The organism is Bradyrhizobium sp. 134, from assembly GCF_023074155.1.
GTDB lineage: Bacteria > Pseudomonadota > Alphaproteobacteria > Rhizobiales > Xanthobacteraceae > Bradyrhizobium.
The window spans coordinates 168,340-223,904 of record NZ_JADPKX010000046.1 but is presented as its reverse complement, the minus strand read 5'-3'; the positions used below and the strand labels follow the sequence as shown (position 1 = coordinate 223,904).

Annotated in this window: 53 protein-coding genes and 1 pseudogene (2 of these 54 only partly in view); 20 read left to right on the top strand and 34 right to left on the bottom strand. The window is 65.1% G+C overall.

The window, feature by feature from the left end:
• Nucleotides 1–22: the 3' portion of an ATP F0F1 synthase subunit B gene (locus IVA75_RS18485; RefSeq protein ID WP_027570043.1), read on the top strand. 464 nt of this gene lie to the left of the window's left edge; 22 of the gene's 486 nt are visible here — the last part of the coding sequence; its start codon lies beyond the left edge, outside the window; its stop codon occupies nt 20–22.
• A gap of 126 nt (nt 23–148) precedes the next feature.
• Here IVA75_RS18485 and IVA75_RS18480 read toward each other — a convergent pair whose 3' ends face one another.
• From IVA75_RS18480 to thrC, 4 genes are all read right to left on the bottom strand, one after another.
• Nucleotides 149–805 carry a hypothetical protein gene (locus IVA75_RS18480; RefSeq protein WP_027570042.1) on the bottom strand — a complete coding sequence of 219 codons (657 nt, stop codon included), beginning with the start codon at nt 803–805 and terminating at the stop codon, nt 149–151.
• 122 nt (nt 806–927) lie between these two features.
• Nucleotides 928–1,515: a GNAT family protein gene (locus IVA75_RS18475; RefSeq protein WP_007605081.1), complete on the bottom strand. Its 588-nt coding sequence runs from the start codon at nt 1,513–1,515 to the stop codon at nt 928–930.
• 40 nt (nt 1,516–1,555) lie between these two features.
• Nucleotides 1,556–2,845: a pitrilysin family protein gene (locus IVA75_RS18470; RefSeq protein WP_247283171.1), complete on the bottom strand. Its 1,290-nt coding sequence runs from the start codon at nt 2,843–2,845 to the stop codon at nt 1,556–1,558.
• Nucleotides 2,842–4,260 carry a threonine synthase gene (gene thrC, locus IVA75_RS18465; RefSeq protein ID WP_247283169.1) on the bottom strand — a complete coding sequence of 473 codons (1,419 nt, stop codon included), beginning with the start codon at nt 4,258–4,260 and terminating at the stop codon, nt 2,842–2,844. The genes IVA75_RS18470 and thrC overlap by 4 nt, the downstream gene beginning before the upstream one ends.
• Before the next feature lie 240 nt (nt 4,261–4,500).
• Between thrC and IVA75_RS18460 the strand changes: the two genes are divergently transcribed.
• The gene (locus tag IVA75_RS18460) at nt 4,501–4,749 is read left to right on the top strand and encodes a hypothetical protein (RefSeq protein ID WP_247283167.1); all 249 of its coding nucleotides are present in this window, start codon (nt 4,501–4,503) and stop codon (nt 4,747–4,749) included.
• 66 nt (nt 4,750–4,815) lie between these two features.
• Here the strand turns inward: IVA75_RS18460 and IVA75_RS18455 are convergent, their stop codons facing one another.
• The gene (locus IVA75_RS18455; RefSeq protein ID WP_008541266.1) at nt 4,816–5,460 is read right to left on the bottom strand and encodes a response regulator transcription factor; all 645 of its coding nucleotides are present in this window, start codon (nt 5,458–5,460) and stop codon (nt 4,816–4,818) included.
• Nucleotides 5,461–5,545: 85 nt separating this feature from the next.
• Here IVA75_RS18455 and IVA75_RS18450 point away from each other — a divergent pair, with 85 nt between their 5' ends.
• Nucleotides 5,546–6,886: a histidine kinase gene (locus tag IVA75_RS18450; RefSeq protein ID WP_247283166.1), complete on the top strand. Its 1,341-nt coding sequence runs from the start codon at nt 5,546–5,548 to the stop codon at nt 6,884–6,886.
• 63 nt (nt 6,887–6,949) lie between these two features.
• Here the strand turns inward: IVA75_RS18450 and IVA75_RS18445 are convergent, their stop codons facing one another.
• The 9 genes from IVA75_RS18445 to coxB all read right to left on the bottom strand — a co-directional run bounded on the left by IVA75_RS18445 (nt 6,950) and on the right by coxB (nt 14,041).
• Nucleotides 6,950–7,315 (bottom strand): nuclear transport factor 2 family protein, encoded by a 366-nt coding sequence (locus IVA75_RS18445; RefSeq protein ID WP_027515278.1) that lies wholly within the window; start codon nt 7,313–7,315, stop codon nt 6,950–6,952.
• A gap of 114 nt (nt 7,316–7,429) precedes the next feature.
• Nucleotides 7,430–8,182: an SURF1 family protein gene (locus tag IVA75_RS18440; protein ID WP_247283164.1), complete on the bottom strand. Its 753-nt coding sequence runs from the start codon at nt 8,180–8,182 to the stop codon at nt 7,430–7,432.
• Entirely contained in the window at nt 8,179–8,580 is a 402-nt protein-coding gene (locus IVA75_RS18435; protein ID WP_027570036.1) for a DUF983 domain-containing protein, read from the bottom strand. Before IVA75_RS18435 ends, IVA75_RS18440 begins: the two co-directional genes overlap by 4 nt.
• 100 nt (nt 8,581–8,680) lie before the next feature.
• Entirely contained in the window at nt 8,681–9,577 is an 897-nt protein-coding gene (locus IVA75_RS18430) for a cytochrome c oxidase subunit 3 (RefSeq protein WP_247283162.1), read from the bottom strand.
• Between the two features lie 77 nt (nt 9,578–9,654).
• Nucleotides 9,655–10,305: a cytochrome c oxidase assembly protein gene (locus IVA75_RS18425; RefSeq protein ID WP_247283160.1), complete on the bottom strand. Its 651-nt coding sequence runs from the start codon at nt 10,303–10,305 to the stop codon at nt 9,655–9,657.
• Between the two features lie 5 nt (nt 10,306–10,310).
• Nucleotides 10,311–10,487, bottom strand: a complete 177-nt coding sequence (locus IVA75_RS18420; RefSeq protein ID WP_007599435.1) for a hypothetical protein — start codon at nt 10,485–10,487, stop codon at nt 10,311–10,313.
• The gene (locus IVA75_RS18415; RefSeq protein ID WP_027570034.1) at nt 10,484–11,428 is read right to left on the bottom strand and encodes a heme o synthase; all 945 of its coding nucleotides are present in this window, start codon (nt 11,426–11,428) and stop codon (nt 10,484–10,486) included. The genes IVA75_RS18420 and IVA75_RS18415 overlap by 4 nt, the downstream gene beginning before the upstream one ends.
• 60 nt (nt 11,429–11,488) lie before the next feature.
• Complete coding sequence (gene ctaD / locus IVA75_RS18410) at nt 11,489–13,114, bottom strand: cytochrome c oxidase subunit I (protein ID WP_007605061.1); 1,626 nt, start codon at nt 13,112–13,114, stop codon at nt 11,489–11,491.
• Nucleotides 13,115–13,201: 87 nt separating this feature from the next.
• Nucleotides 13,202–14,041, bottom strand: a complete 840-nt coding sequence (coxB, locus tag IVA75_RS18405) for a cytochrome c oxidase subunit II (protein WP_247283157.1) — start codon at nt 14,039–14,041, stop codon at nt 13,202–13,204.
• Between the two features lie 448 nt (nt 14,042–14,489).
• Between coxB and IVA75_RS18400 the strand changes: the two genes are divergently transcribed.
• The 4 genes and pseudogenes from IVA75_RS18400 (at nt 14,490) to IVA75_RS18385 (ending at nt 17,971) form a co-directional block, all read left to right on the top strand.
• Nucleotides 14,490–15,035 carry an invasion associated locus B family protein gene (locus IVA75_RS18400; protein WP_247283155.1) on the top strand — a complete coding sequence of 182 codons (546 nt, stop codon included), beginning with the start codon at nt 14,490–14,492 and terminating at the stop codon, nt 15,033–15,035.
• Nucleotides 15,036–15,153: 118 nt separating this feature from the next.
• On the top strand, nt 15,154–16,581 hold the full coding sequence (gene tldD, locus IVA75_RS18395) for a metalloprotease TldD (RefSeq protein ID WP_027570031.1): 1,428 nt from the start codon (nt 15,154–15,156) through the stop codon (nt 16,579–16,581).
• Nucleotides 16,578–17,354, top strand: a complete 777-nt coding sequence (gene lepB / locus IVA75_RS18390) for a signal peptidase I (RefSeq protein ID WP_247283152.1) — start codon at nt 16,578–16,580, stop codon at nt 17,352–17,354. The genes tldD and lepB overlap by 4 nt, the downstream gene beginning before the upstream one ends.
• Nucleotides 17,355–17,408: 54 nt before the next feature.
• Nucleotides 17,409–17,971: pseudogene (locus tag IVA75_RS18385) on the top strand (nucleotidyltransferase family protein).
• Between the two features lie 124 nt (nt 17,972–18,095).
• Here the strand turns inward: IVA75_RS18385 and IVA75_RS18380 are convergent.
• The 3 genes from IVA75_RS18380 to IVA75_RS18370 form a co-directional block, all read right to left on the bottom strand.
• A complete protein-coding gene (locus IVA75_RS18380; protein ID WP_247283150.1) occupies nt 18,096–18,656 on the bottom strand; it encodes a PAN domain-containing protein in 561 nt (186 codons plus the stop codon).
• 112 nt (nt 18,657–18,768) lie between these two features.
• A complete protein-coding gene (locus IVA75_RS18375) occupies nt 18,769–20,139 on the bottom strand; it encodes a glutamate--cysteine ligase (RefSeq protein WP_027570027.1) in 1,371 nt (456 codons plus the stop codon).
• A gap of 99 nt (nt 20,140–20,238) precedes the next feature.
• The gene (locus tag IVA75_RS18370) at nt 20,239–20,733 is read right to left on the bottom strand and encodes a MarR family winged helix-turn-helix transcriptional regulator (protein WP_027570026.1); all 495 of its coding nucleotides are present in this window, start codon (nt 20,731–20,733) and stop codon (nt 20,239–20,241) included.
• Between the two features lie 126 nt (nt 20,734–20,859).
• On the opposite strand from IVA75_RS18370, the gene gstA reads away from it, so the two are divergent.
• The gene (gstA, locus tag IVA75_RS18365; protein ID WP_063994563.1) at nt 20,860–21,474 is read left to right on the top strand and encodes a glutathione transferase GstA; all 615 of its coding nucleotides are present in this window, start codon (nt 20,860–20,862) and stop codon (nt 21,472–21,474) included.
• A gap of 71 nt (nt 21,475–21,545) precedes the next feature.
• Here the strand turns inward: gstA and IVA75_RS18360 are convergent, their stop codons facing one another.
• From IVA75_RS18360 to IVA75_RS18345, 4 genes are read right to left on the bottom strand one after another with little or no spacing between them, the layout of a single operon-like run.
• Nucleotides 21,546–23,759 carry an FAD-dependent oxidoreductase gene (locus tag IVA75_RS18360; RefSeq protein ID WP_247283148.1) on the bottom strand — a complete coding sequence of 738 codons (2,214 nt, stop codon included), beginning with the start codon at nt 23,757–23,759 and terminating at the stop codon, nt 21,546–21,548.
• Nucleotides 23,760–23,777: 18 nt separating this feature from the next.
• Nucleotides 23,778–24,986, bottom strand: a complete 1,209-nt coding sequence (locus IVA75_RS18355; protein ID WP_027570024.1) for an acetyl-CoA C-acetyltransferase — start codon at nt 24,984–24,986, stop codon at nt 23,778–23,780.
• 57 nt (nt 24,987–25,043) lie between these two features.
• Nucleotides 25,044–26,834 carry an acyl-CoA dehydrogenase C-terminal domain-containing protein gene (locus tag IVA75_RS18350; RefSeq protein ID WP_247359429.1) on the bottom strand — a complete coding sequence of 597 codons (1,791 nt, stop codon included), beginning with the start codon at nt 26,832–26,834 and terminating at the stop codon, nt 25,044–25,046.
• A gap of 39 nt (nt 26,835–26,873) precedes the next feature.
• Nucleotides 26,874–27,260 carry a nuclear transport factor 2 family protein gene (locus tag IVA75_RS18345; protein ID WP_027570022.1) on the bottom strand — a complete coding sequence of 129 codons (387 nt, stop codon included), beginning with the start codon at nt 27,258–27,260 and terminating at the stop codon, nt 26,874–26,876.
• A 213-nt stretch (nt 27,261–27,473) separates the two neighbouring features.
• Here IVA75_RS18345 and IVA75_RS18340 point away from each other — a divergent pair, with 213 nt between their 5' ends.
• From IVA75_RS18340 to IVA75_RS18325, 4 genes are all read left to right on the top strand, one after another.
• The gene (locus tag IVA75_RS18340; protein ID WP_027570021.1) at nt 27,474–28,064 is read left to right on the top strand and encodes a PadR family transcriptional regulator; all 591 of its coding nucleotides are present in this window, start codon (nt 27,474–27,476) and stop codon (nt 28,062–28,064) included.
• A gap of 227 nt (nt 28,065–28,291) precedes the next feature.
• Nucleotides 28,292–31,756 carry a tetratricopeptide repeat protein gene (locus IVA75_RS18335; RefSeq protein WP_247283144.1) on the top strand — a complete coding sequence of 1,155 codons (3,465 nt, stop codon included), beginning with the start codon at nt 28,292–28,294 and terminating at the stop codon, nt 31,754–31,756.
• A 332-nt stretch (nt 31,757–32,088) separates the two neighbouring features.
• The gene (locus IVA75_RS18330; RefSeq protein ID WP_247283142.1) at nt 32,089–33,006 is read left to right on the top strand and encodes a sulfite exporter TauE/SafE family protein; all 918 of its coding nucleotides are present in this window, start codon (nt 32,089–32,091) and stop codon (nt 33,004–33,006) included.
• A complete protein-coding gene (locus IVA75_RS18325; protein ID WP_247283140.1) occupies nt 33,003–33,773 on the top strand; it encodes a TIGR02186 family protein in 771 nt (256 codons plus the stop codon). The genes IVA75_RS18330 and IVA75_RS18325 overlap by 4 nt, the downstream gene beginning before the upstream one ends.
• Nucleotides 33,774–33,877: 104 nt before the next feature.
• Here the strand turns inward: IVA75_RS18325 and IVA75_RS18320 are convergent, their stop codons facing one another.
• Nucleotides 33,878–34,651, bottom strand: a complete 774-nt coding sequence (locus IVA75_RS18320; protein WP_247283139.1) for an MBL fold metallo-hydrolase — start codon at nt 34,649–34,651, stop codon at nt 33,878–33,880.
• Nucleotides 34,652–34,663: 12 nt separating this feature from the next.
• Nucleotides 34,664–35,575, bottom strand: coding sequence for a DMT family transporter (locus tag IVA75_RS18315; protein ID WP_247283137.1), 912 nt, complete (start codon nt 35,573–35,575; stop codon nt 34,664–34,666).
• A gap of 100 nt (nt 35,576–35,675) precedes the next feature.
• On the opposite strand from IVA75_RS18315, the gene IVA75_RS18310 reads away from it, so the two are divergent.
• A complete protein-coding gene (locus IVA75_RS18310) occupies nt 35,676–36,539 on the top strand; it encodes a LysR family transcriptional regulator (protein WP_027570015.1) in 864 nt (287 codons plus the stop codon).
• Here IVA75_RS18310 and pdeM read toward each other — a convergent pair.
• From pdeM to IVA75_RS18290, 4 genes are all read right to left on the bottom strand, one after another.
• Nucleotides 36,536–37,207: a ligase-associated DNA damage response endonuclease PdeM gene (gene pdeM, locus IVA75_RS18305; protein WP_247283134.1), complete on the bottom strand. Its 672-nt coding sequence runs from the start codon at nt 37,205–37,207 to the stop codon at nt 36,536–36,538. The genes IVA75_RS18310 and pdeM overlap by 4 nt on opposite strands.
• Before the next feature lie 53 nt (nt 37,208–37,260).
• The gene (locus IVA75_RS18300) at nt 37,261–39,837 is read right to left on the bottom strand and encodes a ligase-associated DNA damage response DEXH box helicase (RefSeq protein ID WP_247283132.1); all 2,577 of its coding nucleotides are present in this window, start codon (nt 39,835–39,837) and stop codon (nt 37,261–37,263) included.
• A gap of 104 nt (nt 39,838–39,941) precedes the next feature.
• Nucleotides 39,942–41,171 carry an ABC transporter substrate-binding protein gene (locus IVA75_RS18295; RefSeq protein WP_247283131.1) on the bottom strand — a complete coding sequence of 410 codons (1,230 nt, stop codon included), beginning with the start codon at nt 41,169–41,171 and terminating at the stop codon, nt 39,942–39,944.
• A 107-nt stretch (nt 41,172–41,278) separates the two neighbouring features.
• Nucleotides 41,279–42,211, bottom strand: a complete 933-nt coding sequence (locus IVA75_RS18290) for a methyltransferase domain-containing protein (RefSeq protein ID WP_247283128.1) — start codon at nt 42,209–42,211, stop codon at nt 41,279–41,281.
• A gap of 66 nt (nt 42,212–42,277) precedes the next feature.
• Between IVA75_RS18290 and IVA75_RS18285 the strand changes: the two genes are divergently transcribed.
• The 5 genes from IVA75_RS18285 to IVA75_RS18265 all read left to right on the top strand — a co-directional run bounded on the left by IVA75_RS18285 (nt 42,278) and on the right by IVA75_RS18265 (nt 47,540).
• Entirely contained in the window at nt 42,278–43,315 is a 1,038-nt protein-coding gene (locus tag IVA75_RS18285) for a ligase-associated DNA damage response exonuclease (RefSeq protein ID WP_247284085.1), read from the top strand.
• Nucleotides 43,312–44,970, top strand: coding sequence for a cisplatin damage response ATP-dependent DNA ligase (locus IVA75_RS18280; RefSeq protein WP_247283127.1), 1,659 nt, complete (start codon nt 43,312–43,314; stop codon nt 44,968–44,970). The genes IVA75_RS18285 and IVA75_RS18280 overlap by 4 nt, the downstream gene beginning before the upstream one ends.
• A 121-nt stretch (nt 44,971–45,091) precedes the next feature.
• Nucleotides 45,092–45,394, top strand: coding sequence for a DUF6460 domain-containing protein (locus IVA75_RS18275; protein WP_007605031.1), 303 nt, complete (start codon nt 45,092–45,094; stop codon nt 45,392–45,394).
• A 78-nt stretch (nt 45,395–45,472) separates the two neighbouring features.
• Complete coding sequence (locus IVA75_RS18270) at nt 45,473–46,207, top strand: MBL fold metallo-hydrolase (RefSeq protein ID WP_027570008.1); 735 nt, start codon at nt 45,473–45,475, stop codon at nt 46,205–46,207.
• 1 nt (nt 46,208) lies between these two features.
• Complete coding sequence (locus IVA75_RS18265; protein WP_247283125.1) at nt 46,209–47,540, top strand: MATE family efflux transporter; 1,332 nt, start codon at nt 46,209–46,211, stop codon at nt 47,538–47,540.
• A gap of 100 nt (nt 47,541–47,640) precedes the next feature.
• Here the strand turns inward: IVA75_RS18265 and IVA75_RS18260 are convergent, their stop codons facing one another.
• Together IVA75_RS18260 and IVA75_RS18255 are read right to left on the bottom strand one after the other, a co-directional pair.
• A complete protein-coding gene (locus IVA75_RS18260) occupies nt 47,641–48,738 on the bottom strand; it encodes a quinone-dependent dihydroorotate dehydrogenase (protein WP_247283123.1) in 1,098 nt (365 codons plus the stop codon).
• Nucleotides 48,735–49,079, bottom strand: coding sequence for a DUF952 domain-containing protein (locus IVA75_RS18255; RefSeq protein ID WP_247283121.1), 345 nt, complete (start codon nt 49,077–49,079; stop codon nt 48,735–48,737). The genes IVA75_RS18260 and IVA75_RS18255 overlap by 4 nt, the downstream gene beginning before the upstream one ends.
• Before the next feature lie 204 nt (nt 49,080–49,283).
• Between IVA75_RS18255 and IVA75_RS18250 the strand changes: the two genes are divergently transcribed.
• Nucleotides 49,284–49,937 (top strand): helix-turn-helix transcriptional regulator, encoded by a 654-nt coding sequence (locus tag IVA75_RS18250; protein WP_247283119.1) that lies wholly within the window; start codon nt 49,284–49,286, stop codon nt 49,935–49,937.
• 127 nt (nt 49,938–50,064) lie between these two features.
• Here the strand turns inward: IVA75_RS18250 and IVA75_RS18245 are convergent, their stop codons facing one another.
• The 5 genes from IVA75_RS18245 to IVA75_RS18225 all read right to left on the bottom strand — a co-directional run bounded on the left by IVA75_RS18245 (nt 50,065) and on the right by IVA75_RS18225 (nt 54,501).
• A complete protein-coding gene (locus IVA75_RS18245; RefSeq protein ID WP_247283117.1) occupies nt 50,065–51,708 on the bottom strand; it encodes a lysine--tRNA ligase in 1,644 nt (547 codons plus the stop codon).
• Nucleotides 51,709–51,888: 180 nt separating this feature from the next.
• Nucleotides 51,889–52,824: a transporter substrate-binding domain-containing protein gene (locus IVA75_RS18240; protein ID WP_027570002.1), complete on the bottom strand. Its 936-nt coding sequence runs from the start codon at nt 52,822–52,824 to the stop codon at nt 51,889–51,891.
• Between the two features lie 92 nt (nt 52,825–52,916).
• Nucleotides 52,917–53,507 (bottom strand): SCO family protein, encoded by a 591-nt coding sequence (locus IVA75_RS18235; protein WP_247283115.1) that lies wholly within the window; start codon nt 53,505–53,507, stop codon nt 52,917–52,919.
• 24 nt (nt 53,508–53,531) lie between these two features.
• Nucleotides 53,532–53,726, bottom strand: coding sequence for a hypothetical protein (locus tag IVA75_RS18230; RefSeq protein ID WP_027570000.1), 195 nt, complete (start codon nt 53,724–53,726; stop codon nt 53,532–53,534).
• A 304-nt stretch (nt 53,727–54,030) separates the two neighbouring features.
• On the bottom strand, nt 54,031–54,501 hold the full coding sequence (locus tag IVA75_RS18225; protein WP_027569999.1) for a hypothetical protein: 471 nt from the start codon (nt 54,499–54,501) through the stop codon (nt 54,031–54,033).
• A gap of 292 nt (nt 54,502–54,793) precedes the next feature.
• Here IVA75_RS18225 and IVA75_RS18220 point away from each other — a divergent pair, with 292 nt between their 5' ends.
• Nucleotides 54,794–55,565, top strand: the start of a protein-coding gene (locus IVA75_RS18220) for an FAD-binding dehydrogenase (RefSeq protein WP_247284082.1). The gene runs 887 nt beyond the window's last position; only the first 772 of its 1,659 coding nucleotides appear in the window; it begins with the start codon at nt 54,794–54,796; its stop codon lies off the right edge, out of view.

Genomic DNA, 55,565 nt, shown 5'->3' with positions numbered 1-55,565 from the left:
GGTTCGGCAGAAGCTGAACTGAGGGCCTCGCCTTCACCAATCAAGAAAGCCGGCGCCATGAGCGCCGGCTTTTTTGTTTGATAGTTTGCTTTCTCGTCGTCATGGCCGGGCTTGTCCCGGGCATGACGGTCACTTGCAAAATCATTCGCTACTTCTTCTTCGCCCGCGCCTTAGGCTCGGGTGACAGCGCCTGCGGATCGAAGCCGACATAGAAGATGTAGCTATCGGCGTCCTTGGCCGAAGGCATCGGATAGACCAGATCCTCGGCCACGAAGGTGAAGGGGACGCTGCCGCCCTCCGACATTCCGACCGTGGTCCGGTAGGCCTTGGAAGCGATCACCTTCTCGCCGATGCCGCCATGCACCACGGCGACGCGCAGCGGCACCTCGACGCTCGCTGGCGCCCCGGCGGGACCGGCAATGACGCGACCCTGGATGCCGATCCGGGCCGTGATGTCGCCGCCATTGCGGGTGCATTCGCGCGCCATCTTGGTGATGGTGGCCTGGAAGCGGATCTCGTTGCCGACGGCCGGTTTGCCGGTGGCACCGACCGCGTAGGTGGAGGCTCCGGCACGCACCGTGACCTGCGGGCAATCAAGATCGTCATCAGCCGCCGGCTGTCCCGGTGCAGGCGCCGGCTTGGGTTGGGCCGGCTCGTCCGACTTGCCGCCGAACAGGCCCTTGAATCGATCGGTCAGCGACTGCGCCGCGACTGGCGAGACGGAGACGAGCGCAACTGACAACACCAGCGCGACCGCTGCCCCCCGCCGCAACGCATTCCGCGGTGACCGAAGCTCCTGCACCATCAACACCCAAACTCCATGACGACATCACGGCCGATCACCGGCCGGGCTGCGCCGTTATATCGTCAAAACCGGCGAACCCAAGGCAGCAAACAAGCAGACTTTGGTCACATGGATAAGCGGGCTCAGCCGCGGAAATCCTCGTGCAGCAGGCCGAACAGCAAATGGTCCTGCCATATCCCGTTAATGCAGAGATAGCGGCGCGCCAGCCCCTCGCGGGAGAAACCGCACTTCTCCAGCACCCGGATCGACGGCGCATTGGTCGGGATGCAGGCGGCCTCGACCCGGTGCAGATTGAGCTCGCCGAACAGCGTTGGCAGCAGCACCCGCAGCGCGGCCGTCATGTAGCCGCGCTGGGCGTGGGGCTTGCCGACCCAATAGCCGATGGTGCCGGCCTGGACGATGCCGCGGCGGACATTGGCGAGCGTGATGCCGCCGACCATGGCGCCGTCGAGCTCCCGGAAGATCAGAAAGGGATAGGACCGGTCCGCGGCGATGTCCTCGGAATAGCGGCGCAGGCGACGGCGGAAGCCGGAGCGCGTGAGATCGTCCGACGGCCAGATCGGCTCCCAGGGCGTCAGGTAATCGCGGCTGGACTCGCGCAGATGGGCCCACTGCAGGAAGTCCGACATCTGCGGCGCGCGTAGCAACAGGCCGTTGCCGCGCGGCGCGAGAGCGGCGGGTCCACTGGATGGCAGGCGAAAGAGGGCCATGGTGATGCTTCCCGGGGGCGGATCAACCCGTGCGCGGCTCCTAATGCAGCCGCGCCTTGGCGCGTGCCCGGGTCAATCCTTCCGCAAAAGACACCGCCGTGTCCAGACCCCTGCCACTGCCCAATGCGACAACCGCAGGGCGGCTGCGCGAAAGCAGCGCACGCGCCGCATCACGGGTCGATTCGACGCTGACAGCGTCGATCCGGGCCACCAGCTCCTCGGCCGTCTGGGGCCGGCCATAGGCCAGCACATGCCGGGCGAGCTGCTCGGCGCGGGACGAGCAGCTCTCCAGCGCCATCAGCAGCCCCGCCTTCATCTGCGCCTTGGCCCGCGCGATCTCGACCTCGGTCAGGGTCTCGACCGAATCATTCATGATGTCGACCACGACCTCCATCATCTCGGGCGCATCGGCCGGATCGGTGCCGGTGTAGAGGCCGAAGAAGCCGGTGTCGGTATAGGGCGCGTGGAACGAGTAGATCGAGTAACAGAGACCGCGCTTCTCACGCACCTCCTGGAACAGCCGCGACGACATCCCGCCGCCGAGGATGTTGGTGAAGACCTGGAGCGAGAACAGCGACAGATCGGTCTGCGGCACGCCCTCCAGCGCCAGCGTCAGATGCGCCTGCTCGAGTTCGCGATGCACCACCTTGGTGCCGCCCTTGCCGAACTGCGCGGCTTGCGGCTTGGGACCCGCCGTCCCCTCAAAACTGGCAAAGCGCTGCTCGACCTCGGCGACCACCTGCTTGTGATCGACCGCCCCGGCTGCCGCCACCACCATGTCTGGCCCGCGGTAATGCGTCGACAGATAGTCGCGCAGCGAGTCGCGGCTGAAGGCACGCAAGGTCTTCGCAGTGCCGAGCAGCGAGCGGCCCATCGGCTGGTCGGGATAGCAGAGCTCGTTGAGATGCTCGAACACGACGTCGTCAGGCGTGTCCTGCGCCGCGCCGATCTCCTGCACGATGACGTTCTTCTCGCGCTCGAGCTCGTCGGGCTCGAAGGCCGGGTTGGCCAGGATGTCGGCGAGCACGTCGAGCGCGAGCGGCACGTCGGCCTTCAGCACCCGTGCATAATAGGACGTGGTCTCGGTCGAGGTGCCGGCGTTGAGGTCGCCGCCGACCGCCTCGATCTCCTCGACGATCTCGCGCGAGGAGCGCTTCGTCGTGCCCTTGAACGCCATATGTTCCAGAAGATGCGAGATGCCGTGCTCGTTGGGCTTCTCGTCGCGCCCGCCGACGCCGGCCCAGACGCCGAGCGCCGCAGTCTCGAGATGGGGCATCTTGTCGGTGACGACAGTCAGGCCGGACGCAAGCTTGGAAATCTCGACGCTCATCCGGCAACTCCCTGTTTCGCGGCGCGGCTGACCGACAGCACGAACCGCTCGACCTCGGCCTGGTCGTTCTTCATCACCTTCATGTGTTCGGATTTGGTCATCAGGCCATCGAGCCAGGCCGGCAGTTGCGGCCGCTGGCCGCAGGCCGCTTCGACCGCATCGGGGAATTTGGCCGGATGGGCGGTGGACAGCACGATGCTGGGAACCGTCCTGTCCGTGGTGTCGCGGTCGGCGACCGCAAGCGCGACCGCGGTATGGGGATCGACCAGCTCGCCCGCCTCGCGCCAGGCGGCGCGGATCGCGGCCGCGGTCTCGGTCTCGTCGGCCCGGCCCGCGTCGAATCCCTCGCGGATCGCGGCCAGCGTCGCATCGGGCAGCACGAAGCGGCCGGACTGCTTCAGCGAATCCATCAGACGGCGCACGCCGGCAGCATCGCGGCCGCCAGCCTCGAACAGCAGCCGCTCGAAATTCGAGGAGATCTGGATGTCCATCGACGGCGACGCCGTCGCGTGGACCTCCCGCACCTCGTAGATCCCGGTCTTCAGCGTGCGCGCCAGGATGTCGTTGACGTTGGCGGCGATGCCCAGGGTCCGCACCGGAAGACCCATGCGCTTGGCGACATAGCCGGCGAAGATGTCGCCGAAATTGCCGGTCGGCACGACGAAGTCCACCGCGCGCGCGGGTGCACCGGCGGCAACGGCGGAGGTGAAATAATAGACCACTTGGGCGACGATCCGCGCCCAATTGATGGAATTGACGCCGGACAGCGACGTCGCATCGCGGAAGCGATGGTTGTTGAACATTGCCTTCACGAGGGCCTGGCAATCGTCGAAATTGCCCTCGACGGCGAGCGCATGGACGTTGGCCGCGCCCGTCGTCGTCATCATCCGCCGCTGCACCTCGGAGATGCGGCCATGCGGGAATAGCACGATGAGATCGACATTTTCGAGCCCTGCGAACGCGTCGACTGCAGCACCGCCGGTGTCGCCCGAGGTCGCGACCACGATGGTGGTGCGCTGGCCGCGCTTGGCGAGCACGTGGTCCATCAGCCGCGAGATCAGCTGCATCGCCACGTCCTTGAAAGCGAGCGTCGGACCGTGGAACAGCTCCAGCACGAACTGGTGCGGCGCCATCTGGCGCAGCGGCACCACCGCCGGATGGCGGAAAGTGGCGTAGGCCTCGTTCGCCATGCGGCCGAGCTCGGCGTCCGAGATCTCGCCGGCGACGAAGGGGCGGATCACCTCGACCGCGACCTCCCAATAGGGACGACCGAAGAAGCCGGCGATGGCGTCAGTCGAGAGTTGCGGCCAGGTGGCCGGCACATACAGGCCACCGTCGCGGGCGAGCCCGGTCAGCATCACATCGCAGAAGCCGAGTTCGGGGGCCTCGCCCCGGGTCGAGATATAACGAGTCAAACTGCCCTCCAAAGGCCGGCCGAGCCTGGGCTCGATCCGCAAGCCTTTGATTTTACGAAATTACTTGTCAACAGCCAGAGGCTTTGAGCCACCATAAAGTGTTTTGCGGCATCAGGAAACCGCTTCGCGGCTGGGGCCATCCAAGGAAAAAGGCTGCCAACAAAAAGGGCTGCGGCAATGCCGCAGCCCTCTCTTGGAAGGTCTGTCGTTGTGTGCAGACCGGTTTGGCCTCTTGGGGTCATGGACCCGCAAAAACTGTTCGCGCAAGCTTTCGTCGGCTGTCACGACATCGTCAAGGGACAAAACGGGATGTGTGAGAAAATGTTCCTGTTTTTCCCGACAGGTTTCGGCTCGGACAAGCATTCGCCAGCGGCATCGCATCGCACATTGCCATTATATCCCGAGCGACAGACGGTTCGGGAACGAACGACGGCTGCGCTCATTGTGTCGGCGGATGGTGTCGGCGCTATCCATGCATTGCCCGGCTGAGCGCCGAGACCGGTCCGCCCGCCGAACCGGCAGCATCCTGGAGCAGCCGGTTCGGCGCCCCGGGCGTCAGTTCATCCCGATTTCCACCGCGATCCGGATCAGGTCGGAATGGTTCTTGGCACCGAGCTTCTGCTTGAGCAGGGAGGTGGTGTTGGCGACGGTCTTGTAAGAGATACCGAGCGCCTCGGCGACCTCGACGATCTTGTCGCCTCGCCCCAGCAGGCGGAGAATCTCGAGCTCCCGCGGCGTCATCTGCGAGGCGGGATTGGCCTTGATCGCCGCGCCGGAAAACGTCACGGCTTCCGCGAGCTGCGGTGAGATGAAATTGTCGCCTGCAACGACCTTGCGCACCGCCTTGAGCAGGATCCGGGGATCGTCGCCCTTGGAGACGTAGCCCTGCGCGCCCAGCTCGACCGCCCGCACCACGAAGGCCGGATCGTCGTTCATGCTGAACATGATGATCTTGGCGTCGGGATCGTCCTTGCGAATGCGCCGCATCAGTTCAAAGCCGGAGACGTCGGGCAGGCTGATGTCGATCACAGTGACGTCGGGCCGCTTGCTGACATAGGCGCGATGCCCGGATTTGGCGTCGGTCGCCTCGTCGATCCGGATCGAATGGTCGGAGGCGAACAGGGTGCGGCAACCGGACAGGACCACGGGATGGTCGTCGACAATCAGGACGCGGGTCGCCGGCTTAGCAGTATCTTGCATTGTAACTCTCTAGTTTTTCGACTCATAAACCGACGGGAACAAATGGAAAGAGCAAATCCGACCGATGCGCGTTAGAATTGACCTAATGTGGCAACGCCTCTCGTTCCGAACCCAACTGTTTCTGCCGCTCGGCCTGAGCTTCCTCGCCGCGCTGATCATGAGCGGCGTGCTGCTCCAGATCTTCGCGACCGACCAATTGGCGGACGAGAACGAGCCGGGGCGGCGTTCGATCCAGACCGTTGCCGCCGCGCTCAACAACGCCCTGCGCACCTCGAACAATCCGCGGCAGACGCTCGACGCCTTTGTCCATTCTCTGGACAACTCCTCTGATATCCAATTCCGTGCCGCGGAGATGGGTCCCGCGTCCTCAGCGAGGGACGGCCCGCGCAAGCCGCATGGCGTCCCGCAATGGTTTGTCGACCTGCTCACCATTCCGGACATGGAGGCGGCAGCTCCGGTGACGATCGGCGACAAGCGTGTCGGCGATCTCGTCTTCCGGCCGGACCTGTCGGCCGACCTGTTCGAGAAATGGATCGGCTTTCTCGCGCTGACCAGCCTCGTTGCCGTGCTGATGGTGCTCACCGGCACCATTGCCTATGTTTTCGCAGGATCGGCCCTGCGCCCGCTGCAAGATCTCGGCGAAGGGCTCACGCGGATGCGGCGCGGCGACTACGCCACGCCGATCCCGGTCGGAGGACCGCCGGAAATCCGGCAAAGCTGCGAGGAGGCCAACGCGCTGGCCGAAACGCTGGCGCAATTGAGCCAGGACAATCGCGACCTGCTGCACCGCCTGGTGTCGCTCCAGGACGACGAGCGGCGCGATCTCGCGCGCGAACTGCACGACGAACTCGGTCCGCTGCTGTTCAGCATCCGCGCCGGCACGATCGCATTGGCCGACGCCTCGCCCCCGGCGGGAAATCCCGGCAGTTCGGCGCAGGATGTGTTGCAATCGGTCGAGGCGCTCCAGCAGACCAACCGCCGCATCCTCGACCGGTTGCGACCGCTCTACATCGAGGAATTGGGTCTGGAGACCACCGTGCAGACGCTGCTCCGGAATTTCCGCAAGCAGGCGCCGTCACTCGACCTGACGGACACGATTGATCCGGATCTCAACGCGATCGACGGGCCGCTGGCTCAAACCGTCTATCGCGTGATTCAGGAGGCGCTGACCAACGTGTTGCGTCATGCCGGCGCCAGCAATGCCCATGTGCAGGCGACCTTCGCCGGCGAGGCGGTCGTCATCGAGATTTCCGACGACGGTGGCGGCTTCCCCGAAGGCAATTTGTTCGGTCGCGGCCTGACCGGCATGCATGAGCGCGTGCGCGCACTCAGCGGATCGCTGTCACTGCTGCGCGTGGACGACCGGACCTATGTGCGCTGCCGCCTGCCCGCCGGACCGGCGCGCGAGGCGCCGGTCACCGGCTAGCGTTTCGCGAAGTGGATACCGGTTCGCGTGAAGAAAACGCGTCAAAACAAGAATCTGGAGTCTCTAGCAAGCACAGCCAAGCTGCGCGTTCTGTCGCGCCGGTTCGCACAGCGTGGCGCGGATCTTGCCGTCCGGGCTGAAGCAAAACGAGGCGCGGATGCGCAGCGCGCCGGCGACGGAATATTCGAGATCGATGCCGTGGGGCGCAGGATGGATTTCCTCCAGCCCGAAACCGGCCGACGAGAAAGCGCTGAGCCGCGGCTGCCAATAGGCTTCGAGCTCGCTCCGGCCGCGATAGTGCTGCGTGCCGTTGCACGTGCATTCGACCTGGGCATCGTCCGCATAGAGGTCGAGAAGCGTCGCGAGGTCGCCCTTCCTGCAGGCATCCACCCAGTCGACGACAATTCCCATCTGGTCGAAATCGCTCACGCTGCAATCCTGTCTGCCGCGAAAAAACGATGGCGGCTTAGGACCACACTCGTGAATGTGCGCTGAATGGTAAACCCCGGGCGATACCGGGTTCCCTAGGTGGATCTACGGAGCTCAGCCCCGCCGCCGCCCTCTTGCCCACACGGCGAAGGCGATGAGCACGGCGCCTGCAAGCGTGAACCAGGTGATGGCGTATTGCAGGTGATCGTCCTTGAGATGCACGTCGAGCGGTCCCGGCCGCGGAATGCCGCTCTCGGGCGCCGGCTGCTCAAGGTCGACATAGAACGGCGCAACCGCGCCCCAGCCCAGCGCGCTCGCGATCGCCACGTGATCGCGCACGAACCACAGCCGCTTGTCGCGGTTCTCCGCCGGAGTCAGCCAGCCAGGCGCCTCGGGAAAGCGCAGATAACCGGTGAACGAGACCTCCTGCCCCGTGACGAGCTTCTTGACCGCGCGATCCTCGACGCTGCGATCCTGCATGGTGTTTTCGACGAAGCCCGCATCGATCACCACCGTCTCGCCGCTCGGCAGCCGCGCCGGCAGGAACGCCCAGGTGCCGGGGCCCGACGCGTCCTTGCGCACGGCGGAGCCGGGGGAATAGACCATCGCGTCGGGCAAGGGCGCGTAGGTCGCGGTAAAGCTGACGCGGCGGAATTCATCGCGCGCGGGACTTAGCGCGGCCCATCGTGCCGGCGGCGGCAGAGCGACCGGTGCCTCCGCGAGGCGCTCGGTCAGTGCGGCGATCAGCTCGTGCTTGGCGATGCGGCGCTGCAATTGCCAGACACCGAGCACGATACAGACCGCGGTCAGGAATAGCGTGAACAGCGCGAAGCCGGCCACGCGGGGCTTGCGCGCGGTCTCGTTCATTTCGCGCGGTCGACCAGCCGGCCCGGCGCCGCCTTATGGTGGAATTGCAGCGCGATCAGCAGCGACTTCATCGCGCGCAACGGCAGCAGGGTCGTCGCGAGAATCAGCGGCAGCCACAACACCGCGTGCAGCCAGTACGGCGGCTGGTACTTGACTTCGACGACGAGCGCGCAGCCGACCACGATCGCGCCGGCCAGCATGATGATGAAGATCGCCGGACCGTCACCGGAATCGATGAAGGCATAGTCGAGGCCGCAACGCTCGCAGGACGGCGCTAGCGTCAGGAAGCCCGCATAGAGCTTGCCCTGGCCGCAGCGCGGGCATTTGCAGGCAAGCCCGCGCAGCGCGCTCTGCAGGACGGTGGCTTGCGGCTCGGACGTATCGGCGGCTTCGTTCATGATGACAGGGTCTATCACAGTTTCTGCCGAAACCCCTGCGCGCAAAAAAGCAAAAGGGCGGCCCCGGAGGCCGCCCTTTCTCGATCCGAAGTCAGCCCGCTTAGTGCGCGCCGTGGGCCATGGTCTCGGCGCCGTGTCCCCAGACATAGATGCAGAGGAACAGGAACAGCCAGACCACGTCGACGAAGTGCCAGTACCAGGCGGCGAACTCGAAGCCGAGATGCTGGGTCGGCGTGAAGTGGCCGGCATAGGCGCGGAACAGGCACACCATCAGGAAGATGGTGCCGACCAGCACATGGAAACCGTGGAAGCCGGTCGCCATGAAGAAGGTCGCGCCATAGACGTTGCCGCCGAAGGAGAAGGCCGCGTGGCTGTACTCATAGGCCTGCACGCAGGTGAAGAGCGCGCCAAGCACGACGGTGAGGATCAGGCCATACTTCAGGCCCTGGCGATCGTTCTCGAGCAGCGCATGGTGGGCCCAGGTCACCGTGGTGCCGGAGGTGAGCAGGATCAGCGTGTTCAGGAGCGGAAGATGCCAGGGATCGAAGGTCTCGATGCCGTGCGGCGGCCAGGTGCCCGGCACGGCGCAGGCGCCGGCCGCCGTCCCGAGACCACAGCCGAACACCGCATCGCGGGTGGCGTGGACGGCGTCGGCCGGGAAGAGCGCCGCGTTGAAATAGGCCCAGAACCAGGCGACGAAGAACATCACCTCCGAGGCGATGAACAGGATCATGCCGTAGCGGTGATGCAGCTGCACCACGCGGGTGTGATCGCCCTTGTACTGGGCTTCCCTGATCACATCGCCCCACCAGCTCGCCATGGTGTAGAGCACACCGACGGTGCCGACACCGAAGATGATCGGCGCAGCCGAGAACATGTGGTGCATCCAGGTGATCGCGCCGACCGCCATGATGAAGGCGGAGATGGAGCCGACGACGGGCCATGGCGAGGGATCGACCAGGTGGTAGTCGTGATGCTTGGTGTGCGCCGTTGCCATTTGCGGTCTCGCTCCTCAATCCCGTGCCTGTCAGGCACTTATCCCCTTATTCCAACCCCGGCGCGTGAGCCCGGAGATCAGAGATTTCCCTTGCGTTTGTCGTCTTCGCTGGCCGCGAGCGGCTTCACCACCGGATCCTTCACCGGATAGAACGTGTAGGACAGCGTGATCGTATTGAGACCGTCGTTCTCGTGGTCGTCGGCAATCGACGGATCGACGTAGAACACGACCGGCATCTCGCGCTTCTCGCCGGGCGCCATGGTCTGCTCGGTGAAGCAGAAGCAGTTGATCTTCTGGAAATAGGATCCGACCGTCAGCGGCGCGACATTGTAGGCGGCCTGGCCTGCGGTGGTCCGCGCGGCCTGGTTGGTCACCGTGTAGAAGACGGTCACGACCTGGCCGATATTGACCTCGATCTCGCTCTGCTCCGGTTCGAACTTCCAGGGCAGGCCGGGCGCAACGTTGGAATCGAAACGCACCGCGATCTTCCGTGCGATCGGCCCGCTGGCCGGCGCCGAGGTCGCGACCTGGGTCGTGCCGTTGAAGCCGGTGGCGCGACAGAACCAGTTGTAGAACGGCACCGCCGCGTAGGAGGCGCCGACCATCAGCGCGACCACGCCGCCACAGATCGAGGCGACCACCACGTCGCGGCCAAGCCCCTTGGCAGGCCTGCGTCCCTTGGTGGCCGTCCGGCTCTGATCCCGCGATATGGTCGGCTTCTGATCCATGTTTCCTACATCGGCCGGACGAGCACGGCCGGCCCCTTGACCATGGTCACGGCGAAGAACAGCACCACGAGCACACCGAGCGCGAGCGCGATCGCGATCGAGCGCTGACGACGGCTCTTCTTCTGCGCCTCAGTGAGGACGATTCCATCTATCTCGGGTTTGTCGGCCATTCCTGCGATCATGCGCCCCCTACCATCGGCGCAAGCGCCCGGAACACGACCTCGGCCAGCAAGGTCGCAAACAGCGCAAACAGATAAAGGATGGAGAACGCGAACAGCTTGCGGGTCGCCCGCAGCGATTGGCTGCGCTCGCGACGCACATAGACATTGATGGCGAACGCCAGCATGCCGGCGCCGAGGATCAGCGAGACGATGCCGTAGATGGCGTCGAAATAGCCGAGCGCCCAGGGCGCAGCCGCGACTGCGATCAGCACGATGGTATAGAGCAGGATCTGAAGCCGCGTCGCGTCGGGACCGGCGACGTTGGGCAGCATCGGAATGCCGGCGCGGGCGTAGTCGTCGGAGCGGAACAGCGCCAGCGCCCAGAAGTGCGGCGGGGTCCAGAAGAAGATGATGGCGAACAGCAGCAGCGGCTCGACATCGACCGTGCCTGTGACCGCGGCCCAGGCCACCACCGGCGGCAGCGCGCCGGCGGCACCGCCGATCACGATGTTCTGCGCGGTCCAGCGCTTCAGGCCGATCGTGTAGATCACGACGTAGAAGAAGATGGTGAAGGCGAGCAGCGCGCCCGCGATCCAGTTGACGAGGATGCCGAGCGTCATCACCGAGAAGAAGGCGAGCGTCATGCCGAAGGTCATCGCCTCGGGACGGGTGATGCGGCCGCGCGGAATCGGCCGGTTCGCCGTGCGCGACATCTTGGCGTCGATGTCGCCTTCGAGCGCCATGTTGAGCGCCCCGGACGCGCCGGCGCCGACGGCGATGCAGAGCAGCGAGGTGAAGGCCAGCACCGGGTGGAAATGCCCGGGTGCCATCGCCATTCCGACCAGCGCGGTGAAGATCACCAGCGACATCACCCGCGGCTTCAGTAGCGCGATGTAATCGCCAACCTCCGCTTCGGAGATGCGGGGATTGATGTCGACGGCATTGTGGTCGAGGACGGACACTAGATTGACTCGCTTCTTTGTCGAGCCGCGGCGCCCGTCACGGGCGCCGCGAGCGTTGGCTTACTGCACGCGGGGCAGCACTTCGAACTGGTGGAAGGGCGGCGGCGAGGGCAGCGTCCACTCCAGCGTGGTCGCACCTGCACCCCACGGATTGTCGCCAGCCGGCACCTTCTTCGCGAAGGCGTCGATCACGCAATAGAGGAAGATCAACACGCCGAAGCCGGAGATGTAGGAGCCGACCGACGAGACCAGGTTCCAGCCAGCGAACGCGTCGGGATAATCGACATAGCGCCGCGGCATGCCCGACAGACCGAGGAAGTGCTGCGGGAAGAACACCAGGTTCACGCCGATGAAGGTGACCCAGAAGTGCGCCTTGGCGAGCCCTTCATTGTACATGTAGCCCGACATCTTCGGGAACCAGTAGTACCAGCCGGCGAAGATTCCGAACACCGCGCCGAGTGAGAGCACGTAGTGGAAGTGCGCGACGACGTAGTAGGTCTCCTGCAGCACGCGGTCGACGCCGGCATTCGCCAGCACCACGCCAGTGACGCCGCCGACGGTGAACAGGAAGATGAACCCCACCGCCCAGATCATCGGCGCGCGGAACTCGATCGAGCCGCCCCACATCGTGGCGATCCACGAGAAAATCTTCACGCCGGTCGGGACCGCGATGACCATCGTGGCGGCGACGAAATAGGCCTGCGTCGCCGAGGACATGCCGACCGTGTACATGTGGTGCGCCCACACCACGAAGCCGATGCCGCCGATCGCGACCATGGCGTAGGCCATGCCGAGATAGCCGAACACGGGCTTGCGCGAGAAGGTCGAGACGATCTGGCTGACCATGCCGAAGGCGGGCAGGATCAGGATGTACACTTCGGGGTGACCGAAGAACCAGAACAGATGCTGGAACAGCACGGGATCGCCGCCGCCTTCGGGATTGAAGAACGTCGTGCCGAAATTGCGGTCGGTGAGCAGCATCGTGATCGCACCGGCGAGCACCGGCAGCGACAACAGCAGCAGGAACACCGTCACCAGAATCGACCACACGAACAGCGGCATCTTGTGCAGGGTCATGCCCGGCGCGCGCATGTTGAAGATGGTGGTGATGAAGTTGATGGCGCCGAGGATCGACGAGGCGCCCGCCAGATGCAGCGACAGGATCGCGAAGTCGACCGCCGGGCCCGGATGGCCCGAGCTCGACAGCGGCGCGTACATGGTCCAGCCGGCGCCGACGCCGTTGGCGCCCGGCTCGCCCTCGACGAAGGTTGACATCAGCAGCAGCGCGAAGGACGCCGGCAGCAGCCAGAACGAGATGTTGTTCATGCGCGGGAACGCCATGTCGGGCGCGCCGATCATCAGCGGCACAAACCAGTTGCCGAAGCCGCCGATCATCGCAGGCATGACCATGAAGAAGATCATGATCAGACCATGGGAGGTCACGAACACATTGTAGGTGTGCGTCTCGTGGAAGATCTGCACGCCCGGATACATCAGCTCGGCACGGATCGCGATCGACATCGCGGCGCCGATGACGCCGGCGATGACCGCGAAGATCAGGTACATCGTGCCGATGTCCTTGTGGTTGGTCGAATAGACGTAGCGCCGCCATCCGGTCGGATGGGCGTGCTCGTCATGTCCGTGGTCTTGCGCGTGATCGCCGTGTGCCGCTGCGCTCGTTGCCATTTTCTAATCCTGCCTTGCGTCCCGATCGGACCTCTGGAGGTCCCGCCTTATGTCGCTTTCAGTTTCCTCGACCCCGTCACCCGGCGCTTACTGCGTCGGGCCGGCCGTGGAGGCGTAGGTGCTGGTGCCGCCGCTCACGTACTTCTTCTTCGCGGTCTCGACCCAGGAGGCGAACTCCTGGTCGCTCACCACGCGGATAGCGATCGGCATGAAGGCGTGGTCCTTGCCGCACAATTCCGAGCACTGGCCGTAGAACATGCCGGTCTTGGTGGCCTTGAACCAGGTCTCGTTGAGCCGGCCCGGAATGGCGTCGATCTTGACGCCAAAGGCCGGCAGCGCAAAGGCATGAATCACGTCGGCGCCGGTGACCTGAACCCGGACCACCTTGTTGACGGGCACCACCATCTCGTTGTCGACGCCGAGCAGACGGGGCTGCTTGTCCTGGGCCATCAGCGAGTCGAACTCGAACTTGCCGTTATCCGGATAGGCGTAGGACCAGTACCACTGCTTGCCGGTCGCCTTGATGGTCAGATCCGCTTTCGGCACGTCGAGCTCGAGGAACAGGAGGCGGAACGACGGCACCGAGATACCGACCAGAATCAGCACCGGAACGAGCGTCCACGCCACCTCGATCAGCGTGTTGTGCGTGGTCCGCGACGGCACAGGATTGGCTCTCGCGTTGAACTTCACGACCACGATCACGAGCAGCGCCAGAACGAACAGCGTGATCAGCGTGATCAGCACGAACAGGAAATTGTGGAACCAGACGATGTTGTCCATCACCGGGGACGCGGACTGCTGAAGAGTCCACTCCCACGCAACCGGTTGCCCGAGCTCGGCAAATGCCGCGCCGCCCGTCGCCAGCGTCAGACCCGCCACGGCCAATCCCAGCAAGTGCCGGCCCACCGGGCCCATCGACATCTTCATGCCGTTCGCGCTCCCCTAACGAAATCACCCCAAGTGCATTCCCCTATTTTCGGGAAACGCTTTATTCGATCCCCCCGTCTGACAAACCGCCGCGCAAAAATACCTCTAAGAGGAATTGGGGCCAGATCGCTAGAACGCCGAAATCAAGCCTCTCAAACCATAATTCTTGATCTATCGCAATGCAGTCTTGAGCCTCGTCTGTCAGCCATCACCCGCAAGATATTTCCTAGTAACATCAGACAAAATTACCATTTCCCGGGATGCTGCGGCTTGACAGCGGAATTGCCCGCGGTAGGCACTGGCAGACAGCCGCACAGGAACCTGATTCGTGCGGGCGACGGCGGCCGTGGCGGCGTGGAATTTGCTTGCGAATCGCCTTCAAGACGCCGTCATTCCCGTATCAGTCCGCCCGGCGCGAGCGACCCAGGCGAGCAGAGGGACCGACCCGATGGGGTTTTCGAGATCCATGGCAAGGCGAGCTAAAAGCCAGGCTGGCAGCCTCACGATGCTGATTGCCCTGCTGGCGGCGGTCGTCGTCCTGGCGCTTCCGGGCCTCGCCCATGCGCAGGGCGCGGTGCGCTCCGTCCATGGCGACTGGCAGATCCGCTGCGACACCCCGCCGGGCGCCCAGTCCGAGCAATGCGCCCTGATCCAGAGCGTGGTGGCCGAAGACCGCTCCAACGCCGGCCTGACCGTGATCGTTCTCAAGACCGCCGACCAGAAGAGCCGCCTGATGCGGGTGGTCGCCCCCCTCGGCGTTCTCCTGCCCTCCGGCCTCGGCCTCAAGCTCGACAACCAGGATGTCGGCCGTGCCGGCTTTGTCCGCTGCCTGCCCAATGGCTGCGTCGCCGAGGTCGTGATGGACGACAAGCTGCTCGGCCAGCTCCGCACCGCCAAGACCGCGACCTTCATCATCTTCGAGACCCCGGAAGAAGGCATCGGCTTCCCGCTCAGCCTGAACGGGCTCGGCGAGGGATATGACAAGCTGCCGTAGTGCGAAGGGCGGTTAGGCCCGCGAATCCTATTGTTTCCGTAATGTGAGACTTGGCGCCCTCGCGGAACTGCCGGGAAACCATTATCTTGCCTCACATCCCCCGATAATGGACGGACGCATGACCAACCCTGCCACAACCTCCCTGCTCGACCGCGCCAATCTCGACCGCGACCAGGTTCGCAACGAGCTCGCGCGCGGGCTTGCCGGTGCCGACGACGGCGAATTGTTCCTCGAATACAGCCAGACCGAAGCGCTGATGTTCGACAATGGACGGCTGAAGCAGGCGACCTACGACACCTCGCAGGGTTTTGGCCTGCGCGCCGTCAAGGACGACGCCGTCGGCTATGCGCATTCCTCCGACGTGTCGCTGCCGGCGCTGATTCGCGCTGCGGACGCGGTCGCGGCGGTGCGCGGTGGTTATTCCGGCAGCTTCGCCGCGCCTCCAGCGCATACCAACGTGCGGCTTTATAGTGACGACAATCCGCTCGATGCCCCCGGCTTCGAGACCAAGGTCAAGCTGCTCGCCGAGATCGACGCCTATCTGCGCGACAAGGATCCGCGGGTGCGGCAGGTCAGCGTCAGCCTGGGCGCGACCTGGCAGGTGGTCGAGATCCTGCGGCCCGACGGCGAGAGCTATCGCGACATCCGCCCGCTCGTGCGCGTCAACGTCTCCGTCGTCGCCGGTCAGGGCGACCGCCAGGAGAGCGGCAGCAAGGGCTATGGCGGCCGCGCCGGCTACGCCGAATTCATCGAAAGCAAGAATTGGCGCGACGCCGCCGATGGCGCGCTCCGCGAGGCCCTGGTCAATCTGGAATCGGTTCCCGCCCCCGCCGGCGAGATGGACGTCGTGCTCGGGGCCGGCTGGCCCGGCGTAATGCTGCATGAGGCGGTCGGCCATGGCCTCGAAGGTGACTTCAACCGCAAGAAGACGTCTGCGTTTGCCGGCCTGATGGGTCAGCAGGTCGCGGCCAAGGGCGTCACCGTGGTCGACGACGGCACCATTGCCTCGCGCCGCGGCTCGCTGTCGATCGACGACGAGGGCACGCCGACCAACCGCACCGTGCTGATCGAGGACGGCGTCCTGGTCGGCTACATGCAGGACCGTCAGAACGCGCGCCTGATGAACATGAAACCGACCGGCAACGGCCGCCGCCAGGGCTATGCCCATGTGCCGATGCCGCGCATGACCAACACCTACATGCTCGCGGGCGACCGTGATCCGGCCGAGATCCTCGCCTCGGTGAAGAACGGCGTCTTCGCCGCGAATTTCGGCGGCGGCCAGGTCGACATCACCTCGGGCAAATACGTGTTTCAGTGCACCGAGGCCTACAAGATCGAGAACGGCAAGATCGGCGCGCCCCTGAAGGGCGCCATGCTGATCGGCAACGGGCCGACCGACCTGCATCGCATCCGCATGATCGGGAACGACCTCGCGCTCGATACCGGCATCGGCACCTGCGGCAAGAACGGTCAGGGCGTGCCGGTCGGCGTCGGCCAGCCGTCGCTGTTGATGGAACGCATTACGGTGGGTGGAACAGGCGGATGAGTGTCGAGAAGATAACTGTCACCAGCAAGCGGAAGAGCAGCGGCTGGGGCGGCCAGCTGGTGCAGCTCGCCGGCATCGTCGCGGCGGTGTTCATCGCCAAGGGTGCGCTGGCCGAGCCGTTCTACGTGCCGTCGGGGTCGATGGAGCCGACACTGTTGATCGGGGACGCCTTGATCGCCTCGAAATTCCCCTACGGCTACGGCACCTCGTCGCTGCCGATCCAGATCAACCTGCCCGAGAGCGGCCGCGTGTTCGCGGAGACGCCGAAGCAGGGCGACGTCGTGGTCTTCCGCTGGCCCGGCGACCGCTCGCAGGCCTGGGTCAAGCGCGTCGTGGGTCTGCCCGGCGACCGCATCCAGCTGCGCCAGGGCCAGCTCTTCGTCAACGACCGCCCCGCCGAGCTGAAGCCGGACGGCGTTGGCGCCGCCGAGGACGATAATGGCGGCAGCGAACCCGCCTATCGCTATGTCGAGACACTGCCGAACGGCGTCTCGCATCTGATCTTCAAGATGCGCGACAACGGTCCGCTCGACAATACGCAGGAAGTGACGGTGCCGGCCGGCCATCTCTTCGTGCTCGGCGACAACCGCGACAACTCCGCCGACAGCCGCGTGCCCTTGCGCTCCGGCGGCGTCGGCATGCTGCCGATCGACAATCTGGTCGGCCGCGCGGATGCCGTGCTCGGATCCTGGGATCTCGGCATCCGGGGCCAGCCGGTGTGGACCTGGCTGTCCGGATTTCGCATGGCGCGGTTTTTCACCGCCGTGCATTGAAGGCCGGAATGTCTTCACTCCTCTCCTGCACGCAGGAGAGGGAGCGCAACAGTAATGATCCGCGACGAATTTCTGGCTCTCGCCCTGCGAAATCCGTTCAACGCAGCGATCCTCGATGAAATCCATCGCCTCGCGCTGCCGGATGCGTGGCTGGTCGCGGGCTGTCTGGTGCAGACGGTGTGGAACGTGCTCACGGGCCGCCCGATCGATCACGGCATCGCCGATTACGACGTGTTCTATTTCGATTCCGACCCCTCATGGGAGGCGGAAGACGCGGTGATCCGCAAGCTGCACGCGCCGCTCGCGCATCTCGGCCCCAAAGTCGAAATCCGCAACCAGGCGCGCGTGCACCTTTGGTATCCCGGCACGGTCTGCCTTATCCGCCCTTGATGCGCGCGACCGACGGTATCGACCGCTTCCTCACGGAGAATACGCAGGTGGGCATCCGCCCTGCCGTCGGGGATTTCGACGTCTACGCGCCGCACGGGTTCGACGACGTCGCGAAGCTGATCGTGCGACCCAATCGGGCGCCGAATTTTTCTACCGCCAATTACGCGGCGAAGGCGGCACGCTGGAAGACGCTGTGGCCCGAGATCACGGTGATCGCGGCCGAGTGAGGTGTCCGCTTTACCCTCCTCGTCATTGCGAGGAGCGAAACGACGAAGCAACCCAGACTGCTGCCGCGGAAGCAATTCTCGAGTGCTTCGCTACGCTCGCAATGACGGTGGTGAGAGCTGCATGCTACCGCACCACGCCCGACGTGAACCCTGCCTTCCGCCGCGGCGGCTTGATTTCCTTTTTCAGGAAGCAGCGCGCTTCGCGTCCGGTGTAGCCGGGGCGGGCATAGGTGAAGGCGCGGCATTTGTTGTCGGCGGTGCAGGCGGCCTTGCAGGCTTCTTCGCCTTCGCCGTCCTTCATCTCGAAATTGCGCAAATCGCCGCCGGGGCGGTCGATCGAGGTCTCCACGCCTTCGACACGCGGCTCGATCACGCCGGCGCCGCGCACACCGGAGATGCAGCAGCTTCCCGGCACGCGCGCAGGCACTGTGTTCTTCAGCCAGCACACCGCCGAGCCGCCTTCGACGTCAGGATAGCTGAAGCTCCACGAGCGGCAACGGCGGTCGCGCTCGCACAGCAGTGCGCAATCCTCGGGATCGCCCGACGTGACGGGGGTGCTGAAATAGTCTCCGCCGGGCCGATCGAACGCCGTCTGGGCGCGCGCAGGCCAGCTCGCAAACGAGAGCGAAAGCAGCGCGGCGCAGGCCACGACGCTTGCCATGACGGCCAGGCGGCCCTTCCCCATCGGAACAGCTTTCGAGTTATTGACGACGCTCGGGTTTTTCAGCCGGCCATTTGATCGCCGCAAACCTGTACGGGCGATGAACGGCTCGAGTCCCGACCGTTGGGACCTTGGTCTAGAACGCGTATTCCGCGTACGCCGGTTCCACCGAGCCGTTCCACGGGCCCTTGAACTTGTCGAGCATCTCCTCAGCTGGCGTGCGGCCGGAATCGATGATGCGGTCAAGCGGCTCCAGATGCCTGGTCTCGTCGCGGCCGAGCTGGTCGATCCGGCCGCGCCGGCGCAAGCCGGCATGTGCCAAAGCGAGGCACTCCTTGGCGATCTCGAACAGATAGCGGTCCTTGATCCGCGACTTGAAGCCGAAGCGCGGCACGTCGTCGCGCAGGGCCTGACGCTCATGCGCGTTCCACTGCTTTACCAAGTCCCAGGCGGCATCCAGCGACACATCGTCGTAGAGCAGCCCGGCCCAGAACGCCGATAGCGCCGGCAGTCGGCCCCACGGGCCACCATCAGAGCCGCGCATCTCGAGATAGCGCTTGAGCCGCACCTCCGGGAAAATCGTCGAAAGATGGTTGGCCCAATCCGACAACGTCGGACGTTCCCCGGGCAAATTGTTGTTGCGGCCATCGAAGAAGGCTCGGAACGAGGAGCCCGAGACGTCGATGTAGTCCTCGTCGCGTTTGACGAAATACATGGGCACGTCGAGCGCGTAGTCGACATAGCGCTCGAAGCCCATGCCATCCTCGAATGCCCAAGGCATCATGCCGGCACGCGCGTTGTCGGTGTCGCGCCAGATCTCGGACCGGAAGGAGAGGAAGCCATTCGGCTTGCCCTCGGTAAACGGCGAGTTGGCGAACAAGGCGGTTGCGGCTGGCTGGAGCGCGAGCGAGACACGCAGCTTCTTGACCATGTCGGCTTCGGAGGAGAAGTCGAGATTGGTCTGGACCGTGCAGGTCCGGTACATCATGTCGAGGCCGTACTGGCCGACCTTCGGCATGTAATTGGTCATGATCTTGTAGCGGCCCTTGGGCATCACCGGGATGTCGGCGCGCGACCAGGACGGCGTCATGCCGAGCCCGAGAAAGCCGATGCCGAGCGGCGTCGCGATCTCGCGCACCTGCGCCAGATGCGCCATCAGCTCACTCTGGGTCTGGTGCACGTTCTCGACCGGGGCGCCCGAAAGCTCGAACTGCCCGCCGGGCTCCAGCGAAATCGCGCCGCCGCCGGTGACGTCGTAGAGGCCGATGATGTTACCCTTCTCCATGATCGGCTCCCAGCCGAGCAGGAGTTTCATGCCTTCGAGCAGCGCGCCGATACCGCGCGGGCCTTCGTAGGGCACCGGGCGGTGGCCTTCGAGCGTGAACGGCGTCTTCTCATGCTCGGTGCCCATGCGGAATTCGGACGGGTCCTTGCAGCCTTCCTCGAACCACTTGACGAGCTCGTCACGCGATTGCAACGGCGTCATATCGATCTGGTCTCGCGCCATATCAGACTCTAATCAAAAGCGCTTCGATCGAACGCGCGTGGGTGACAGGGATGGTCCGCGCAGCCACCGGCTGCACGGACGAGCTGGTGTGCCGCGCGCTCATCGCGACGGCGTGGTTTCGTTGACGTGGGCAGGCGGCAGTTTCATCTCGCCGCACGAGCAGCCGAGACGGTCGAGCAGACCGCTGAGCTTCACGGCATCCGCATCGGACAGTTTCGAACCGACATATTTCTCGATCGCGGCCGAATAGGCGCCCCACATCCGCTTCTGCAATTCGCGGCCGGCTTCCGTGATCTCCACGAATTGGCCGCGCTTGTCGATCTTGCATTCACGCCGCGAGGCGAGGCCTTCGTCGACCAGACGGTCGATCAGCCGCGATGTCGAATATTGCGGGATCAGCATCTGCCGTTCGAGTTCGACCGGCCGGAGCTCGCCCGAGGGCGCCCGTGACAGTTCGAGCAGCGCGTCATACCATGCCAACGGCGGGAAGCCGGCCTTCTTCAGGTCCTGCTCGACGCAATTGAGCACGCGGCTCTGCACCCGCATCAAGCGGATCCAGGCGGAAGTCGCCTCGGTCGATGGTTTGCGTTTCATGGTCCCGCTCAAGCTCGTCGCCCGTCTCTTACCCTATTCGATGCACCTGCATCAATCTTGACTACTTCAAGCAGATGCATGTAGTCGTTCTTTCGCCTGAGCCAAGCAACAAGAGGAGGAAATTCCATGAAATTGTACTATTCGCCCGGTGCCTGCTCGCTATCCCCCCATATCGCGCTGCTGGAGGCCGGCCTGCCCTATGAACTGGTCAAGGTCGATATCCGGGCCAAGAAGCTCGAAAACGGTGAGGATTATCTGAAGCTGAACCCCAAGGGCCAGGTCCCTGCGCTGGGCCTCGATAGCGGAGAGATCGTGACCGAAGGCCCGGTGATTGTCCAGATGATCGCCGATCAGGCCTCAGCCAAGGCGCTGGCGCCGGCCCACGGCAGCTCCGAGCGCTACAAGCTGCTCGAATGGCTGAACTTCCTCACCTCGGAGGTCCACAAGAGCTTCGGCCCGATGTTCGCGCCGGCGCTGAACGACGAGGCCAAGGCCTTCTTCAAGGACCGCGTCATGGGCAAGCTGAAATACATCGACAGCCAGCTCGCCGGCCGCGACTACCTCATGGGCAAGCAGTTCACGGTGGCCGACGGTTATCTCTTCACGATGCTGACCTGGGGCGACCGGATGAAGTTCGACCTCTCGGCGATGCCGAACCTTGCCGCGTACAAGACCCGCGTCGCGGCGCGGCCGCAGGTGCAGGAAGCGATGAAGAAGGAAGGGCTGATTCAGGCTGCCTGAGGCGCAGATGCGAAAGGCCGGATCGAGATCCGGCCTTTCGTATTTTTCATCCCGGCTAGGGGTTCAGAGAATCACGCGGCCGCCTTCTTCGGCGCGAAGCGGCCGTAGAAGGTTTCTCCCTTCGCGGCCATCTCCTCGAGGAGCTTCGGCGGGGTGAAGCGCGAGCCGTATTTCGCTTCCAGCTTGTGGCAAAGCTCGACGAACTTCTTGGGACCCATGAAGTCGATGTAGGACAGCGTGCCACCGGTGAACGGCGCGAAGCCGAAGCCGAGGATCGAGCCAACATCCGCTTCGCGCGGATCGGTGATGACGTGGTCCTCCACCGTGCGCGCGGCCTCCACCGCCTGCACCACCAGGAAGCGCTGCTTCAGCTCCTCGACGTCGAGGGTATCAGGGTCGAGCTGCTTGGGTTGCAGCGCGGACAAGCCCGGCCACAGGCTCTTCTGACCCTTGCCCTTCTCGGGGTAGTCGTAAAAACCCTTGCTGTTCTTGCGGCCCAGTCGGCCCTGCTTCTCGACCATTTCCACCATCAGCTTCTTCTGGTCGGGATTGATGGCGTTGGGGCCGAGGTCGGCTTCCGTCGCCTTCATGATCTTGAGCCCGAGGTCGAGCGCAACCTCGTCCGACAGCGAGAGCGGGCCGACCGGCATGCCGGCCATCTTGGCGCAGTTCTCGATCATCGCCGGCGGCACGCCTTCGAGGAACATCTCGTTGCCTTCGGCGACGTAGCGGCCGACGCAGCGATTGGCGAAGAAGCCTCTGGAGTCGTTGACGACGATCGGCGTCTTGCCGATCTGCCGGACGTAATCGAGCGCGGTCGCGATCGCGAGATCACCGGTGTTCTTGCCTTGGATGATCTCGACCAGCATCATCTTCTCGACGGGCGAGAAGAAGTGGATGCCGACAAACCTGCCCTGGTCCTTGAAGGATTCCGCCAGCGAGGTGATCGGAAGCGTCGAGGTGTTGGACGCGAAGATCACGTCCGGCTTCATGTGCTCCTGCGCCTTAGCAAAGGTATCAGCCTTGACCTTGCGGTCCTCGAACACGGCCTCGATGACGAGATCGACGTCCTTCAGCGCGGAATAGTCCGCGGTCGGCGTGATGCGGGCGAGCAGCGCTTCTGCGTCACCGGGCTTGGCGCGGCCCTTCTTGATCTGCTCCTCGATCACCTTTTGCGCATGCGCCTTGCCCTTGTCGGCGCTCTCCTGGTCGCGATCGATCAGGACGACGTCGAGGCCGGCACGGGCCGAGACATAGCCGACGCTCGCGCCCATGAAGCCGGCGCCGATCACGGCGATCTTCTTCACCTTGGTCGGCGGCACATCCTTCGGACGGCGCGCACCCTTGTTCAATTCCTGCATCGACAGGAACAGGCTGCGGATCATCGCGGCTGCTTCCTTCGAGCGCAGCACCGAGGTGAAGTAGCGCGATTCCACGCGCAATGCGGCGTCGATCGGCAGCTGCAGGCCCTCATAGACGCAGCTCATGATCGCGCGCGCGGCCGGATAATTGTCGTAGGTCTCACGGCGATAGATCGCGTTGCCGGCCGGGAACATCATCATGCCGGCCTTGGAGAACACCGGGCCGCCCGGCAGCTTGAAGCCCTTCTCGTCCCAGGGCGCGACGGCCTTGCCGCCGCCCTTGATCCAGTCCTTTGCCGCCTTGATGAGATCGGCGGCGGGAACGATGGCGTGGATCAGATTCAGTGCCTTGGCTTTCTCGATCGTGACCGGATCGCCCTTGAGCAGAATCGTCATCGCGTCCTGCGGCGGCACCAGGCGCGGCACGCGCTGCGTGCCGCCGGCGCCCGGAAACAGGCCGACCTTGACCTCGGGCAGGCCGAGGCGGGTCTTGGGATTCTCCGCCGCCACGCGATAGTGGCAGCACAGCGTGATCTCGAAACCGCCGCCGAGCGCGAGGCCGTTGATCGCCGCCGCCCACGGCTTGCCGGAGGTCTCGATCGAGCGCAGCACCTGCGAGAAACGCCGGCTCTGCTCGAACAGCATCTGGTTCGCCGCGGTCTCGCCCTGCTCCCCAAACACTTTTGCGTAGGCCTGGTTCATGCCCTCGAGCATGGAAAGATCGGCACCCGCGCAGAACGCTTCCTTGGCGGAGGTGATGACGACGCCCTTAACCGTAGCATCCGCCGTGGTCGCCTTGACGATCGCGTCGAGCTCGTTGGTCGAGGTTTCGTCGAGCACGTTCATCGAACGGCTCGGGATGTCCCAGGTCACGAGCGCGATGCCGTCGGAATCGGTCTCAACCTTGAAATTCTTGTAAGCCATGCTGGTTGCTCCCTACCCTTAGACGCGTTCGATGATGGTCGCGGTGCCCATGCCGCCGCCGATGCACAGCGTCACCAGTGCGGTCGCTTTGTTGGTGCGCTCGAGCTCGTCGAGCACGGTCCCGAGGATCATGGCACCGGTCGCGCCGAGCGGATGGCCGAGCGCGATCGCGCCGCCATTGACGTTGATCTTGGCGTTGTCGATGTCGAAGGCCTGGATGTAGCGCAGCACGACGGAGGCGAAGGCCTCGTTGAGCTCGAACAGGTCGATGTCCGACTTCTTCATGCCGGAGCGCGCGAACAGCTTTTCGGTGACGTCGACCGGACCGGTCAGCATCATCGCCGGCTCGGACCCGATATTGGCGAACGCGCGGATTCTCGCACGCGGCTTCAGGCCGTACTTGCCGCCGGCTTCCTTGCTGCCGAGCAGAACCGCGCCGGCACCATCGACGATGCCCGACGAATTGCCGGCGTGGTGCACGTAATTGACGCGCTCGATTTCCGGATGCGACTGCACCGCGACGCCGTCGAAGCCGCCCATCTGTGCCATCATCGTGAACGCCGGCTGCAGCTGCGCCAGCGACTGCATCGTCGTCGAAGGACGCATATGCTCGTCCTTGGCGAGGATGGTGAGGCCGTTGATGTCCTTCACCGGGACGACCGACTTGTCGAAGCGGCCTTCATCCCAGGACTTCGCCGCACGCTGCTGGCTCTGCACCGCATAGGCGTCGACGTCGTCACGCGAGAAGCCGTATTTGGTCGCGATCAGATCGGCCGAGACACCCTGCGGCATGAAATAGGCCGGCACTGCCATCGACGGGTCCATCGGCCAGGCGCCGCCGGAGGCGCCGATGCCGACGCGGCTCATCGATTCGGCGCCGCCGCCGATCACGAGCTCGTGCTGGCCGCTCATCACCTGGGCTGCGGCAAAATTCACGGCGTCGAGGCCGGAGGCGCAGAAGCGGCTGATCTGCACGCCCGGTACCGCTTCGCCGAGGCCCGCCTTCAGCGCGGCGAAGCGCGCAATGTCGGAGCCGGCTTCGCCGACCGGATCGACCACGCCGAGAATGACGTCATCGACGGAATCTTCCGGCAGGTTGTTGCGGTCCTTGAGCGCCTTGAGCGGCACGGTCGCGAGCGCGAGCGCGGTGACTTCGTGCAGCGCACCGTCCGCCTTGCCGCGGCCGCGCGGGGTGCGGACGTGGTCGTAAATGAATGCCTCAGGCATGACGCCCTCCTGATGTGATGATCTTCTGGTCTTGATCGGGTCGCAGCGAAAGCGGCTTCAGAACGCTTCCGCCGGCAGTTCCATGATGGTCGCGCAGCCGGCCTGGATGCGCGCGAGATTGGCGGCGGTCTCCGGCAGCATCCGCTCCATGAAGAAGCGGCCGGTGACGAGCTTGGTCGAGAGATAGGGAGTCGCCCCGCTCTCGGCAATCTTGGCTTGCGTCACCTTCGCCATCTTCGCCCACATGTAGCCGAGCGCGACGAAGCCGAAGAGATTCAGGTAATCGGTCGCGGCGGCGCCGGCATTGTCGGGCTTGGCCATCGCGTTCTGCATCAGCCACGTCGTGGCCTGCTGGAGATGGCCGAGCGAAGCCGAGAGCGGGGTAACGTAGGGCTTCATCGCCTCGTCGCCGCCGTTCTCCTTGGCGAAGGCCATGACCTCGCCGAAGAACGCCATGATGGCGCGGCCGCCGTCGCGCGGCAGCTTGCGGCCGACGAGGTCGAGCGCCTGGATGCCGTTGGCGCCTTCGTAGATCATGGCGATGCGGGCATCGCGCACGAACTGCTCCATGCCCTGCTCGGCGATGTAGCCGTGGCCGCCATACATCTGCTGCGCCTGCACCGCATTGGCGAAGCCGTAGTCGGTGAGGAAGCCCTTCAGCACCGGCGTCATCAGGCCCATGTGATCGTCGGCGGCCTGGCGGTCCTTGGTATCCTCGGAGCGATGGGCGACGTCGCTCTTCAGCGCGGTCCACATCACGAAGGCGCGCGCGGCCTCGTTGAAGGAGCGGATCGACAGCAGCGTGCGGCGCACGTCGGGATGGACGATGATCGGATCGGCCGGCTTGTCGGGCGCCTTGGCACCGGTGAGCGAACGGCCCTGGATGCGATCCCGGGCATAGGCAACCGCGTTCTGATAGGCCACTTCCGACTGCGCGAGACCCTGCACGGCGACGCCGAGGCGGGCCTCGTTCATCATCACGAACATGCCCTGCATGCCCTTGTTCTCTTCACCGATCAGCCAGCCCACGGCGTTGTCGTAGTTCATCACGCAGGTGGAATTGCCGTGGATGCCCATCTTGTGCTCGATCGAGCCGCAGACCACGCCATTGCGTGCGCCGACCGACCCATCGGCATTGACGAGGAATTTCGGCACCACGAACAGCGACACGCCCTTGATGCCAGCGGGCGCGCCCTCGACGCGGGCGAGCACGAGGTGGATGATATTGGGGGCGAGGTCATGTTCGCCGGCCGAAATGAAGATCTTGGTGCCCGTGATCTTGAAGCTGCCGTCGGCCTGCCGCACCGCCTTGGTGCGGAGCATGCCGAGATCGGTGCCGCAATGCGGCTCGGTCAGGTTCATGGTGCCGGTCCACTCGCCCGCCACCATCTTCGGCACGTAGGTCTGCTTCTGCTCCGGCGTGCCGTGGCCGATCAGCGCCGCGGTCGCGCCCATGGTGAGGCCGCCATACATCGAGAACGCCATGTTGGCGGAGATCTGGAATTCGTTGACCGCCTGGCTCAGCGTCACCGGCAGACCCTGGCCGCCGAACTCGGTCGGCGCCGACAGGCCGAGCCAGCCGCCCTCGGCGACCTGCTTGAACGCGTCCTTGAAGCCCTTCGGCGTGGTGACGCTGCCGTCATCGGCGCGCTTGCAGCCCTCGAGATCGCCGATGCGGTTGAGCGGCTGCAGCACCTCTTCGGCGAGCTTGGCAGCTTCGCCGAGAATGGCTTCGCGCACGTCGCTCGACGCATCGGAGAAGCCGGCCAGATTGTCGTAGCGGTCGATCTGGAAGACGTCGTTGAGCAGGAAGTTCACGTCTTCGACGGGGGCTTTGTAGATCGGCATGGTGGTCTCCCGGCATAGCCTTGAAGTGATGATGCTGGTTTAGGATTGGGCGGCGGCCAACTGCTCCGCCATCAGGCGATGCAGCATGTTGATGGCCTTGAGCGGCCGCACCATCACCTTGAAATGCGTGATGCGGCCCTCGCCGTCGAAACTGATGATGTCGACGCCATTGATCTCGATGCCGTCGATCATGGTCTTGAATTCGAGCACGGCGCCGCTCTCACTCTTCCATTCGCCGACATAAGTGAAGCCGGGACCGCCAAGCACCTTCTCGGCGCTGGCCAGATATTTGAAGGTGATGTCGCGGCCGCGCTGCGGCGCGTGCACGACGGGGCTTTCGAAGACGGCGTCGGGATGGAGCAGGTCCCAGAGCGCTGCCCGGTCATGCGACTTCATGTAGCCGTACCAGGAATCGAGGCCGGTCATTCAGGTGCCTCCCTAAAGGCAAAGCAACTAAGGCTTCGGCAAAAAACGCGAAAACAACCCCATGCACAGTAGCGCGAAGGTTGATTCCATTGAGGTTTCGGGGCGGTGTTTGCCCTCGTTTTTTGGGTCGCCCCATATGCACATTGACGCATATGCGCCGATGCGCATAAAGTCAAGCCAATCGGTTAAGGTCGAGAACAGGAGGACCGGGTCATGGCTTTAGGCGACGCAATCCTCGCATGCCTGACGGAACGTCCGATGACGGGCTACGAGCTCGCCAAGACATTCGATTCCTCGATCGGCTTCTTCTGGAAGGCCGACCACCAGCAGATCTACCGCGAGCTCTCCAAGCTGCGCGACCGCGGCTACATCCAGGGCCGCGAGGTCGTGCAGACAGGCAAGCCCAACAAGCTGATCTATACGCTGACTCCGGAGGGCCGAACAGCGCTGCGGCACTGGGCCGCGCGGCCAAGCACGCCCCCCTCCATCAAGGACGACCTCCTGGTGCGGCTGCATGCGCTGGACAGTATCGGCCTTGAGCCCATGCGCACCGACCTGATGGCCCGGCTCGAGCACCACCGCGATCGCCACGAGAACTACGAGCGCATCCTGAAGAAGCGCTTTCCGGAAGGGGCGGCCTCCGGCGTGCTCGACCTCGGTAACCTGCTGCTGCTTCAGCTCGGCGCCCGGCACGAGCAGATGGTGGCCGATTTCTGCGAAGAGGCGCTCGAGGCCCTGTCGGCGATGAGCGCAAGCGGCACCGTGGTGGCGCTGGAGGACGGCAAGCGCGAGGGCAAGGGCTGAGGTGTCTCTGCTTCGTCATGGCCGGGCTTGTGTGCAGGCCACCCGCACTCCGCCGCCCAACTTTAAGACACCGTCAACGGGTTCCTTAACCCGTTATTTACCGTAACAGACAAAAGTCGGTTTTCGAGGCAGACGACCCGCGCCAAATCCGATTGTCTTTGCAACCGGCACGCGAGGGAAGACTGGAGGCGCCGGGTGGGGCGCCGGAGTCGGAACCGGACAGAGTCATGAATTCGCGCGTATCGTGGAGTGTTGACGGCATCGATCCATCCGTCCGGGAGCGGGCCGAAGCTGCTGCGCGTCGCGCCGGTATGTCACTCAACGATTGGCTGAACTCCACGCTCGGCGAGACCGCCCCGCCGAACTTCCGCGGACTTTACGACCAGCGTCCGCAAGCCCAGCACGTTCCGAGTCAACTGCCGAGCCAAGTCCCGAGTCACGTCCCGAGCCAGGAAAGCCGCGAAGTCGCCGACATCCACCAGCGGCTCGACGCCATCACCCAGCAGATCGAACGGATTTCGAAGCCGGCGCCGCGGCAAGATCCTTCGCGCCAAGATCCTTCGCGGCAAGACACTCCGCGACCAGACGTTTCGCGCGAGCAGGGCGTTGCGCGCCAGCTCAACGACGCGATCTCTCGGCTCGATGCAAGGCTTTCGCAAATTTCGAAGCCGCAGCAGGCTCCGGCACCTCGACAGGCCCCCGTTGAAACGCGCCAGCGCCAGGCCGATGCGGTCGAGCGCGCGGCAGCGCAGGTCTATCGCAGCTCACCGCCCCTGAGCCCCGCTTCGTTCGACGTCGCGGTCGCCGAGATCACGGCACGGCAGAGCGAGCTCGACGGCTTTACGCCCAGGCAGATGCCGCCGCGCGCCGCGCCCTCGATCGCGCCTGCGGCAGCTCCTTACGCGCCCCCCGCGCCGCCTGCCTACGCTCCACCGCCACCGCAGCCGGGGCCGGATTTCTCTGCGCTCGAGCGCCATCTGCTCAAGATCACGAGCCAGATCGAATCGCTGCAGCGCCCTGACAATACCGAGCAGGCGATCAACACGTTCCGCAGCGAGCTTGCGGATATCCGCAACGCCATCACCGAGGCAATGCCGCGCCGCGCGATCGAATCGATCGAGAACGAGATCCGCTCGCTGCATCGGCGCATCGACGAGACCCGCTCCAACGGCACCGACGGTCAGGTCCTGTCCGGCATCGAGCACGCGCTGTCCGAGATCAAGCAGGTGCTCCGCACGCTGACCCCGGCCGAGCAGCTCACCGGCTATGACGAGGCGATCCGCAATCTCGGCGCCAAGCTCGATCTGATCCTGCGCGCCAATGACGATCCCTCGACGGTCCGCCAGCTCGAAGGCGCGATCTCGGCGCTGCGCGGCATCGTCTCCAACGTCGCCTCCAACGAAGCGCTGGCACGGCTCTCGGACGACGTGCAGCTGCTGTCGTCCAAGGTCGACCAGGTCACCCGTGCGTCCGGCCAAGGCGACAGTTTTGCGGTACTGGAGCAGCGCATCGCGGCGCTCACCGCCGCTCTGGAAACGCGCGAGCGCCCTCAGCCATCCGAGAGCAGCGAGCAGCTCGAAAGCGCGATCCGCGCCCTGTCCGACCGTTTCGACCGCATGCAGGTCGGCAACGACTCGGCTTCGACCTTTGCTCATCTTGAACAGCGGGTCTCGTACCTGCTGGAGCGGCTCGAGGCCGCCGCCGATCCGCGCAACGGCAATTTCAGCCGCGTCGAGGACGGGCTGCACGACATCCTGCGCCACCTGGAGCGGCAGCAGGCGACCTATTCAGCGCTCGCCGAGAGCCGCAACTCCACGCCGCCTGCCGATTCCGGCATGGTCGATCTCGTCAAGCGCGAGCTCTCCGACATCCGCTTCAGCCAGGCCGAGACCAACCGGACCACCCAGGATTCGCTGGAGGCCGTCCACAACGCCCTTGGCCACGTCGTCGATCGTCTCTCGATGATCGAGGGCGATCTTCGCAATGTGCGCACCGCGCCGCCCGCCCCTGCGCCGCAGCCGATGCCGATGCCGATGGCCGCTCCCATGGAGCCCGCGCCGATGGCGCGCGAGCCACGGCCGCAGCCACAGCAGCACCCGAAATACGATCCGAAGCCCGAGTTGCCCAATCCGGCCGCCGCGCAGGCGGCGCACGCCGCCTTCGCCGCCGCGCCGCGCGAATTCCATGCCGCCGCGCCGGCAGCGCCGCCGCCGATGCCGATGGCGCCGCCGCTTCCACCACGCGCGATTAGCGAAATCCTGGAGCCGCATACGGCGCCCACGCGCGCCGCGCTTGCGCCCGAACTGCCGCCGGATCATCCGCTCGAGCCGGGCACAAGGCCGGGTGCACGCATCGCCACGCCGTCGGAGCGCATTGCCGCGTCCGAAAGCGCGATCAGCGAAATCCCGGCCGCGCCCAAGGAGCCGGTGTCGTCGTCGAGCTTCATCGCTGCCGCGCGCCGCGCCGCCCAGGCCGCCGCCGCGCAGCCACCCGAGAAAACAGGCCGGGCCGCCAAGGCGTCTGCCGGCGGCGCAAAGGACAAGGGCAAGGCCAGCGATAAGGACGGCGGTTCGACCATCACCTCGAAGATCCGCTCGCTGCTGGTCGGCGCGAGCGTGGTCGTGATCGTGCTCGGCACCTTCAAGATGGCGATGAACCTGCTCGATGGCAGCAGCTCGTCACCGTCGCCGCAGGCGATGGAGAATTCGTCGCCCGCACCCGCGCCGCAGGCCCCGCCGCCGGTCGAGAACAAGCCCGCCACGCCCGAGCAGGTCACGCCGTCAATGACCTCGCCGACCCCGATCGGCCGGCAATCCCAGAACAATGCCGCGCCTGCTGCCGACAATTCTGGCAACTCGGCCTCGGTCGAAATTCCGCCGGTGCCTGCCGCAGCGCCGCAGCCGGCCTCCAGCGACGTCACCGGCGCGCTGTCGGGCACGAGCCGCGCGAAACTTGCGATGATCCAGGTGCCGCCGACCGAAAAGCTGCCTGACGGCATCGGTGGCCCCGGCTTGCGTACCGCCGCGATGAAGGGCGATGCGACCGCGGCCTACGAGATCGGCGTGCGCTTTGCCGAGGGCAAGGGCGTGGCTGCAAACTATGAAGAAGCCGCCAAATGGTACGACCGCGCGGCGCAGGCCGGCGTCGTACCCGCGACCTTCCGCCTCGGGACACTCTACGAAAAGGGTCTCGGCGTGAAGAAGGACGCCGACATCGCCCGCCGCTACTACACGCAGGCGGCCGAGCGCGGCAACGCCAAGGCGATGCACAATCTCGCGGTGCTCGACGCCGATGGCGGCGGCCGCGGCGCCAACTACAAGAGCGCGGCACTGTGGTTCCGCAAGGCCGCCGACCGCGGCGTCGCCGACAGCCAGTTCAACCTCGGCATCCTCTATGCCCGCGGCATCGGGGTGGAGCAGAACCTCGCCGAGTCCTACAAATGGTTCACCCTCGCCGCCGCCCAGGGCGATGCGGACGCAGCAACCAAGCGCGATGATGTTGCCAAGCGGCTCGACCCGCAATCGCTCGCCGCCGCCAAGCTCGCGATCCAGACCTTCAGCGCCGAGCCGCAGCCCGACGACGCCGTCAATGTTGCGGCCCCGAACGGCGGCTGGGACAGCGCGCCGCAGGCCAACGCGAAGCCTGCGCCGAAGCCGGTTGCCGCCAAGCGCGCGGCGTCGGCGGTGCATTGAGAGCGGTCACTCAACCGTCTCTGACGAAAATCTGGACTGGTCGTCCTGGCGAAAGCCAGGACCCATTACCACAAGCGATCGTTGTTGGAGGACGGTGTGGCCACAGCCTGCCGCGATAACTACCAGTCGGGATAATGGGTCCTGGCTTTCGCCAGGACGACATTGGAGGAGCCACGGCTTCCTCGATCACCCTCCTCACCCCCATTCACCACGCCCGAAATTCCTGGTCCCGCCCGCCGCTGAATTCCGCTATTGAGGGACGCGGCAATCGTTCTGCCCTCCTGCGAGCATTCCGCGCAATCGATCCGTCTCGCGGGAAGCGTGGTCTCTCGATGCAGCTCTATCTCCCGATCGCCGATCTTCCGGTCAACGTCTTCCTCGTGCTGGCGATGGGCGCCGCGGTCGGTTTCGTCTCCGGCATGTTCGGGATCGGCGGCGGCTTCCTGATGACGCCGCTTTTGATCTTCATCGGCATCACGCCGGCGGTCGCGGTCGCCTCCGTCGCGAGCCACATCGCGGCCTCGTCCTTTTCCGGCGCGCTTGCCTATTGGCGGCGCCGCGCGATCGACCCCGCGCTGGCGAGCGTGCTGTTGTGCGGCGGCGTCACCGGGACGGCGCTCGGCGTGTGGACCTTCACGCAGCTGCGCGCGCTCGGCCAGCTCGATCTGATGATCGCACTGTCCTACGTCGTGCTGCTCACCACCGTCGGCAGCCTGATGTTCTCCGAAGGCCTGCGTGCCCTGATGCGGACCCGGCGCGGCGCGCTGGCGCCACGACGCACGCATAACTGGATTCATGGCCTGCCGCTGAAGATGCGGTTCAAGCGCTCCAAGATCTACCTCTCGGTCATTCCGGTCGTGATCGTCGGCATCCTGATCGGCTTCATCGGCGCCATCATGGGGATCGGCGGCGGCTTCATCCTGGTGCCGATCATGATCTACCTGCTTCGGGTGCCGACCTCGACGGTGATCGGCACCTCGATGGTCCTGACGCTGGTCACGATGCTGTTTGCGACCCTGCTGCATGCCGTGACCAACCACCTGGTCGACGCCGTGCTGGCGCTGATCCTGATGGTCGGCGGCGTCACCGGTGCGCAGTTCGGCGCACGCGCCGGCCAGAAGATCCGCGGCGAGCAGCTGCGGCTGCTGCTCGGCCTGCTGATCCTCTCGGTCGGCGTTCGCTTCGCCATCGAGCTGGTGATCCGGCCAGAGGATCTCTTCACCATTCGGGAGCTGGGAGTGAACGGATGATGCGCGCAGCTCTCGCGGTCCTGATCGTTGTGCTGCTCGGCTCCGCCGCGCGCGCCGAGCGGCTGATCGTGTCGGTCTCCAACCATCGCGTCACGGTGACGCCGAACTATTCCGGCGAGGAGCTGGTGCTGTTCGGCTCGGTCGAGAAGGACGCCTCCACGGCCGCCGACCGCAAGACCTACGATCTCGTCGTCACCGTGATGGGCCCGCGCGCCGACATGGTGACGCGGCGCAAGGAGCGTACCTTCGGGATCTGGATCAACACCGACTACCGTCAGTTCCTGGCGGTGCCGAGCTATCTTGCGCTGTTCGCCAACCGCTCCTTCGATGTCATCACCTCGCCCGAGATCGCGCGGCGCCAGCAGATCGGGCTAAACAACGTGCTGCTGACCCAACGGGTCAGCGGCGACTATGCCGACGTGGTGCCGAACGACGCGTTCCGCTCCGCCTTCATCCGCCTGCGCACCCAGCGCGGTCTCTACCGCGAGGATCCGAGCGCGGTGACGTTCCTGACGCCGACGTTGTTTCGCACCGGCATTCCACTGCCGGCGGAGGTGCCGATCGGCACCTATGAGGTCGAGATCAAGCTGTTCGCCGACGGCGCGTTCATCGGCAAGACCGAGACCGCGTTCGAGATCGTCAAGGTCGGCTTCGAGCAGTTCGTCGCAACCACCGCGCGGCAGAACGGCCTGATCTATGGCCTCGTCACTGCCGCGATGGCGCTGATGACGGGCTGGATGGCCTCGATCGTGTTTCGGAAGGATTAGCCGCATACGCTCGTCATTGCGAGCGCAGCGAAGCAATCCAGACTGTCGCAGCGGAGGGATTCTGGATTGCTTCGCTGCGCTCGCAATGACGGCTGTGGTGCTAACTACGGCGCCTGCACCACCGTCGGCACGCCGGGCTCGAGCAACCGCAGCCGCGTCCCGAAACCCAGCACATCAAATGTCTTGCGCAGATCCTCGCTGTTCTGGCGGAAATGCGCCCAACCCTCCGTATGAACCGGCACGATCATCGCATCGGGGAAGGCGCGTGCGGTCTCGATGGTGTCGTTGGTGTCCATGGTGAGATGGAACGGCCCGCGCGTTTGCGCGGCGCCGGCGAAAGGCATCACCACGCCGCATTTGAAGCGGCGCGCGACCTCGGCGACGCCGTCGAACCAGGTGGTGTCGCCGCTGATGTAGACCGATGTGGTGTCGGTCCGGCTCGACGTCACCACGAAGCCGATGACATCGCCTGACAGCGGCTCGATGCCGGCCGGGCCGTGACGCGCCGGGGTCGCGGTGATCGTCAGCGAGTTGCCGTCACGATCTTTCAGCTGCGCCGTGCCCCACGGCGCCAAACCTTCGACATGCCCGCCGAGGCGCTGCGCGCCGGCCTCGGTGGTCAACACGCGCTTCACATGTTTGAGAAAGTCGCGGCCGGAATTGTCGAGATTGTCGGAATGCTGGTCGTGGCTTAGCAGGACCGCGTCGACCGGGCCGATTGCGTCGGGCCTCATTGCAGGCCCGATTGTCTTCTCCAGCTTTACGTGCGGCAGTTGATAGTCGCCCGGCGCATCGAAGGTCGGATCAGTGAGCAGACGAAAGCCATCGATCTCGATCAGCGCGGTGGGACCGCCGATCAGGGTGATGGAAATGGGCATGATGGACTCCTGTTACGAGACGGATTTGGCGGGCCGCGTCACCAGGTAGATGCCGAGTGCGACCGGAATGATTCCGAGCAGATCGCGCGCCTCGACGTGCTCGCCGAGCACGAGATACGCAAACAGCATGCCGAGCGGCGGCATCAGGAAATGATAGGCACTGGCAGCCGTCGCGCCACACACTTTCAGGAGATGAAACCAGAGCCAGTACGCCAGGATCGAGCCACCGAGCACGAGGAAAGCAAAGGCGCCGATCAGGCCCGGCGTGAAGTCGATGGCATGAACATCGGCGAAGGTCAGCGCGACCGGCGTCAGCACGATGCCGGCGGCGAGATTCTGCACGCCATTGCCGATCCACAACGAGCCTTTTGGCGCGAGCAGCTTGAACAAAATGGTGCCGGCGACGAGGGAGGCAAGCGAGGCCAGCGAGAACACGATGCCGTGCAGCGAGTCGGTGCCGACGGACAGGCGGTGCCAGACGATCAAGGTCACGCCGATGATGCCGAGCAGGAGGCCGCTCGCCTTGCGCCACGTCATGCCTTCGCCGAGCAGAAGCGCGGCGAGGCCGGCCGTGAACACCGGATTGGCCGACACGATCAGGCCACCGAGGCCGGCCGAAACCGACTGCAGGCCGGTGTAGCCGAGCCCGAGATAGAGCGCGTTGTTGGCGACGCCGAGCACGGCGAAGATGGCGGCATCGCGCCACGACAGCGACCAGTCATCGCCGCGAACCAGCGTGGCGCCGAGGATCAGGATGCCGGCCAGCGAGAAGCGCGCGGCGAGCAGGATCAGCGGAGGGCAATGGGTCACGCCGATCTTGCCGGCGACGAAGGCGTAGCTCCAGAGCAGGCAGAACAGGCCGATCGCAAGCGGCAGCGTGTTGAAGCGACTGCGGGGAACGGAGATCGAAGGGGCGAGCGACATGAGGGACATTCTCCTGAGCCCTCGATCTAGGGAGCCCGCTTGCCATTTGGAAATTAAATGATTAACTACCGATCATTGGATTTTCGAATGGAGGCCGTCCATGCTCGATCTGGAACTCCTGCGCAGCTTCGTCTCGGTGGTCGATGCCGGCGGCTTCACCCGCGCCGGCGAGCGCGTCCATCGGACGCAATCGACCGTCAGCCAGCAGATCAAGCGGCTGGAGGAGGATGTCGGCCAGGTGCTGCTGCATCGCGACGGCAAGGACGTGCGCCCGACCGAAGCCGGCGAGCGGCTGCTGTCCTATGCGCGGCGGTTGTTGTCGCTTGCGGAAGAGGCGCGCGACGTGCTGCGCGAGCCCGACGGCGAAGGCGCGATCCGGCTCGGCATTCCCGAGGATTTCGCGGCGTATCGGCTGGCGAAGCTGCTCGGCGCCTTCTCGCGCTCGCATCCGGGTCTGCGGCTCGATGTGCGCGCCGACCAGAGCAAGAATCTCGCGCGCGACCTCGATCGCGGCGAACTCGACCTCGCACTGTTCAAGCGCGAGGCCGGCGCGAAGGGCGCGATAGCGGTGTGGCCGGAGCAGGTGCACTGGGTCACCAGCAAGAGCCATCCGATCCATGCCGATGTCGCCTCAGTGCCGCTGATCGGCTTTCCGCTCGGCTGCCTCTACCGCGCCGGCGCCATCCACGCGCTGGAAAGCGCGGGCCGCATTTGGCACATGTCCTATACGTCATCGAGCCTCGCCGGCATCCAGGCCGCGGTCGCCGCCGGCATGGGCTTGAGCATCCTGTCGGAGATGGCGATCCAGTCCGACCATCGCGTGCTGACCGCAAAGGACGGCTTTGCGCCAATCAACCGGACGGAAGTCGCGTTGATGGCCGCGCCGGGCGCAAGTCCCGCGACGCTGCGGCTCGCCGATCGGCTGGCTGAGTTCTGCGACGATGTGCAGGCGAAGGCGGCTTAACTGCACCGTGACGCGGCGATCGCGTGGACGCGGCGGTCGCCGAGCAAATGCGCGACAAAACCGTTCTTTGGAAAGATCTTTGCAAACGCCGCGTCGCGGATGCTGAGGCCGCCGGCATAGGCGCCGAAGGCGGGCATCACGGCGCGCATCCCGTCGCAGGCGAAGCAGCGGCGCTCCATCGAACGGCCGCGCGCGGAGACGCGAGCCTTGGGATGAAGATGGCCGGCGATCTCGCCGCTCGCGCCGGTCGGTTCGTGGCGGAAGGTGATCGCGCCGATCGCGACTTCGTCGGCGACGGTGCCGCCGAGATCACGCGGCAGCGCCGGATCGTGATTGCCTGAGATCCAGATCCAGTCACGGCCGGCCTGCATGGCGGCGACCGCGTCGCGATCCTCCGCCGACAGGCGTCCATGCGCGGTGCGATCATGAAAGCTGTCGCCGAGCGCAATGACGATTCGCGGATCATGGCGGGAGATGACAGCAGCGAGACGACTGAGCGTCGCGATGGTGTCGTAAGGCGGCAGCAGCACGCCGCGCATGGCGAAGCTGGAACCTTTTTCCAGATGCAGATCGGAGACGACGAGCAGGCGCTGCTCTTCCCAGAACAGCGCGCCGGAAAGATCGGCCGCGAACGTCACGCTGCTGATGCTGACATTCGAAACGCGCATGTCCTCGATATCCCCTGAACCCAGCGCGCCTGCCGTCACGTCAAAACCTGCTCTTATCCCATCGCCTCTTTGACGAGCTCGTCGGCGGCTTCGGCCAGGAGCTCGTCTCCAGCTTCGCCATAAACTGACTCGCGGCCGATTTCCAGCATCACGGGCACGGCGAGCGGGGAGACACGGTCGAGTTCCCGGTGTGTGATGCGGCCCTGGATGCGGGTGAGCATGTCGCTGAGGCGGCGCAGATCGAGCAGGCCGGTGGCGGCATCGGCCCGTGCGGCACGCAATAGCACGTGATCGGCCTGGTGCTTGCGCAAGACGTCGTAGACGAGATCGGTCGAGAACAGCACCTGGCGCCGGCTCTTCTCCTCGCCGGTGTGCCGGCGCGCGATCAGGCCGGAGATGATCGCACAATTGCGGAAGGTGCGCTTCATCAGCGCGGATTCGGCGAGCCAGGCTTCGAGGTCGTCGCCGAGCATGTCGGGATCGAACAGTGCGTCGAGGTCAATCCTGCCGTCCCGGATCATGAAGGACAGGTCGCCGAGCGCCCAGACCGCGATCGCATATTCGTTGGCGACGAAGCCGAGCGGCCTGGCGCGGGCACGCTCCAGCCGGCGAGTCAACAGCATGCCGAGCGTCTGGTGCGCGAGACGGCCTTCGAAGGGGTAGCAGACGATGTAATGCTTGTTGGCACGGGGAAAACTCTCGACCAGCAGCTCGCGCACCGCGGGTACGCGCGAGACGTCCTTTTGCAGTGACAGCCAATCGCGCACCTGCTCCGGCAAGGCGCCCCACGCGCGCCCGTCATCGAGCAGACGGCGGACCCGTTCGGCAAGATAGGTCGACAGCGGAAACTTGCCGCCCATATAGGACGGCACTTTCGGGTCCTTGTCGTTGGCGCGCGAGACGTAGACCTGGTCCTCAACCAAGGTCTCGTAGCGCACCACCTCGCCAGAGAACACGAAGGTGTCGCCGGGGCTGAGGCCCTCGATGAAGGCTTCCTCGATCTCGCCGAGCAGCCTGCCGCCGCGCGCGATCACGCCCGTCGAGCCGCCTGCCTTGCCTTGGCCGCCGCCGCGCGAGCGCACCAGCCGCACCTTCAGCATGTCGTCCTCGACGATGGTGCCGACATTCATGCGGTAGCTCTGCCGCACCTTGGGATTGGCGACGCGCCAGCGTCCCTCCTTGTCCTGCTTGATGCGGGCGAAGCGCTCATAGGTCTTCAGCGCGTAGCCGCCGGAGGCGACGAAATCGACCACGTCGTCGAAATCCTGCCGCGTGAGATCGGCATAGGGCGCGGCGGTGCGCACCTCCTCGTAGAGCTCTTCGGAGAAAAACGGTTCGCCGCAAGCGCAGCCGAGCACGTGCTGGGCCAGCACGTCGAGTGCCCCGATCCGCAGCGGCGGCGTGTCCTGCGCATTCTCCGCGATGGCGTCGATCGCGACGCGGCACTCCAGCACCTCGAAGCGGTTCGCCGGCACCAGCACCGCGCGCGAAGCTTCGTCGAGCCGGTGGTTGGCGCGGCCGATGCGCTGCATCAGGCGCGAGGAGCCCTTGGGCGCGCCGATATTGACGACCAGATCGACGTCGCCCCAGTCGACGCCGAGGTCGAGCGAGGAGGTGCAGACCACGCCGCGTAGTTTGCCCGCCGACATCGCGTCCTCGACCTTGCGACGTTGCGCGACGTCGAGCGAGCCGTGATGCAGCGCGATGGCAAGGTTGTCGTCGTTCATGCTCCAGAGGTTCTGGAACAGCATCTCGGCCTGGCTGCGGGTGTTGACGAAAACAAGCGTGGTCTTGTTGGCCTTGATCAGCTCGTAGATCTCGGGAAGCGCATGGCGCGCGCTGTGTCCCGCCCAGGGCAGGCGTTCGCGCGTGTCCATCATCTCGACCAGCGGCGGCGCCGCACCGCCGGCGACGACAATGTCGGCGGCCGCTTCCTTGCCGCCTGGCTGCGGCACCAGGAAGCGCGCCAGCGACTCCGGCTCGGCCACGGTCGCCGACAGGCCGATCGCGCGCATCTGCGGCGCCAATCGCCACAGCCGCGCCAGCCCAAGGGAGAGAAGATCACCGCGCTTGGACGTCACCAGCGCATGCAGCTCGTCGAGCACGATGCGCTTCAAGGAGGAGAACAGGAACGGCGCGTCGTCGGAGGACAGCAGCAGCGCGAGCTGTTCGGGCGTCGTCAGCAGGATATCAGGCGGATAGCGCCGCTGCCGCTGCCGCCGCGATGTTGGCGTGTCGCCGGTGCGGGTCTCGATCTTGATCGGCAGCGCCATCTCGGCGACGGGACGCTCGAGGTTGCGCGCGATATCGACGGCGAGCGCCTTGAGCGGTGAGATGTAGAGGGTGTGCAGGCCGCCGCTGCGTTGCAGGCTACGGTCGGTGGAGACGACGGATTTCGCTGGAGCTGCGGGCGCGGAACTCAGCTCCACCAGCGTCGGCAAAAAACCGGCCAGCGTCTTGCCGGCGCCGGTCGGCGCGATCAGCAGCGCGGAACGGTCCTCGCGGGCTTTCTCCAGCAGCGCCAATTGATGTTCGCGCGGCGACCAGCCGCGGGCCGCGAACCACGCCTGGAAGCGGTCGGGCAACAGCGTGGCCGGCTGGGCCGATATTTTGCGGATACGGGGAGGCACGGCATGACAGGTAAGCCGTGGGGCGGGGTTCGTCGAGGAGTGGGAGGCCTTCCTTACCCTCTCCCCGCTTGCGGGGAGAGGGTAAGATACAGCAGTGCTCGCCTCTACTCCGTCACAGGCTTGTCGGACACGATCCAATCCTTGCCGTTGAAGGTCGAGATGAACAACGTCTTCATCGGGGTGTAGTCGCCGGGCGTGTAGTTGTAATTGACGCCGTCGAGGAAGAACGGCGAATGGAAGCCGTCGAGGGTCGATGCCTGCTTGAGCACGTTTTCGCGCGTGAGCTCATCGCCGCAGCGGCGCAGAATCTCGCCCATGGTCACCGCCTGGCCGTAACCGGCGTAGGCGATGGTGTTGTCGGGATCGACGCTCGGCAAATAGGCTTTCCGCAGCGCGTCGAACGCCATCACGTCCTTATCCGCCTCCCAGGGGCCGGGCCCGGCATCCTTGGAGTAACGGATCGCGACGATGCCGGTCGCATTCTCGAGTCCGGCGGCACTGAGGATCGAGCGGCCGGTGGAGCCGGCCGACAGCAGTTGCAGCGGCTTCCAGCCGAGCTCGGTGACCTTGCGGATCGACTGCGACGAGGCCTTGCCGGTGGAGATGTTGTAGAAGACGTCGGCGCCGGACTTCGAGAGATTGATGAGCTGGGAATCGACGGTCGGATCGGTCAGATCGTAGGTCTGCTCCATGATCACCTTTGCGGCCCCGCCGGCGTCTTCCAAGACTTTCTTGAAGGGCCCGAGGAAGTCGCGGCCAAAATCGTCGTTCTGATAGAGGATGCCGACCTTGGCATTCGGCTTCACGCTGAGGACGTGCCGCGCCAGGATGCGGGCTTCGGTCGGATAGAGCGGCAGGCCCGCCATCGTCCATTTGAACTCTTTCGGATTATTCCACTTGGAGGCGCCGGTGTTGAGCAAAAGCTGCGGCACGCCCTTTGAGTTCAGATATTTGTGCACGGCGGTTTGCGGCGCGGTGCCGAGCGAGCCGTAGAGCGCGAGCACCTCTTCCTGTTCGACCAGGCGCCGCGTCGCCTCGACGCATTTCGGCGCGCTGTAGGCATCGTCCATGGTCAGGAATTTGACCTTGCGTCCGTTGATGCCGCCCTTCTCGTTCAGCATCTGGAAATAGGCTTCGCCGATGCGCCCGAGCACGCCGTAAAGCGAGCCGGGGCCGGAGTGCGGCACGGTCTGCCCGATCTTGATCTCGGTGTCGCTGGCACCGGCATCATATTTCTTCTCCGCGGCCCAGACGTAGGGCGCGGGCAAGGTGGATGCAGCGATGGTCGCGAGCGCGGCGGCGCTGAAATCGCGCCGCGATGGATTTTTGGTCATTGTTTGTTTCTCCCTAGCGAGGACATTGTGCTGGCATCGCGGCACATGTCGCAAGTGGGAAATCGTCGCTTTGCGACGCAATGACGCTCAAGCGTCACGTATAGCGCCTATATTAAAGTTTTCTCGGCGATCCCGACGAGGCCGCGCACCGGTTCGTTGTTCTCGATGCGCGGTGAGGCGGGCTCTAGTGTCAACAGCTTGAGACCGGCCTTGGCGATGGCGCCGCGGACATATTCCGCCGAATGGGCATAGCGCAGGCCTTCGCCGAGAACGATGCCGCTGCCGTCATGAGTCTCCAGCGTGAACGCAAGCACGCCGCCGGGCGCGAGCACGCGCCTGGCTTCACCGAGCACCGGGGCGAGATCGGGGAGATAGACGAACGCATCGGCCGCGACGACGAGGTTCGTGCTCGCATCGCTCCGGCTGCGCAGGCCCTCGATCATGTCGGCGACTTCGAGCTCGGCATAGAGGCCGGTGGCGCGCGCCTCCTTGACCATGCCGGGCGACAGATCGATGCCGATGAACTGGTCGACCTGTTTTGCGAAGGCGGCGGCCGCAAGCCCCGTCCCACATCCGAGATCGATGGCGCGCTTGAACAGGGCGGGCTTCTTCGCGGCGACGCGGGCAGCCACCACCGCCTTGAAGATCAACGACGGCGCGCGATAGCCGAGATCGTTGATCAGAACGTGCTCGAAGCGCGGCGCGTATTGATCGAACAAGGCCTGCACATAGGCCTTTGGCATCTCGGACAATTGCGCGTCGCCGAGGCGCATCAGATGCAGATGAGCGCCGTGCTGATCGCTCGGGTCGGACTCGCGCGATTTGCGAAAGGCCGCAATGGCCTTGTCTCGCTCGCCGAGTTGCGCGCAGATTTCGCCGAGCGTGAACCAGGCCGAGGTGAAATTCGGCGCAAGCTCGATGGTCTGCTCCAGCAGATCGGCAGCGGCCGCCAGATCGCCCTTGAGCTGAAGATCGCGCGCGAACTCGAAGCGACGGTCGGCCATGAGATCGCCGGAGGTCAGGAACAGGCGCAGGGGCATTGGGGAACCAGGAAGCGAAGTGGGCGGGTGACTCGAAGATGCGGGCTCGCGACCTATATAACAGGCATGCGTCCGCAAGACATCCTGCTGCCAGTTGCTGCCGGCCTATGCTGCAAGCCGGGCGGCTTCCATATCGACCCCGTCCGGCCGGTCGAGCGGGCCGTGATCACCCATGGCCATTCCGACCATGCCCGCGCCGGCCACGGCGCGGTGCTGGCGACGCAGGAAACGCTGGACATGATGCAGCTGCGCTATGGGGAGAATTTCGCCGGCTCGACGCAGGCGATCCGCTATGGCGAGGAGATCCGGCTCGGCGACGTCAGCGTGAAGTTTCACCCGGCCGGCCATGTGCTCGGTTCGGCGCAGGTCGCGGTCACCTGCAAGGACACCTGCATCGTCGCCTCCGGCGACTACAAGGATGCACCCGACCCGACCTGCACGCCGTTCGAGCTGGTATCCTGCGACGTCTTCATCACCGAGGCGACGTTCGGACTGCCGGTGTTTCGCCATGGCGATGCGGCCGATGAGGTCAAGAAGCTGCTGGCTTCGGTGGCGCTGTTTCCGGAGCGCGCGCATCTCGTCGGCGCCTATTCGCTCGGCAAGGCGCAGCGCGTGATCGCGCTGCTGCGCCAAACCGGCTACGACGCGCCGATCTATCTGCATGGCGCGATGGAGAAGATCACGCATTACTATCAGAGCCGCGGGATCGAGCTCGGCGAGTTGCGGCCGGTGAAGGGGGTGAAGAAGGCGGCGCTCGCCGGCACCATCACGCTGGCGCCGCCCTCTGCGACATCCGATCTCTGGACCCGGCGGTTTCCCGATCCGGTCACGGCATTCGCCTCCGGCTGGATGCGGGTGCGCGCCCGCGCGCGGCAACGCGGCATCGAGCTGCCGCTGGTGATCTCGGATCACGCCGATTGGGACGGCCTTACCGCCACGATCGCGGCGACCGGTGCCGGCGAGATCTGGGTCACCCACGGCCAGGAAGACGCGCTGGTGCATTGGTGCCAAAGCAAGGGCTTGCGGGCGCGGCCGCTCGATCTCGTCGGCTACGGCGACGAGGAGGAGACCGAGACCCCGCTCGCTGACGAGGCCGAAGCATGAACCGCTTCGCCGAACTGCTCGACCGCCTCGCCTACGAGCCCGGCCGCAACAACAAGCTGCGCCTGATCACCAGCTATTTTCGCGAGGTCGCCGATCCCGACCGCGGCTACGCGCTGGCCGCGCTGACCGGTGCGCTCAGCTTCAAGCACGCCAAGCCCGCATTGATCCGCGACCTGATCGCCTCGCGCACCGATCCGGTGCTGTTCGGGCTGAGTTACGATTATGTCGGCGATCTCTCCGAGACGGTGGCGCTGATGTGGCCGAAGGCCATGGGTGTCCACAACAACCCGCCACCCCCAACCCTCACCGAGGTCGTCACCACGCTGCGCACGCTCGGCAAGACCGAGCTGCCAAAACAGCTCGAGCGCTGGCTCGACGAGTTGGATGAGACCGGCCGCTGGGCGCTGTTGAAGCTCGTCACCGGCGCGTTGCGCATCGGCATCTCCGCGCGCCTGGCCAAGACTGCGGCCGCGGCACTCGGCGACAAGGACCCGCATGAGGTCGAGCTGATCTGGCCCGGTCTCGCGCCGCCCTATCTCGACCTGTTCGCCTGGCTGGAAGGCCGCGGCGACAAGCCGGTCAATCGCGATCCCGCGCCGTTTCGCCCGGTGATGCTGGCGCATGCGATCGAGGACACGGATTTCGCCGCACTCGATCCCGCCGACTACATCGCCGAATGGAAATGGGACGGCATCCGCGTGCAGGCGGTCGCCGGCCGCGACGAGCACGGCCAGATCACCGCGCGGCTCTATTCGCGCACCGGCGAGGACATCACCGGAAGCTTTCCGGATATCGTGCCATCGTTGCGGCTACCCGGCGCCATTGACGGCGAGCTTCTGATTCTGCGCGAAGGGCGCGTGCAGAGTTTCAATGTTCTGCAACAGCGGCTCAACCGCAAGGTCGTGTCTCCGAAGCTGATCAAGGAGTTTCCAATTCATCTGCGCGCCTACGATCTGCTCGGCGACGACGAGAATGATCTGCGCGAGCTGCCCTTTGCGGAGCGGCGCGAACGGCTGGAGACCTTCATCGGCAAGCTCGACGATTCCCGCATCGATCTCTCGCCCACCGTGCCCTTCGCAAGCTGGGACGCACTGACCGCCGCACGCGCCGATCCCGCGAGCGCTGGTGCGGGCGAAGACGCGGACGCCGTCGAAGGCGTGATGCTGAAGCGGCGCGATGCCCCCTATCTGCCGGGACGGCCGAAGGGACAGTGGTGGAAGTGGAAGCGCGATCCGCACATCATCGACGCCGTGCTGATGTATGCGCAGCGCGGCCACGGCAAACGCTCGTCCTACTATTCCGACTACACCTTTGGCGTCTGGACCGCAGGCGCGGGCAGTGACGAGTTGGTGCCGGTCGGAAAAGCCTATTTCGGCTTCACCGACGAGGAGTTGCTCCAGATCGACCGCTTCGTGCGTCGCAATACCACCGAAAAATTCGGTCCCGTCCGCCACGTCGTGCACGAGCCGGACAAAGGCCTGGTGCTGGAGGTTGCCTTCGAGGGGCTGCAGCGCTCACCACGGCACAAATCCGGCGTCGCGATGCGCTTTCCCCGCATCAGCCGCTTGCGCTGGGACAAGCCGCCGCGGGAGGCCGACCGACTGGAAACGCTGGAAAAGATGCTGAAAGCGGAGGCGGCGGAGATTGAGGCTTAAGAAGCCCCGGGCGTGTGCTTGCCCGAATTAAAATCCCGTAAGCCGATTGACGCCCCCTCACGGGTTCCCCATGTCCACCGCCTTGCCCTATGATAGGGTCTAATCCCCTGAGGAGTTTGAGATGGCCCACGACGTCAGAGATTTGCCGGCCGGCCGCAGTGATGGCCTGAACCGCTTTCTCGGCGGCTCGCCGCTGGCGGTCGCGTTTCGCCTGGTGCTGCTCTCGATCCTGGTCGGCGTCGTGCTGGCGGCGATCGGCTTCGATCCCTGGAATATTCTCTACAGCATTCGTCTCTTGTTCCAGCGGTTGTGGGATCTCGGCTTCGATACCGTGAACTGGCTGTGGCGCTACTTCCTGCTCGGCGCTGTCATCGTGATCCCGATCTGGCTGCTGATGCGCGTTTTCGGCGCGCCGCGCAGGTAGGCCGTTAGTTTTGAGCATGATCTTGTCGGAAAACCGCTTCACACTTTTCCGGATCATGCTCTAGGGAGCTCGCAGCCGATGCAATTGCGCTTTGTCGGCTGCGGCGACGCCTTCGGATCGGGCGGCAGGCTCAACACCTGCTTCCACGTCTCGGGGCGCGAAGCCAACTTCCTGATCGATTGTGGCGCGTCGGCTTTGCCGGCGCTGAAGCGGCTCGAGATCGACTGCAATGAGATCGATCTCATCCTGATCACGCATTTCCACGGCGACCATTTTGCGGGGCTGCCGTTTGTTCTGCTCGACGCGCAATTCTCGCGGCGGACGCGGCCGCTCACGATCGCCGGCCCCAAAGGCATCGAGACGCGGCTGCGTGCGGTGATGGAGGCTCTGTTCGAGCACTCCTCGAAGACGAAACAGCGCTTCGAGCTGTCGGTCGTCGAGCTCGCGCCCGAGCAGAGCCAAAGCTTCGGCGCGGTGACGGTGACGCCCTACCCCGTCGTGCACGGTGAATCCGGCGGACCGTTCCTCGCTTATCGCGTCGAAGCGGAAGGTCGCACGCTGGCCTACAGCGCCGATACCGAATGGACGGAGACGCTCATTCCGTTGGCACATGGCGCGGACCTTTTCATCGCCGAGGCCTATATGTACGAGAAGGTGGTCAAGAATCACCTCAGCCTGAAGACCTTGGAACAGCACCTTCCCGAAATCGGCGCAAAACGCCTCGTGCTCACCCATATGAGCGAAGACGTGCTGTCGCGCCTCGACGACATCGCCCATCTCGCCGCCGAAGACGGCATGGTGCTCGTGTTCTGACATGCACGTACCCGTTCACGTGAAGATCGGTTCCCGTCAGGTCTTCGCCATCGCAGGACCTGCGATGGTCGCGAACCTCACCACGCCGCTGATCGGCGTGGTCTCGACCACCGCGATCGGACGGCTGGACGATGCCGCGCTGCTCGGCGGCGTCGCCATCGCGTCCGTTATCTTCGATTGCCTGTTCTGGCTATTCGGCTTCCTTCGCATGAGCACGCTCGCCTTCACGGCGCAGGCGCTCGGCGCCGGCGAGACGCGCGAGCTGACCGCGATTCTGGTGCGCGGCTTCATCGTCGCGGGCCTGATCGGCATAGCCCTGATCGCGCTGCAACTGCCGCTGGCCGCCGTGCTGTTCGACCTGATGGGCGGCAGCGAAGGCGTTACGCGCGCGGCGAAAACCTATTTCGTGATCCGGATCTGGTCGGCGCCACTGGCGCTCGCCAATTATGTCATCCTCGGCTGGCTGGTGGGCCAGGCCCGCGCCAATCCGGCGCTCGCGCTACAGGTCGTCATCAATCTCGTCAACGCGGCGGCGACGATCCTGCTGGTGCTGGTCTACGACACCGGCATCGCGGGTGCTGCGATCGCCGCACTGCTATCTGAAGCGGCCGGATTCGGGCTCGGCATGATGGTCTGCCGCCGCTATGCGGACGGCGGGTTCGCGGTGCCATACGCAGAGCTGTTCGACCGGACCAAGCTGATGCGGCTGCTGGCGGTGAATTCCGACATCCTGATCCGCACCGCGGCACTGATCGCCGTGTTTCTGTTTTTCACCGCCAAGGGCGCACGGGCTGGCGACGTCACGCTGGCCGCCAATTCCGTGCTCAACAATTTTCTGCTGGTCAGCGCCTTCTTCCTCGACGGTCTAGCGAACGCAGCCCAGCAGCTTTGCGGCCGTACGCTCGGCGCACGCGACGCGAGGGGATTTGCGGATTCGACCCGGCTGGTGCTGCTATGGGGGCTCGGCTTCGCGCTGGTCGTGTCCGCGCTGTTCGCGCTGTTTGGGCCGAATTTGATCGATGTCATGACGGCGAGCGAGGCCGTCCGTCGCGGTGCGCGGGAATTCCTGCCGTTCGTCGTGCTTGCGCCCATTCCCGGCGTGTTCGCCTTCGGCTTCGACGGCATCTATATCGGCGCGACCTGGGCGCGCGAGATGCGCAATCTGATGCTGGCCTCGCTCGCGATCTTCCTCGCCACATGGTGGGCGCTGCAATCGTTCGGCAATGCCGGGCTGTGGAGCGCGCTGATCGCCTCCTACGTCTCGCGCGGCGGCTTGCAGGCCGCGCGCTATCCGGCGCTGTACAGGAAGACGTTTTCGAAGCAGTCGCTGTAACGCGTAGCCCGGATGGAGCGAAAGCGTAGTCCGGGGCCTTCGCGTCCGCGGATCGAATCCCGGATTGCGCTTCGCTCCATCCGGGCTACGCCGCGAAGAGCTACATCCCCGGCCAGGTTTCCGCCGTCAACGTGGCGGCGTCGGAGCCGACGATCTCGGAGAGAGAATCCCGCCCGGTGCGCAATAGGGTTGAGGTGAGGTCGCGCTTGATCTCGTCGACGAGGCCGAGGCCCTTGTAGACCAGCGACGAATAGAGCTGGATCAGGCTCGCGCCGGCGCGGATTTTCGTCAGCGCGGCGCCGCCCGAATCCACGCCGCCGACGCCGATCAGGGGGAATGCGCCCTCGACGCGCACATAGGTCTCGGCGACCATCCGCGTCGACAGCCGGAACAGCGGCCGGCCTGACAGGCCGCCCTGCTCCTTGGCGCGCATCTCCTCGCGCAGCGTGCTCGGCCGCGCGATGGTGGTGTTCGACACGATCATGCCGTCGACCCGGCGCGAGCGCGCGACCTGCACGACGTCGTCGAGCTGGGCGAGGCTCAGATCCGGCGCGATCTTGAGCAGCACCGGCGTGTCGCCGGCGCTCTCGCGCACCCGCTGGCGCGCGTCGATCACCCTGGCGAGGAGATCGTCGAGCAGCGCGCCTTCCTGCAGATTGCGCAGGCCCGGCGTGTTCGGCGAGGAGACGTTGACGGTGAAATAGCTCGCGACCGGCGCAAAGGTCTCGATCAGCTTGACGTAGTCATTGACGCGATCGGGCGAATCCTTGTTGGCGCCGACATTGACGCCGACGATGCCGCCGTGCTGCGCGCGCGCCGCGAGCCGGCGCAGGGCGGTCTCCGCGCCGTCATTGTTGAAGCCCATGCGGTTGATCACGGCCTCGTCGCGCTCCAGGCGAAACAGCCGCGGCCGCGGATTGCCGCTTTGCGGTTTCGGCGTCACCGAGCCGATCTCGACGAAGCCGAAGCCGAGCCGCAGCAGCGCATCCGGCACTTCGGCGCTCTTGTCGAAGCCCGCGGCCATGCCGATCGGATTGGGGAAGTTGAGCCCGAAGGCACGCACCGCGAGCTTGGGATCGTCAGCCTGCGGCTTGCCCGGCGGCAGGAAGCGCAGGCCCTGGATCGCGAGGCGATGCGCATCCTCCGGATCGAGCCAACGCAACACCGGCAGCGAGAGAGCGTCGAAAGCGCGGATCACGGGGCAAGCTCCGGAACGTCGTGGCCGCCGTCGGAGCGCGTGTTGAGGTTCATCACGGCCATCACAGCGCCGAGATCGAGCTCGCCATAGAGATGCGGAAACAGCTCCTCATTGCGCGAACGCTCCCAGCGCAATGCGCTGCCGAGCGCATCGCCGTCGACCTCGACCAGGAACAGCGCGCGCTGCCCAACATAATGCCTCTGCAGGGTCTCGGGAACCTGGGATGCGGTCGAGAAATGGATGAATCCGTCGCGCGAATCGTCCGCGCTGCCGCGGTAGACACCCTGCCGTTCCGCCTCACGCCAGGCCGAGGCCGGACAGATTTTGTAGATCTTGACCACCGCTTACGCAGTCCTGTTTGCCCGTGGAGACAGCTCTTTGAGTCTCCTGGGGATTTTCGTCTCTCGTGGGTCGTTAAATCCCGGGCGGGACCGTAAAGGCCACCCCTGCCGAACTCAAGACTTAGACGCCGCCTCTTGCACCGAAAACGGAAAACCGATTGATTTGAGGATAGTTTTCCTGAGTTGCGACGGGCTGGACCTTCCATGGTCAGACAGGCCAAAGCGCAGAGGATGCTCTCTCACGACCAGATCTGGGGCGCGCTGGATCGGCTGGCGGAGCGTGCCGGCCTGTCACCGTCGGGCCTTGCCAAGCGCGCCGGGCTCGATCCCACCACCTTCAACAAGTCCAAGCGCGTCACCTCCGACGGCCGCGAGCGCTGGCCCTCGACCGAATCGATCGCGAAAGCGCTGGCGGCGGCAGATTCCTCGATCGACACCTTTGCCAGGCTGGTCGGCGACGAGACGGGCGGCGGCCGCTCGGTGCCGCTGCTCGGCTTCGCGCTGGCGAGCGCGAGCGGCGCCTTCGACGAGTCCGGCTTTCCCATCGGCAAGAGCTGGACCGAGTTTGCGCTTCCCACCGCCGAAGACAGCCACAGCTTCGCGCTGCAGATTTCCGGCGAAGCGCTACAGCCCGCCTATCGCGACGGCGACGTCATCCTGGTCTCACCCGGCACACCGGTCCGCAAAGGCGATCGCGTGGTGGTGAAGACCAAAGCGGGCGAGGTCACGGTGGCAACGCTGAAGCGCCGCACAGCAAAGGTTCTGGATTTGCAGCCGCTCGATCCGCCACAGCCCGAGCGGACGATGGCAGCGAGCGAGGTTGCGTGGATCGCAAGGATCGTGTGGGCGAGCCAGTGAGGGGTGCTCCGCTGTCATTCCCCGCGAAAGCGGGGAATCCAGTACGCCGCGGCGTCTCGGTTCAGCACGGCGGTCTCTGGAATACTGGATCGTCCGCCTTCGCGGACGATGACGGTGAGTGCTGGACTCACGCACTCCGCGCCAGCGCGCCGTCGATCATGTTCACCGCGTTCTGCACGCCATACACCGCGACAAAGGAGCCGAAGCGCGGGCCTTTTTCCTGGCCGAGCAGCACCTGGTAGAGCATGTTGAACCAGTCGAGTGTCACGCCGGGACGGCCGTCCTTGCCCTTCTTGACCTGGTCGAGGAACGGCTCGCGGCGGCCGATCTCGTAGACGACGTTCTGGATGTCCTCGGCCGAGGCGTCCTGCGGAAGCTGCGATAATGCATCCCGCAGATCCTGCAGCGCCGCGCGCTCGGTGTCGGTCGGTTCGCGGAACGTCTTCGTCGGCGCGACGAAGTCGCGATAATAGTTGATGGCATAGCCGACCATCGCATCGAGCTTGGGATGCGTTTGCGGGCTCACGCCGGGCCGGTAGCGGCCAATGAAACCCCACAGCGTCTCGGCATTCTCCGCATTCGACGACGACACCAGCGTCAGCAAGAGCTGGAACGTGACGGGCATGTCGAACTTCGGCGGATGGCCGCTGTGGACATGCCAGACCGGATTGCCGAGCTGCTGCCTGGCGTCCTGCTTGGCAAAGCCGTCGATGAATTGCTGGTAGTCGTCGACGTTGCGCGGGATGACGTCGAAATACAGCCGCTTGGCCGCCTTCGGCTCGCGATACATGAACAGCGACAGCGATTCCGGCGAGGCGTAGCGCAGCCATTCGTCGATGGTGAGGCCGTTGCCCTTCGACTTCGAGATCTTCTGGCCCTTGTCGTCGAGGAAGAGTTCGTAGTTGAAGCCTTCCGGCGGCGTGGCGCCGAGCGCCCTCGCGATCGCGCCGGAGAGTTTGACCGAGTCGATCAAATCCTTGCCGGCCATCTCGTAATCGACGCCGAGCGCGACCCAGCGCATCGCCCAGTCGGCCTTCCATTGGCACTTGACGTTGCCGCCGGTGACCGGGGTCTCGACTTCCTGGTTGGTATCGGGATCGAGATAGGTCACCGTGCCGGCCGCAACGTCGCGGCGGATCATCGGCACCTGCAGCACGACACCCGTGGTCTTGCTGATGGGGAGGAACGGCGAATAGGTCGCGCGGCGGTCGGGTCCGAGCGTCGGCAGGATGATCGCCATCACCTTGTCGTAGGCAGCTAACATCTTGAGCAGCGTCGCGTCGAAACGGCCGGACGTATAATAGTCGGTCGAGCTCGCGAATTCGTAGTCGAAGCCGAAATGATCGAGGAAGGCGCGCAGCCGCGCATTGTTGTGGTGCCCGAACGACGGATATTCGTTGGGGAACGGATCCGGCACGCGGGTCAGCGGCTTGCCGAGATGCGCGGCCAGCATCTCCTTGTTGGGGACGTTGTCGGGCACTTTCCGAAACCCGTCCATGTCATCGGAGAACGCGAGCAGGCGGGTCTTGATCTTGTTTTCGGTCAGCACATGAAAAGCGTGCCGCACCATCGAGGTGCGCGCGACCTCGCCGAAGGTGCCGATATGCGGCAGGCCTGACGGCCCGTAGCCGGTCTCGAACAGCACCTCGTCCTTCGGGCTTTTCTTCAGCCGCGCGACAATGGCCTTCGCCTGCTCGAACGGCCAGGCGTTGGATTGTTCGGCGAGCGCACGCAGATCGCTCGGGTTCGCGGCAAGATCGATAACGGACATCTAAGGGGCCTCCGGGCCGCGGAAAATAGCGATTTCCAGGCAGAATGCAATTTCTGCGGAGTACTGCCACCGCGCCGTCATTGCGAGCGAAGCGAAGCAATCCAGACTGCCACTGCGGAAACAGCCTGGATTGCTTCGTCGCAAGGGCTCCTCGCAATGACGGCAGAGCAGGCAGCGAAGCTAAAACGGGCTCACCGAGAAGTACCGCAGCCACAGATCCGTGTAGCGGCCCTTTTCCCAGACGCGGAACATCGCCCAGTTCAGGGCCTGGCGCAGCACGTCGTTGCCCTTGCGCACGGCGATGCCGATGCCCTCGCCGAAGAACCGGCTTTCGACGAAGGGGCCGCCGGAGAAGGCGCAGCAATCGCCGGAATCGGTGCCGTTGATCCAGAACGCGAGCGCGATGGCGTCGCCGAAGATGAAATCGACCTCGCCCTTGCGCAAGGCGCCGCGCATGGCGTCGTCGTTGGGATAGGGGTGCAGCTCGGCGTCGGTGAACATCGCCTTGAGATAGGCTTCATGCGCGGAGCCGGCGATGACGCCGACCTTCTTGCCCTCGAGATATTCGGGACGGATCTCCGGCATCACCGCGTCCTTGCGCGAGGCGAAGCGCGCTGGCACGCGGTAATAGGGATCGGTGAAGTCGACCCGGGCGCGGAGCTGCGGGCTCACCGCCATCGAGGCGATGATGGCGTCGCCCCGGTTGGAGGCGAGCGCGTCGACCAGCGTCTCGAAGCGGCGCATCTGCACCGTGCAGGTGACCTTGATCTCCTCGCACAGCGCGCGGGCGAAGTCGACGTTGAAGCCGGCCGGATTGCCGTCGGCGCCGGTATAGTTGAACGGCGGATAATCAGTTTCGGTCAGGAAGCGGATCACGGTCAGGCGCGACAAATCCGGCCGCTCCGGCCGCCGCCGCGGGTCCCAGAAGCCCGGCACGGCCTGCGGGGCGGCTTGCGGCGCGACCTGGGGTGAGGCTTGCGGAGCCGTTGGGGGCTGCTTGGCCGGGGCCTGCGCCTGCGCGCGCGGCGCAGCAGCGAGCAGGCAGACGCCGACGACCAGCCCGGTCAGCAAGCCACGGGCGGATTTGGACGATTTCGCCTGTTGCGATGGGGCCATCGGCTGAAAATGAACGATTTTCGTTGGGATCGGAGGGCCTTATAGCCCATCCGGCCGGGAACGCGAGCGCGGATTGCGGCCAATAGGGAAGCCTACAGATACCGCTTCAAGTCCACCGCGGCCTCTTCAGGCGTGCGCTTCAGGTTGAATGGCGAGACGAAGCGGCCGTCGCGGTCCATCAGATAGATCAGCGCGGTGTGGTCCATGGTGTAGTCACCGTCCTTGGTCGGGACCTTCTTGGCGTAGACCCGGTAGGAGGTGATCACCTTGGCGGTCTCGGCAGGATCGCCGCTCAGGCCCTCGAGGTGCGGGTCGAAGCTCGACAGATAATCCTTCATCGCCGCCGGCGTATCGCGCTCGGGATCGACCGAGATGAAGACGGCATTGACCTTGTCGGCGTCCTTGCCCAACGCGCGCAGCACTTCCGAGATCTCGAACAGCGAGGTCGGGCAGACGTCGGGGCAATGGGTGTAGCCGAAGAAGATCAGGGTCGGCTTGCCCTTGAGGTTCTTGTCGGTGACGGCCTTGCCGTTCTGGTCAGTGAGCTGGAACGGGCCGCCGATCGCGGCCGGCTGCGCCACCTTGCTGACCCCACCCATGGCCCAGAATACGATCAGCAGCCCGAGGATGAGGCTTGCGGCGAAGGCGGTCGCGATCACCAGCGGACGGGCGGCGGAGCTCATGGGCGGAAAACTTCCTGTCGCGGGTCAGAAGCAGGCGGCGAAACCGGTCCTGATCATTTCGAAGAACACCTGGCTGCCGTAGTGGAACCAGAGCGCGAGCACGCCGAGCACGACCAGGCCGCCGACGCCAGCACCCGCCAACAGCAGCACGAACGGCATCCGGCCGGCAGTGGGCGAATTGTCCGATACAGGATGTGCGGGGTGCAGTGGTTGAGCCATGACAACGATCGGGGTGAAGGCCGGAATTCCCTGCCTTTCAAATAGGCGCTGGGACGGGACCGGGCAAGCGCAGCCGGCGGGTCGGAGATCAATTGGGGCGGAGGATCTCCATCATGCCCGGGCTTGTCCCGCCTGCGCGGCCGAAGCCGCTCCGGCGAGGCGAAGGCCCGGGCATCCACGGACTTTCCAGCCGGGCCAAAAACGTGGATGGCCGGGACATAGGCGAGCGAAAGCGACGCCGACCTTCGGACGGCTACGGCCGGCCATGACGATCAATTAGTGAAAGGCGAATGACCGCCGCGCCCTACCGCGGCGATGGCTTGTTGGCGGAGGCCTGCGCGTCGAGGTAGCAGGGCTTGTACATGGCCTGGAGCTGCCTGCCCTTCAGGAAGAGCATATGCGGGGTGAGGCCGCCGCGCTGATTGATCCAGCGTTTCACCTGCGAAGGATACATCGCATAGAGCATCTGGGTCGCTTCGGTATTGGTGACGGCGCGGCCGTTGCTGCCGAAATCCCACGCGGCGTGGAAGCCCAGTGTCGCGTGCGACGTCACGCAGATGCGGTCAGGCGGGATGGCGCCGAGGACGATGGTGCAGGCAGAGGCGCAGAGACCGTCGATGATGACGGTGTCGCCCGACTGCCGCAGGTCCTGGTATTTGTCGACGTAGGTTCCGATCCGGCCACCGCGGTCATCCGCGATCCGAACCACCGCGTGAGAAGCGCCCATGCTCGCGATCAGGAGAACCGCCGCAAGCAACCCCGTCAGAAACTTCATTGGCCCCCGCCCCAGTCGAATTCGAATCTGTGTGTCAGGTGGTGATGCCCTGCTAGGGTCCGTCGTAACCGCGGTTTTGTCTAGGCATGCCGGCTCGCTCAAAACAAATTCAAATCCAGTGTTGCGCCGGCGCTGCACTCAGCCGGTCTTTTTCCCGAAGTGGAACAAGTTAACGATGTCTTACGCGCCATACTCTTGATCTCAGTTGCAACCGCCGGCTTCAATCCGGGCAACTACAGGGGGGAACCTGTGGAGGGGAAACACATGGAGGGGAAAGCATATGGCCGAACAGATGGCTGAAGAGACTGACGTCATCGTTGTCGGCGCAGGACTGTCGGGCCTCGTGGCCGCAACCGAGATCGCGGACGCCGGCAAGCGCGTGATCGTGGTCGACCAGGAGGGCGAGCAGTCGCTGGGCGGCCAGGCGTTCTGGTCGTTCGGCGGATTGTTCCTGGTCGATTCGCCGGAGCAGCGCCGGCTCGGCATCAAGGACTCCTTCGACCTCGCGATGCAGGACTGGCTCGGCACCGCCGGCTTCGACCGTGACGAGGATTTCTGGCCGCGGCAATGGGCCGAGGCCTATGTGGCGTTCGCGGCCGGCGAGAAGCGTGCGTGGCTGCGCGCGATGGGCCATCGCATTTTCCCCGTGGTCGGATGGGCCGAGCGCGGCGGCTATGACGCCATGGGCCACGGCAATTCGGTGCCGCGCTTTCATGTCACCTGGGGCACCGGGCCCGGCATCGTCGAGCCGTTCGAGCGCCGCGCGCGCGAGGCCGTCAGAACCGGCCGGCTGAGCTTTCGGTTCCGCCATCGCGTCGATGCGCTCTCGATCACCAACGGCACGGTGGATGGCGTCAGCGGCGCCATTCTCGCCCCGGATAATGTCGAGCGCGGCAAGAGCTCATCGCGCAACGTCGTCGGCGAGTTTGCGTTGAAGGCCCAAGCCGTGATCGTGGCGTCCGGCGGCATCGGCGGCAATCACGAGCTGGTGCGGCAGAACTGGCCGAAGCGGCTCGGTGCGCCGCCGAAATTCATGATCTCGGGCGTGCCCGAGCATGTCGACG

What these genes read in the sequence shown, in the direction of transcription:
- IVA75_RS18480 (WP_027570042.1), bottom strand. Translation starts at nt 805, where the DNA reads ATGGTGCAGGAGCTTCGGTCACCGCGGAATGCGTTGCGGCGGGGGGCA.
- IVA75_RS18475 (WP_007605081.1), bottom strand. Translation starts at nt 1,515, where the DNA reads ATGGCCCTCTTTCGCCTGCCATCCAGTGGACCCGCCGCTCTCGCGCCG.
- IVA75_RS18470 (WP_247283171.1), bottom strand. Translation starts at nt 2,845, where the DNA reads ATGAGCGTCGAGATTTCCAAGCTTGCGTCCGGCCTGACTGTCGTCACC.
- IVA75_RS18460 (WP_247283167.1), top strand. Translation starts at nt 4,501, where the DNA reads ATGGACCCGCAAAAACTGTTCGCGCAAGCTTTCGTCGGCTGTCACGAC.
- IVA75_RS18455 (WP_008541266.1), bottom strand. Translation starts at nt 5,460, where the DNA reads ATGCAAGATACTGCTAAGCCGGCGACCCGCGTCCTGATTGTCGACGAC.
- IVA75_RS18450 (WP_247283166.1), top strand. Translation starts at nt 5,546, where the DNA reads ATGTGGCAACGCCTCTCGTTCCGAACCCAACTGTTTCTGCCGCTCGGC.
- IVA75_RS18440 (WP_247283164.1), bottom strand. Translation starts at nt 8,182, where the DNA reads ATGAACGAGACCGCGCGCAAGCCCCGCGTGGCCGGCTTCGCGCTGTTC.
- IVA75_RS18435 (WP_027570036.1), bottom strand. Translation starts at nt 8,580, where the DNA reads ATGAACGAAGCCGCCGATACGTCCGAGCCGCAAGCCACCGTCCTGCAG.
- IVA75_RS18430 (WP_247283162.1), bottom strand. Translation starts at nt 9,577, where the DNA reads ATGGCAACGGCGCACACCAAGCATCACGACTACCACCTGGTCGATCCC.
- IVA75_RS18425 (WP_247283160.1), bottom strand. Translation starts at nt 10,305, where the DNA reads ATGGATCAGAAGCCGACCATATCGCGGGATCAGAGCCGGACGGCCACC.
- IVA75_RS18420 (WP_007599435.1), bottom strand. Translation starts at nt 10,487, where the DNA reads ATGATCGCAGGAATGGCCGACAAACCCGAGATAGATGGAATCGTCCTC.
- ctaD (WP_007605061.1), bottom strand. Translation starts at nt 13,114, where the DNA reads ATGGCAACGAGCGCAGCGGCACACGGCGATCACGCGCAAGACCACGGA.
- coxB (WP_247283157.1), bottom strand. Translation starts at nt 14,041, where the DNA reads ATGAAGATGTCGATGGGCCCGGTGGGCCGGCACTTGCTGGGATTGGCC.
- IVA75_RS18400 (WP_247283155.1), top strand. Translation starts at nt 14,490, where the DNA reads ATGGGGTTTTCGAGATCCATGGCAAGGCGAGCTAAAAGCCAGGCTGGC.
- tldD (WP_027570031.1), top strand. Translation starts at nt 15,154, where the DNA reads ATGACCAACCCTGCCACAACCTCCCTGCTCGACCGCGCCAATCTCGAC.
- lepB (WP_247283152.1), top strand. Translation starts at nt 16,578, where the DNA reads ATGAGTGTCGAGAAGATAACTGTCACCAGCAAGCGGAAGAGCAGCGGC.
- IVA75_RS18380 (WP_247283150.1), bottom strand. Translation starts at nt 18,656, where the DNA reads ATGGGGAAGGGCCGCCTGGCCGTCATGGCAAGCGTCGTGGCCTGCGCC.
- IVA75_RS18375 (WP_027570027.1), bottom strand. Translation starts at nt 20,139, where the DNA reads ATGGCGCGAGACCAGATCGATATGACGCCGTTGCAATCGCGTGACGAG.
- IVA75_RS18370 (WP_027570026.1), bottom strand. Translation starts at nt 20,733, where the DNA reads ATGAAACGCAAACCATCGACCGAGGCGACTTCCGCCTGGATCCGCTTG.
- gstA (WP_063994563.1), top strand. Translation starts at nt 20,860, where the DNA reads ATGAAATTGTACTATTCGCCCGGTGCCTGCTCGCTATCCCCCCATATC.
- IVA75_RS18360 (WP_247283148.1), bottom strand. Translation starts at nt 23,759, where the DNA reads ATGGCTTACAAGAATTTCAAGGTTGAGACCGATTCCGACGGCATCGCG.
- IVA75_RS18355 (WP_027570024.1), bottom strand. Translation starts at nt 24,986, where the DNA reads ATGCCTGAGGCATTCATTTACGACCACGTCCGCACCCCGCGCGGCCGC.
- IVA75_RS18350 (WP_247359429.1), bottom strand. Translation starts at nt 26,834, where the DNA reads ATGCCGATCTACAAAGCCCCCGTCGAAGACGTGAACTTCCTGCTCAAC.
- IVA75_RS18345 (WP_027570022.1), bottom strand. Translation starts at nt 27,260, where the DNA reads ATGACCGGCCTCGATTCCTGGTACGGCTACATGAAGTCGCATGACCGG.
- IVA75_RS18340 (WP_027570021.1), top strand. Translation starts at nt 27,474, where the DNA reads ATGGCTTTAGGCGACGCAATCCTCGCATGCCTGACGGAACGTCCGATG.
- IVA75_RS18335 (WP_247283144.1), top strand. Translation starts at nt 28,292, where the DNA reads ATGAATTCGCGCGTATCGTGGAGTGTTGACGGCATCGATCCATCCGTC.
- IVA75_RS18330 (WP_247283142.1), top strand. Translation starts at nt 32,089, where the DNA reads ATGCAGCTCTATCTCCCGATCGCCGATCTTCCGGTCAACGTCTTCCTC.
- IVA75_RS18325 (WP_247283140.1), top strand. Translation starts at nt 33,003, where the DNA reads ATGATGCGCGCAGCTCTCGCGGTCCTGATCGTTGTGCTGCTCGGCTCC.
- IVA75_RS18320 (WP_247283139.1), bottom strand. Translation starts at nt 34,651, where the DNA reads ATGCCCATTTCCATCACCCTGATCGGCGGTCCCACCGCGCTGATCGAG.
- IVA75_RS18315 (WP_247283137.1), bottom strand. Translation starts at nt 35,575, where the DNA reads ATGTCGCTCGCCCCTTCGATCTCCGTTCCCCGCAGTCGCTTCAACACG.
- IVA75_RS18310 (WP_027570015.1), top strand. Translation starts at nt 35,676, where the DNA reads ATGCTCGATCTGGAACTCCTGCGCAGCTTCGTCTCGGTGGTCGATGCC.
- pdeM (WP_247283134.1), bottom strand. Translation starts at nt 37,207, where the DNA reads ATGCGCGTTTCGAATGTCAGCATCAGCAGCGTGACGTTCGCGGCCGAT.
- IVA75_RS18295 (WP_247283131.1), bottom strand. Translation starts at nt 41,171, where the DNA reads ATGACCAAAAATCCATCGCGGCGCGATTTCAGCGCCGCCGCGCTCGCG.
- IVA75_RS18290 (WP_247283128.1), bottom strand. Translation starts at nt 42,211, where the DNA reads ATGCCCCTGCGCCTGTTCCTGACCTCCGGCGATCTCATGGCCGACCGT.
- IVA75_RS18285 (WP_247284085.1), top strand. Translation starts at nt 42,278, where the DNA reads ATGCGTCCGCAAGACATCCTGCTGCCAGTTGCTGCCGGCCTATGCTGC.
- IVA75_RS18280 (WP_247283127.1), top strand. Translation starts at nt 43,312, where the DNA reads ATGAACCGCTTCGCCGAACTGCTCGACCGCCTCGCCTACGAGCCCGGC.
- IVA75_RS18275 (WP_007605031.1), top strand. Translation starts at nt 45,092, where the DNA reads ATGGCCCACGACGTCAGAGATTTGCCGGCCGGCCGCAGTGATGGCCTG.
- IVA75_RS18270 (WP_027570008.1), top strand. Translation starts at nt 45,473, where the DNA reads ATGCAATTGCGCTTTGTCGGCTGCGGCGACGCCTTCGGATCGGGCGGC.
- IVA75_RS18265 (WP_247283125.1), top strand. Translation starts at nt 46,209, where the DNA reads ATGCACGTACCCGTTCACGTGAAGATCGGTTCCCGTCAGGTCTTCGCC.
- IVA75_RS18250 (WP_247283119.1), top strand. Translation starts at nt 49,284, where the DNA reads ATGGTCAGACAGGCCAAAGCGCAGAGGATGCTCTCTCACGACCAGATC.
- IVA75_RS18245 (WP_247283117.1), bottom strand. Translation starts at nt 51,708, where the DNA reads ATGTCCGTTATCGATCTTGCCGCGAACCCGAGCGATCTGCGTGCGCTC.
- IVA75_RS18240 (WP_027570002.1), bottom strand. Translation starts at nt 52,824, where the DNA reads ATGGCCCCATCGCAACAGGCGAAATCGTCCAAATCCGCCCGTGGCTTG.
- IVA75_RS18235 (WP_247283115.1), bottom strand. Translation starts at nt 53,507, where the DNA reads ATGAGCTCCGCCGCCCGTCCGCTGGTGATCGCGACCGCCTTCGCCGCA.
- IVA75_RS18230 (WP_027570000.1), bottom strand. Translation starts at nt 53,726, where the DNA reads ATGGCTCAACCACTGCACCCCGCACATCCTGTATCGGACAATTCGCCC.
- IVA75_RS18225 (WP_027569999.1), bottom strand. Translation starts at nt 54,501, where the DNA reads ATGAAGTTTCTGACGGGGTTGCTTGCGGCGGTTCTCCTGATCGCGAGC.